Source organism: Streptomyces albidoflavus, assembly GCF_000719955.1.
Lineage (GTDB): Bacteria > Actinomycetota > Actinomycetes > Streptomycetales > Streptomycetaceae > Streptomyces > Streptomyces albidoflavus.
On the sequence record NZ_JOII01000013.1, the window covers coordinates 109609 to 167279 of the forward strand.

A 57671-nucleotide genomic window follows, 5' to 3' on the forward strand; every position below is an offset into this window, starting at 1 on the left:
ACAACGGCTCCGTGGCCCGGCTGAACTTCGGCTTCCTCTCCGCCGCGCGGGTCCGCCGCTGGCTCCACGACGGCACCTTCGACGTCATCCACATCCACGAACCCGCCTCGCCCTCGCTCGGCCTGCTGAGCTGCTGGGCCGCCTCCGGGCCGATCGTGGCCACCTTCCACACCTCCAACCCGCGCTCCCGGGCGATGATCGCCGCGTACCCGATCCTCCAGCCCGCGCTGGAGAAGATCAGCGCGCGCATCGCGGTCAGCGAGTACGCCCGGCGCACGCTGGTGGAGCACCTGGGCGGGGACGCGGTGGTCATCCCCAACGGTGTCGACGTCGACTTCTTCGCGCGGGCCGAGCCCCGGCCCGAGTGGCAGGGCTCCACCCTCGGCTTCATCGGCCGCATCGACGAGCCCCGCAAGGGCCTGCCCGTCCTCATGAAGGCGCTGCCCGCCGTCCTCGCCGCCCACCCCGGGGCCCGGCTGCTGGTCGCCGGGCGGGGCGACGAGGAGGAGGCCGTCGCGGGACTCCCCGCCGGGCTGCGCGACCGGGTCGAGTTCCTCGGCATGGTCAGCGACGAGGACAAGGCGCGGCTGCTGCGCAGCGTCGACGTGTACGTGGCGCCCAACACCGGCGGCGAGAGCTTCGGGATCATCCTGGTCGAGGCGATGTCGGCCGGAGCCCCGGTCCTCGCCAGCGACCTGGACGCCTTCGCGCAGGTCCTCGACCACGGCACGGCCGGCGAGATGTTCACCAACGAGGACGCCGAGGCGCTGGCCGAAGGCGCGATCCGGCTGCTCGGCGACCCCGGACGCCGCGAGCGGCTCAGCGAGCACGGCGCCCGCCACGTCAAGCGGTTCGACTGGTCCACCGTCGGCGCCGACATCCTCGCCGTCTACGAGACCGTCACCGACGGCGCCGCCTCGGTCGCCACCGACGAACGGGTGGGCCTCCGCGCCCGCCTGGGCTTCGCCCGCGACTGAACCGCCCCCGGCGGCGGCACGGTGGGGGCCCGCCTGAGGGCTCCCGCCCGGGGGCGTCACCCCGACCGTCCCCGGCCGCGTAGCCTTGCCGCCCGTGACCTCCACACTGATCTGGATCGCGGTGGCGCTGCTCGCCATCGGTGTCTACCTGAGCTGGACCGCCGGCCGCCTCGACCGGCTGCACGCCCGCATCGACGCCGCCCGGGCGGCCCTCGACGCCCAACTCCTGCGCCGCGCCTCGGTCGCCCAGGAACTCGCCACCGCGGGGGTGCTGGACCCCGCCGCCTCCATCGTGCTGTACGAGGCCGCGCACGCCGCCCGGCAGGCCGACGAGGAGGCCCGCGAGGTGGCCGAGAGCGAGCTGAGCCAGGCCCTGCGCGCCGTCTTCGGCGACGCCTCGCAGGTCGACGCGGTCCGCCAGGCGCCCGGCGGCACCGAGGCCGCCGACGAACTGGCCGCCGCCGTACGCCGGGTGCCGATGGCCCGGCGCTTCCACAACGACGCCGTCCGCGCCGCCCGCGCGCTGCGCCGCCACCGCACGGTGCGCTGGCTGCGGCTGGCCGGCCACGCGCCGTTCCCGCTCGCCTTCGAGATGGACGACGAGCCTCCGGTGGCGCTGGCCGGCCGCTGAGCCGGGGCCGCCGGGAGGGGGCGCGGGCCAGAACGATCCACCGCCTGTTCATTGGCCCTTGTCCGGAAGTGCCCCCCGGGAGTTGGCTTCACGTGCAGCAACTCGTCTCGTCCTACGTGAGGTAGCCCGTGTCCAGCACGCCCCCCGCCACCCCCGCCGCCCCCGCCACCGGCACCGCCCGCGTCAAGCGCGGCATGGCCGAGCAGCTCAAGGGCGGCGTGATCATGGACGTGGTCACGCCCGAGCAGGCGAAGATCGCCGAGGACGCCGGCGCGGTCGCCGTCATGGCGCTGGAGCGGGTCCCCGCCGACATCCGCAAGGACGGCGGCGTGGCCCGCATGTCCGACCCGGACATGATCGAGTCCATCATCGAGGCCGTCTCCATCCCGGTCATGGCCAAGTCCCGCATCGGCCACTTCGTGGAGGCCCAGGTCCTCCAGTCGCTCGGCGTCGACTACATCGACGAGTCCGAGGTCCTCACCCCCGCCGACGAGGCCAACCACTCCGACAAGTGGTCCTTCACCACCCCCTTCGTCTGTGGCGCCACCAACCTCGGTGAGGCCCTGCGCCGCGTCGCCGAGGGCGCCGCGATGATCCGCTCCAAGGGCGAGGCCGGCACCGGCAACGTCGTCGAGGCGGTCCGCCACCTCCGCCAGATCAAGGCCGAGATCGGCCGCCTCGCCGCCTGCGACCAGCACGAGCTGTACGCCGCCGCCAAGGAGCTGCGCGCCCCCTACGAGCTGGTCGCCGAGACCGCCGCCCTCGGCCGCCTGCCCGTGGTGCTCTTCTCCGCCGGCGGCGTCGCCACCCCGGCCGACGCGGCCCTGATGCGCCAGCTCGGCGCCGAGGGCGTCTTCGTCGGCTCCGGCATCTTCAAGTCCGGCGACCCGGCCAGGCGCGCCGCCGCCATCGTCCGCGCCACCACCTTCTTCGACGACCCCAAGGCCGTCGCGGACGCCTCCCGCAACCTCGGGGAGGCCATGGTCGGCATCAACTGCGACACGCTCCCCGAGACGGAGCGCTACGCCAACCGCGGCTGGTGACCGATGGCCGCCACCCCGCTCGTCGGCGTCCTCGCCCTCCAGGGTGACGTCCCCGAGCACCTGAAGGCCCTCACCGCCTCCGGCGCCCGCGCCACCACGGTGCGGCGCCCGGAGGAACTGGCCCGCCTCGACGGGCTGGTCCTGCCCGGCGGCGAGTCGACCACCATCTCGAAGCTGGCCGCCCTCTTCGGCCTCACCGGGCCGCTGCGGGCCCGTATCGCCGAGGGCCTGCCGGTCTACGGCACCTGCGCGGGGATGATCCTGCTCGCCGACAAGATCCTCGACCCGCGTGCGGGCCAGGAGACCTTCGGCGGGATCGACATGATCGTGCGCCGCAACGCCTTCGGGCGGCAGAACGAGTCGTTCGAGGCGTCCGTCGCGGTCACCGGCATCGAGGGGCCGCCCGTCGACGGGGTCTTCATCCGCGCCCCGTGGGTGGAGTCCACCGGCGCCGCCACCGAGGTGCTCGCCACCTACGGCGGCCACCCCGTCGCGGTCCGCCAGGGCAACGCGCTGGCGACCTCGTTCCACCCCGAACTGACCGGCGACCACCGGCTGCACGGCCACTTCACCGAACTGGTCCGCGCCGCCGCCTGACCCCTCGCACCGCCCGCCGGCGCCCCTGCCGTACCCTCACCACCCGGTACGGCAGGGGCGGGGCGGCCCGGCGTCCCGGTAGGATCACTCAGGTTCGTTCAGTACATGTGGTGACGCGAAGGAGACAGGCAGATGTCCGGCCACTCTAAATGGGCTACGACGAAGCACAAGAAGGCCGTGATCGATGCCAAGCGCGGCAAACTCTTCGCGAAGCTGATCAAGAACATCGAGGTCGCGGCCCGTATGGGCGGCGCCGACATCGACGGCAACCCGACCCTCTTCGACGCCATCCAGAAGGCCAAGAAGCAGTCGGTGCCCAACAAGAACATCGACTCGGCGGTCAAGCGCGGCGCCGGCCTCGAGGCCGGTGGCGCCGACTACGAGACGATCATGTACGAGGGTTACGGCCCCAACGGTGTCGCGGTGCTCATCGAGTGCCTCACCGACAACCGCAACCGCGCCGCCTCCGACGTCCGCGTCGCCATGACCCGCAACGGCGGCTCGATGGCCGACCCCGGCTCGGTCTCCTACCTCTTCAACCGCAAGGGCGTCGTCATCGTCCCCAAGGGCGAGCTGTCCGAGGACGACGTCCTCGGCGCCGTCCTGGACGCGGGCGCCGAGGAGGTCAACGACCTCGGCGAGTCCTTCGAGGTGCTCAGCGAGGCCACCGACCTGGTCGCGGTCCGCACCGCCCTCCAGGAGGCCGGCATCGACTACGACTCGGCCGACGCCAACTTCGTCCCGACCATGCAGGTCGAGCTGGACGAGGAGGGCGCGCGCAAGATCTTCAAGCTGATCGACGCCCTGGAGGACAGCGACGACGTGCAGAACGTCTTCGCCAACTTCGACGTCTCCGACGAGGTCATGGCCTCCGTCGACGCCTGATCCCGGCAGCCGCCGCGCGGCCCGGGTCCCCTCCGCACCGGAGAGGACCCGGGCCGCACCGGCTTCCGCGCCCCGTCCGCGGCACACCGGCCCCGGCGTTCGGGGATTGTCGGCGGCGGCCGATAGCCTGCCGGTACGTGCGCGAACACCAGGTCGAACGAGGCCACAGGCCGCCCGCGCCGGGGACGGACGGGCGGAAGGGGAGGGACGATGCGGGTACTGGGCGTGGACCCGGGGCTGACCCGGTGCGGCATCGGCGTCGTCGACGGCGTCGCGGGCCGGACCCTGACCATGGTCGGCGTCGGCGTGATCCGCACCCCCGCCGAGGCCGAGACCCCCGACCGGCTGGTCGCCGTGGAGGCCGGCATCGAAGCCTGGCTGGACGAGCACCGCCCGGAGCGGGTCGCCGTCGAGCGGGTCTTCAGCCAGCACAACGTCCGCACCGTGATGGGCACCGCCCAGGCCAGCGCCGTCGCCATGCTCTGCGCCGCCCGCCGCGGACTGCCCGTCGCCCTGCACACCCCCAGCGAGGTCAAGGCCGCCGTCACCGGGTCGGGCCGCGCCGAGAAGGACCAGGTCGGCGCCATGGTGACCCGCCTGCTGCGGCTCGACGCGCCCCCGAAGCCGGCCGACGCCGCCGACGCCCTCGCCCTCGCCATCTGCCACATCTGGCGCGCCCCCGCGCAGAACCGCCTCCAGCAGGCCGTCGCCGCCCACCGCGCCGCCCCCGCCCCGCGCCGCACCGCTCCCGGGCGGCGCCCCCAGAAAGGCCGCCCCGCATGATCGCCTCAGTCAGCGGCACCGTCGCCGCCCTCGCCCCGGACAGCGCGGTGGTGGAGGTCGGCGGGATCGGCATGGCCGTCCAGTGCACCCCGGACACCCTCTCCGGCCTGCGCGTCGGCGAACAGGCCCGCCTCGCCACCAGCCTCGTCGTCCGCGAGGACTCCCTGACGCTCTACGGCTTCGCCGACGACGACGAGCGGCAGACCTTCGAACTCCTCCAGACCGCCAGCGGCGTCGGCCCGCGCCTGGCCCAGTCGATGCTCGCCGTCCACCACCCCGACGCCCTGCGGCGCGCGGTGGCCACCGGCGACGAGAAGGCGCTCACCGCCGTCCCCGGCATCGGCAAGAAGGGCGCCCAGAAACTCCTCCTCGAACTCAAGGACCGGCTCGGCGCCCCGCGCGGCGCCACCCAGGCCGCCCGCCCCGCCGTCGCGAGCGGCCCGGCCCCCTGGTCCGAGCAGCTGCACACCGCCCTGGTCGGCCTCGGCTACGCCCCGCGCGAGGCGGACGACGCCGTCGCCGCCGTGACCCCGCAGGCCGAGGCCGCCCTCGCCGAGGGCGGCCGGCCCGCCGTACCCCAGCTCCTGCGCGCCGCCCTCCAGAGCCTCAACCGCGCCCGCTGACCCCGGCGGCCACCGGGCCGCCCCGCATCCGACCGGCCAGGACCCCAGGAAGATCCGAGGCGAGAGCAGTGAACCCGTACGAGACCGAGCCCGCCCCCCACGGCGCCGACGAGGACGGCCACCGGCTGGTGGGCTCCGTCGCCGACGGCGAGGACACCGCCGTCGAGGCCGCCCTGCGCCCCAAGGAACTGGGCGAGTTCATCGGGCAGGAGAAGGTCCGCGCCCAGCTCGACCTGGTCCTCAAGGCCGCCCGGGCCCGTGGCGCCACCGCCGACCACGTGCTGCTCTCCGGCGCCCCCGGCCTCGGCAAGACCACCCTGTCGATGATCATCGCGGCCGAGATGGAAGCCCCCATCCGGATCACCTCAGGACCCGCCATCCAGCACGCCGGCGACCTGGCCGCGATCCTCTCCTCCCTCCAGGAGGGTGAGGTGCTCTTCCTCGACGAGATCCACCGCATGTCCCGGCCCGCCGAGGAGATGCTGTACATGGCCATGGAGGACTTCCGGGTCGACGTCATCGTCGGCAAGGGCCCCGGCGCCACCGCCATCCCGCTGGAACTCCCCCCGTTCACCCTGGTCGGCGCCACCACCCGGGCCGGGCTGCTGCCCCCGCCGCTGCGCGACCGGTTCGGCTTCACCGGCCACATGGAGTTCTACGGCCCGGCCGAACTGGAGCGCGTCGTCCACCGCTCCGCCCGCCTGCTCGACGTCGAGATCGACACCGAGGGCGCCGCCGAGATCGCCGGCCGCTCCCGCGGCACCCCGCGCATCGCCAACCGCCTGCTGCGCCGCGTCCGCGACTACGCCCAGGTCAAGGCGGACGGCGCCGTCGACCGGGAGATCGCCTCGGCGGCCCTCGCGGTCTACGAGGTCGATGCCCGGGGCCTGGACCGGCTCGACCGCTCGGTGCTGGAGGCGCTGCTGAAGCTGTTCGGCGGGGGACCGGTCGGGCTCTCCACCCTCTCCGTCGCGGTGGGGGAGGAGCGCGAGACCGTCGAGGAGGTGGCCGAGCCCTTCCTCGTCCGCGAAGGGCTGCTCGCCCGGACCCCCCGGGGCCGGGTCGCCACCCCCGCGGCCTGGGCACACCTCGGGCTGACCCCGCCCCGGCAGGTTCCGGGCGGACCGGGGCAAGGCGACCTCTTCGCGGGCTGACGGCGCGGGAAGATCGCCCCACCCGGAACTGGGGTGCCATGCTGAGCGTTGTTCCATCCGTGCGGACTCGCTTAGACTCCGCCGATGCCGTCCCTTGCGGACGGCCGCCCACCCCCATCGATAGGCCGCTCCACCGCGCGGTCGTGCGAAGGACATTCCCCCGTGGACATCGTGACCCTCCTCCCCTTCGTCGTGCTCATCGGCGCCATGTTCCTGATGACGCGCTCGGCGAAGAAGAAGCAGCAGCAGGCCGTCAACATGCGCAACTCGATGACGCCCGGCAGCGGCATCCGGACGATCGGTGGCATGTACGCCACCGTCAAGGAGGTCCACGACGAGTCCGTCCTCCTTGAGGTGGCTCCCGGCGTGCACGCGATCTACGCGAAGAACGCCATCGGTGCCGTCCTCGACGACGAGGAGTACAACCGGATCATCCACGGGGTCGAGGGTGACGAGAGCGACGCCCCGGTCGTCCCCGACGACGCCTCCTCCCTGACCAAGGACGACGAAGACGGCGACGCCGCCCGCATCGACCTCGGCAAGAAGGCCGATGACGCCGACCGGGACGCCGCCGACGCGACGCCGAAGAAGACCGACGGCGAGTCCGACACGAAGTAGTCACATCCGGGGACCGGTCCACGGCACGCGCCGTCCGGTCCCTGGGGTGTGTCCGCTTCGCGCCGGTCCTCCACACAACTTCAGGGCCGCCCGCCGCGCTCAGCCACGCCGGGCGGTTGGACAGGGAGAAACGACAAGGTGGCAGCACCGAAGAAGGGCCGAAGGCAGCCCGGCCAGGGCCGGCCGGGCCGCGCCCTGGCGCTGATCCTGATCGCACTGGTGGCGCTCACCGGAGGCATGTTCCTCTCCGGGCACACCACGCCGCGCCTCGGTATCGATCTCGCCGGCGGCACGAGCATCACGCTCCAGGCCAGGAGCGAACCGGGTCAGGAAAGCGCGGTCAACCAGACCAACATGAACACGGCCGTCGGCATCATCGAGCGCCGTGTCAACGGCCTCGGTGTCTCCGAGGCCGAGGTTCAGACCCAGGGCACCGACCACATCATCGTGAACATCCCCAAGGGGACGAACGAGAAGCAGGCCCGCGAGCAGGTCGGCACCACCGCACAGCTCTTCTTCCGCCCGGTACTCCAGCTCGCCTCCGGTGAGCCCGCCCCCGAGGGCTCCCCGAGCCCGTCGGCGAGCGGGTCGCCCGACGAGGCCGAGCAGGGCGACGGCGACAAGGCCACCGAGGGCGGCGACAAGGCCACCGACGGGAAGTCCGGCGAGCCCGAGGCCACGCCCACCACCCAGGGCCGCGCCGCCTCCGGCGCCCTGAAGGCCGACGCCACGCCCTCCCCGTCCGCCTCGGCCGACGGCAAGGCGGACCCGACGCCTTCGCCCTCCGCCTCCGAGGGCGGGTCCGACGAAGCGCTCATGAAGAAGTTCGAGGCGCTGACCTGCACCGACACCAAGGAGCGCACCGCCGCTGCCGAGGGCACCAAGCCCAGCGAGCCGATGGTCGGCTGCGGCCAGAACTCGGCCGGTCAGTGGGAGAAGTACATCCTCGGCCCGGCCGCCGTGGCGGGTACCGAGATCGACGACGCCAGCGCCGTCATCGACGAGCGCACCGGTCAGTGGATCGTCACGATGGACTTCAGCAGCAAGGGCGCTGACGCCTTCTCGAAGATCACCAGCGAGCTGAAGACCCAGCAGCCGCCGATGAACCAGTTCGGCATCGTGCTCGACGGTGAGGTCGTCTCCGCGCCCAGCGTGCAGACGACCCTGAGCAAGAGCGCCCAGATCTCCGGTTCCTTCACCCAGGAGTCCTCCCAGGAACTGGCGAACATGCTGTCCTACGGCGCCCTGCCGCTCTCCTTCGTCGAGGAGTCCGTCACCTCGGTGACCGCGGCGCTCGGCGGGGAGCAGTTGGAGGCCGGACTCATCGCCGGCGGCATCGGCCTGATCCTGGTCATCGTCTACCTGGTGGTCTACTACCGGGGCCTGTCGCTGATCGCCATCATCAGCCTCCTGATGTCGGCGGCGCTGACCTACACGATCATGGTGCTGCTCGGCCCGGCCATCGGCTTCGCGCTCAACCTGCCGGCCGTCTGCGGTGCCATCGTCGCCATCGGTATCACCGCCGACTCGTTCATCGTCTTCTTCGAACGGGTCCGCGACGAGATCCGCGAGGGGCGCTCGCTCCAGCCCGCCGTGGCGCGCGGCTGGCCCCGTGCCCGGCGCACCATCCTCGTCTCCGACTTCGTGTCGTTCCTCTCCGCGGCCGTGCTCTTCGTGGTCACCGTCGGCAAGGTGCAGGGCTTCGCGTTCACGCTGGGCCTCACCACCCTGCTCGACGTGGTCGTGGTGTTCTTCTTCACCAAGCCGCTGCTGACCATCCTGGCGCGCAAGAAGTTCTTCGCGAGCGGCCATCCCTGGTCCGGCCTGGACCCGAAGCGCCTCGGCGTCAAGCCGCCGCTGCGCCGCGCCCGCCGTACCGTCCCCGCCGACCCGAAGGAGGCGTGAGATGTCCCGACTCGGAAATCTCGGCGCCAAGCTCTACCGCGGCGAGGTCGGTTACGACTTCGTCGGCAAGCGCAAGTTCTGGTACGCGGTCTCGATCCTGATCACCATCACGGCCATCGCCGGCCTCGCGGTGCGCGGGCTCAGCATGGGCATCGAGTTCCAGGGCGGCGCGGTCTTCACCACCCCGAAGACGAGCGTCTCCGCACCGCAGGCGGAGACCATCGCCGAGGACGCGGCCGGACACGACGCCCTCGTCCAGGAACTGGGCAACGGCGGCCTGCGGATCCAGATCAGCAACGTCGACACGGAGAAGTCCGACGAGATCCGGGACACGCTCTCCCGTGAGCTGGACGTCGCCGCCGACGACATCAACGCCGACCTGGTCGGCCCCAGCTGGGGCTCCCAGATCGCCAACAAGGCCTGGACCGGCCTCGGGGTCTTCATGATCCTCGTGGTGATCTACCTGGCCATCGCCTTCGAGTGGCGGATGGCCCTCGCCGCGCTGATCGCCCTGATCCACGACATCACCATCACGGTGGGCGTCTACGCCCTCGTCGGCTTCGAGGTCACGGTCGGCACGGTGATCGGTCTGCTGACCATCCTCGGCTATTCGCTGTACGACACGGTGGTGGTGTTCGACAGCCTCAAGGAGAGCTCGAAGGACGCCACCAAGCAGACCCGCTGGACCTACAGCGAGATCGCCAACCGCTCCATCAACGCGACCCTGGTGCGCTCCATCAACACCACCGCGGTCGCGCTGCTCCCGGTCGGCGCGCTGCTCTTCATCGGCGGCGGCTTCCTCGGCGCGGGCATGCTCAACGACATCTCGCTCTCGCTCTTCGTCGGCCTCGCGGCCGGCGCGTACTCGTCGATCTTCATCGCCACGCCGCTCGTCGCCGACTTCAAGGAGACCGAGCCGCAGATGAAGGCCCTCAAGCGACGGGTCCTCGCCAAGCGCGCCCAGGGCGGCGACGAGGGGGAGCCGCAGCCGGCCGGGGCCACCGCCGCCGATACGGCCGGCGACGACCTCGGCGACGAGGGCGACGGCGCCGAGACGGGCTCCCTGGTGGGCCCGCGCCGGACCCAGCCCACCTCCCGCGGCCGGGGCCGCGGCCGACCCTCCGGAAAGCGCCGATGACCGACATCCAGGAGCTCCTGCTCAGCCGCATCCGGGATGTGCCGGACTACCCGAAGCCCGGCGTCGTCTTCAAGGACATCACGCCGCTCCTCGCCGACCCGGCCGCCTTCACGGCCCTCACCGAGGCGCTCGCGGAGATCTCCCTGCGCAACGGCGCGACCCGCGTCGTCGGCCTGGAGGCCCGCGGCTTCATCCTGGCCGCCCCGGTGGCCGTCCGCGCGGGTCTGGGCTTCATCCCCGTCCGCAAGGCCGGCAAGCTCCCCGGAGCCACCCTGCGCCAGGCGTACGAGCTGGAGTACGGCACCGCCGAGATCGAGGTCCACGCCGAGGACCTCACCCCCGAGGACCGCGTCATGGTCATCGACGACGTCCTGGCCACCGGCGGCACCGCCGCCGCCTCCCTGGAACTGATCCGCCGGGCCGGCGCCCAGGTGGCGGGGGTGGCGGTGCTCATGGAGCTCGGTTTCCTCGACGGGCGGGCCAAGCTCACCCCGGAGCTGGGCGGGGCTCCGCTGGACGCCCTGCTCACCGTCTGAGCCGCCACTGAGGCCGAAGGCCCCGGCAGTGCACTTGCCGGGGCCTTCGCCATGTGCGGGCCCGCCGTACCGGCGCGCAGAGGGGCGCACGCCCCCGCCCGCACTCCGTACCGTCCGCCGCCGCCCGCTCCGGAGCGGAGCCGGTGGTCCGATCTCGCTACCATGGCAGTCCGGACCGTGATCGTGATCCGGAGCCCTGCCCGAGGAGCGCTCTTGCCTGACGAGGCCCAGCCACTCTCCTCCGGACCCCGTCCGGGGGACCCCGAAGCCGCCACCCAGGGCCAGCAGGCCCAGGGCGCCGCGGCTCCCTCCGGCGCGCCCGGACCCGAGGGCCCGAAGCCGGACCCGGCCGCCACGGCCGAGCCCGCACCCGCCACGGCCCCGGCGCCCACGCCGGCCGGCCGCCCCGCGGGCCAGCAGCCCGCCCGCTCCGGTTCCTCCAACCGTGTCCGGGCCCGGCTGGCCCGGCTCGGGGTGCAGCGGTCGCATCCGTACAATCCGGTGCTCGAGCCGTTGCTGCGGATCGTGCGGAGCAACGACCCGAAGATCGAGACCGCGACGCTGCGGCAGATCGAGAAGGCGTACCAGGTCGCCGAGAGGTGGCACCGGGGGCAGAAGCGCAAGAGCGGTGATCCGTACATCACGCATCCGCTCGCGGTGACGACGATCCTCGCCGAGCTGGGCATGGACCCGGCGACGCTGATGGCGGGGCTGCTGCACGACACCGTCGAGGACACCGAGTACGGGCTCGACGCGCTGCGGCGGGACTTCGGTGACCAGGTGGCGCTGCTGGTCGACGGGGTCACCAAGCTCGACAAGGTGAAGTTCGGCGAGGCCGCGCAGGCCGAGACGGTCCGCAAGATGGTCGTCGCCATGGCCAAGGACCCGCGCGTCCTGGTCATCAAGCTCGCCGACCGCCTGCACAACATGCGCACGATGCGCTACCTCAAGCGGGAGAAGCAGGAGAAGAAGGCCCGCGAGACGCTGGAGATCTACGCCCCGCTCGCCCACCGGCTGGGCATGAACACCATCAAGTGGGAGCTGGAGGACCTCGCCTTCGCGATCCTCTACCCCAAGATGTACGACGAGATCGTGCGGCTCGTCGCCGAGCGGGCGCCCAAGCGCGACGAGTACCTCGCCATCGTCACCGACGAGGTCCAGGCCGACCTGCGCGCCGCCCGCATCAAGGCGACGGTCACCGGCCGTCCCAAGCACTACTACAGCGTGTACCAGAAGATGATCGTCCGCGGCCGGGACTTCGCGGAGATCTACGACCTGGTCGGCATCCGTGTCCTCGTCGACACCGTCCGCGACTGCTACGCGGCGCTCGGCACCGTCCACGCCCGGTGGAACCCGGTGCCCGGACGGTTCAAGGACTACATCGCGATGCCGAAGTTCAACATGTACCAGTCGCTGCACACGACGGTCATCGGACCCGGCGGCAAGCCCGTAGAGCTGCAGATCCGCACCTTCGACATGCACCGGCGCGCCGAGTACGGCATCGCCGCCCACTGGAAGTACAAGCAGGAGGCGGTCGCCGGCGCCTCCAAGGTGCGCACCGACGTGCCCCGCAAGACCGGCAAGGAAGACGCCGTCAACGACATGGCGTGGCTGCGCCAGCTCCTCGACTGGCAGAAGGAGACGGAGGACCCGGGCGAGTTCCTGGAGTCCCTGCGCTTCGACCTCTCGCGCAACGAGGTCTTCGTCTTCACGCCCAAGGGCGACGTCATAGCGCTGCCGGCCGGCGCCACCCCGGTGGACTTCGCCTACGCCGTCCACACCGAGGTCGGCCACCGCACCATCGGCGCCCGCGTCAACGGCCGCCTGGTCCCGCTGGAGTCCACCCTGGACAACGGCGACCTGGTGGAGGTCTTCACCTCCAAGGCGTCCGGCGCCGGGCCCTCCCGCGACTGGCTGGGCTTCGTCAAGTCGCCGCGGGCCCGGAACAAGATCCGCGCCTGGTTCTCCAAGGAGCGCCGCGACGAGGCGATCGAGCAGGGCAAGGACGCCATCGTCCGCGCCATGCGCAAGCAGAACCTGCCGATCCAGCGCATCCTGACCGGCGACTCCCTGGTCACCCTCGCCCACGAGATGCGGTACACCGACATCTCCTCGCTCTACGCGGCGATCGGCGAGGGCCACGTCGCCGCCCAGGGCGTCGTGCAGAAGCTGGTGCAGTCGCTCGGCGGCGAGGAGGCCGCCAGCGAGGACATCGCCGAGTCGGCGCCGCCCTCCCGCAGCCGTCGCAAGCGCCGCTCCAACGCCGACCCCGGTGTGGTCGTCAAGGGCGTGGACGACGTCTGGGTCAAGCTGGCCCGCTGCTGCACGCCCGTCCCCGGCGACCCGATCATTGGCTTCGTCACCCGGGGCAACGGCGTCTCGGTCCACCGCGCCGACTGCGTCAACGTGGACGAGCTCTCCAAGCAGCCCGAAAGGATGCTCGAGGTCGAGTGGGCGCCGACCCAGTCCTCGGTCTTCCTGGTCGCCATCCAGGTCGAGGCGCTGGACCGCTCCCGGCTGCTCTCGGACGTCACGCGGGTCCTCTCCGACCAGCACGTCAACATTTTGTCGGCCGCCGTCCAGACCTCCCGCGACCGGGTCGCCACCTCCCGCTTCACCTTCGAGATGGGCGACCCCAAGCACCTCGGCCACGTCCTCAAGGCGGTCCGGGGCGTGGAGGGCGTCTACGACGTGTACCGGGTGACCTCGGCCCGCAGGCCCTGACCGGCCGGGCCCGCTCGTCAGCCCCGTCAGCCTCCGCCGCGCGTGGGCGGCGGGGCCGGGTGGGGCTCCTCGTGGCGGGCCGCCGCGTCCGCCGCGAGCCGCTCCATCACCTCGGCGGCGTCGGCCAGCTGCCGGTCCGTCATGTCGTCCAGGGTGGCCCGGAAGCTGTCCCGCATCCCCTGGTCGATCCGGTCCACCACCTGGCGCCCGTGGGCCGTCGTGGAGAGCAGGTGCGTCCGGTGGTCGAGGGCGTCCGGCACCCGGCGCACCAGCCCCGCCGCCTCCAGCCGCGCCACCTGGCGGGTCACGTGCGGCGAGCGGACCAGCAGCCTCGCTGCCAGGTCGGTGACCCGCAGCGGCTCCGGCGAGGCGTACAACACCCGCAGCAGGGCGATCTCGGGGCGCTCCACCGTCACCCCCACCGAGGCCGTCAGCTCCTCGTGGACCCGGCTGCGGCCGAGCGCGTACGACAGTGAGGTGACCGCCTTGACCAGGCGGTCCAGGGGCGCGTCCGGTGAGTGCGGCATGGCCCCATCCTGCCCCATCGATCACCGGCCGGGGCAGCCCGGCGCCACGGGCGCGCCGGTGCACGGGCCGGCCGGGCGTGCGCCCCCGGGCCGGTACGCGAGAAGGGCCCCACCGCGCCGGTGGGGCCCTTCCGCAGGACGTACTGACGAACCGTCAGCCGCTGAACTCCTCCAGGCCCTTGCGCGCCTGGTCCAGCAGGGCCTGGCGGCCCTCCAGCTCACGGCGGAGCTTCTCGGCCTTGGCCGTGGCACCGGCCGCCTCGGCGCGCTCGATCTGGCCCTGCAGCTTGTCGACCGCGTCCTGGAGCACCCCGGTCAGCCCGGCCGCACGCGCCCGCGCCTCCGGGTTGGTGCGGCGCCACTCGGCCTCCTCGGCCTCCTGGATCGCCCGCTCCACGGCGTGCATCCGGCCCTCGACCTTCGGGCGGGCGTCGCGCGGGACGTGGCCGACCGCCTCCCAGCGCTCGTTGACCGCCCGGAAGGCGGCGCGGGCCGTCTTCAGGTCGGTCACCGGCACCAGCTTCTCGGCCTCCTCCGCGAGCCCCTCCTTGATCTTGAGGTTCTCGGCCTGCTCGGCGTCACGCTCGGCGAAGACCTCGCCGCGGGCCGCGAAGAACACGTCCTGCGCACCGCGGAAGCGGCCCCACAGGGCGTCCTCGTGCTCGCGCTGGGCGCGGCCGGCCGCCTTCCACTGCGTCATCAGGTCGCGGTAACGGGCGGCCGTGGGACCCCAGTCCGTCGACTTCGCCAGCGACTCCGCCTCGACCGCCAGGCGCTCCTTGACCTTGCGGGCCTCCTCGCGCTGCGCGTCGAGCTGCGCGAAGTGCGCCTTGCGGCGCTTGGAGAACGCCGAGCGGGCGTGCGAGAAGCGGTGCCACAGCTCGTCGTCGGTCTTCCGGTCCAGCCGGGGCAGGCCCTTCCAGGTGTCCACCAGCGCGCGCAGCCGCTCGCCGGCGGGCCGCCACTGGTCGGACTGGGCCAGTTCCTCGGCCTCGGCGACCAGCTTCTCCTTGGCGGCCTTGGCCTCCTCGGACTGCTTCGCCCTGCGGGCCTTGCGCTCCTCGCGCCGCTCCTCCACGGTCTGCACCAGACGGTCCAGCCGCTTCGACAGCGCCTCCAGGTCCCCCACCGCGTGCGCCTCGTCCACCTGCGCCCGCAGCGTGGCGATGGCGGCCTCGGCCTCCTTGGCGGCCAGGTCGGTGGTGCGCACCCGGCGCTCGAGGAGGCCGATCTCGACGACCAGGCCCTCGTACTTGCGCTCGAAGTAGGCCAGGGCCTCCTCAGGCGTTCCGGCCTGCCACGACCCGACGACTCGTTCGCCGTCCGCCGTCCGCACGTACACGGTCCCCGTCTCGTCGACGCGGCCCCACGGGTCGCTGCTCACAGCGCCTCCTCCACATGATGCCCGGACGGGCCCTCGGCGGGCCCCGGCATCGTCCACAATTTCGTCACGGCCAACATAGGCGACCGGCGGGGCGGCTGTCCGCATCCCGCACGACCGAACTTCCGGCTCAGGACCGGTGCGGATCAGCTCAGGACTTCTCCACCGTGGCCTTGTCGATCACGACGGTCGCGTTGGGGGCGCCGTCGCCCATGCCGGTCTGCTCGCCCGCCTCGGCGATCTTCTGGAGGACCTTCATGCCCTCCTTCGAGACCGTGCCGAACGGGGTGTAGTCGGGCGGCAGCTGGCTGTCCTGGTAGACGAGGAAGAACTGGCTGCCGCCGGAGTCGCGGTTGCTGTCGTCCTGGGCGTTGTAGCGGTTGGCCATGGCCACCGTGCCGGCCGGGTAGACGCCGCCCTTGAGCTTCTTCGACTTCAGGTTCTCGTCCGGGATGGTGTACCCGGGGTCGCCCGCGCCGGTGCCCTCCGGGTCGCCGCACTGGAGGACGTAGATGCCGGCGCTGGTCAGCCGGTGGCACTTGGTGTGGTCGAAGTAGCCCTCGCCCGCGAGGAAGTCGAAGGAGTTGACCGTGTGCGGGGCGTTTTTCGCGTCCAGCTCCAGCGGGATGTCCCCGCAGGTGGTGGCGAGGTTCATGGTGTAGTCGGCGTCGGTGTCGACGGTGAGCTTCGGCTCCTTCTTGAAGCTCATCTTCTTCACCTCGCCCGCCGCCGGCTTCTCGCAGGGATCGGCCGCCTTGGTGGGCTCCGGGCTCTCCTGGGCCTTCGACGCCGTGTCCTTCTCGTCGCCGCCGATGCCGCCCACCGCGTACACGGCCGCGCCGCCCGCGAGCACCACGGCCAGGGCCGAGGCGATGACCGCGGTACGCGTCCGCGCCCGGCGGCGGGCCGCCTCGCGCCGCTCCTGCTGGCGCAGGTACTTCTTGCGGGCGGCCTCGCGCCGCCGCTGCTCGCTGCTGACCACCGGGTTGTCTCCTCGTCACGTCGTAGGGGCCCGACCGCTTCGGTGTGCCCCGTACCGTATACGGGTTGGCTGTGGAAACGGCACCGCCGGTAGGCTTCGGACCTGCTGCGATTCTCCGCGGTCCGCGCCGTGGGACGACAGAAGCGACGACAGTGAGGACGAACGTGCTGATTGCCGGGTTCCCCGCAGGCGCCTGGGGCACCAACTGTTATGTGATCGCGCCCGCCGCCGGCGAGGAGTGCGTGATCGTGGACCCCGGCCACCAGGCCGCCCAGGGCGTCGAGGACGTGCTGGCCAAGCACCGGCTCAAGCCGGTCGCCGTCCTCCTCACCCACGGCCACATCGACCACGTCGCCTCGGTCGTCCCGGTCTGCGGCGCGCACTCCGTGCCCGCCTGGATCCATCCCGAGGACCGCTACATGATGAGCGACCCGGAGAAGGGCATCGGCCGCTCCATCGGGATGCCGCTCATGGGGGAGCTGACCGTCGGTGAGCCCGACGACGTCCACGAGCTGACCGACGGGACCCAGGTGGAGCTGGCCGGGCTGTCGTTCGGCGTCGACCACGCGCCCGGGCATACCAAGGGGTCGGTGACCTTCAGGCTGCCGCAGGCGGGGGATGTGCCGCAGGTGCTCCTCTCCGGCGACCTGCTGTTCGCCGGCTCCATCGGCCGGACCGACCTCCCCGGCGGCGACCTCGGCGACATGTACGCCTCCCTGGCCCGCGTGTGCCTCCCGCTGGACGACTCCACCGTCGTCCTCCCCGGCCACAACGAGCACACCACCATCGGCCGGGAACGCGCCGCCAACCCGTACCTGCGGCAGGTCGCCCAGGGCCTCACCGGTGGCACCGGTGGCCCCGCCGGCGACCGACGACGTCTGTAGACAAAAGAGAGAACCGTGAGCACCTTCAAGGCCCCCAAGGGCACGTACGACCTGCTGCCCCCGGATTCCGCGACCTACCTCGCGGTCCGCGAGGCGATCTCGGCCCCGCTGCGCAACTCCGGCTACGGCTACATCGAGACCCCCGGCTTCGAGGACGTCGCCCTCTTCGCCCGCGGCGTCGGCGAGTCCACCGACATCGTCACCAAGGAGATGTACGCCTTCGAGACCAAGGGCGGCGACCAGCTCGCCCTGCGCCCCGAAGGCACCGCCTCCGTGCTGCGCGCCGCCCTGGAGGCCAGCCTCCACAAGGCCGGCAACCTCCCGGTCAAGCTCTGGTACTCCGGCTCGTACTACCGCTACGAGCGTCCGCAGAAGGGCCGCTACCGCCACTTCTCGCAGGTCGGCGCGGAGGCGATCGGCGCCGAGGACCCGGCGCTCGACGCCGAGCTGATCATCCTGGCGGACCAGGCGTACCGCTCGCTCGGGCTGCGCGAGTTCCGCATCCTGCTCAACTCGCTCGGCGACCAGGAGTGCCGCCCGGTCTACCGGGCCGCCCTCCAGGAGTTCCTGCGCGGTCTCGACCTCGACGAGGAGACCCGCCGCCGGATCGACATCAACCCGCTGCGCGTCCTCGACGACAAGCGGGCCGACGTCCAGAAGCAGCTCACCGACGCGCCCGTGCTGCGGGACTACCTCTGCGACGCGTGCAAGGCGTACCACGAGGAGGTGCGCGCCCTGATCAGCGCCGCCGGGGTGGTCTTCGAGGACGACGAGCGCCTCGTGCGCGGCCTGGACTACTACACCCGCACCACCTTCGAGTTCGTCCACGACGGCCTCGGCTCCCAGTCGGCCGTCGGCGGCGGCGGCCGCTACGACGGGCTCTCCGAGATGATCGGCGGCCCCGCGCTGCCCTCCGTCGGCTGGGCGCTCGGCGTCGACCGCACCGTGCTGGCGCTGCGCGCCGAGGGCGTCGAGCTGGACCTGCCCTCGCCCACCAGCGTCTTCGCCGTGCCGCTCGGCGAGGAGGCCCGCCGGGCGCTCTTCGGGGTCGTCACCCGGCTGCGCCAGGACGGCGTCGCCGCCGACTTCGCCTACGGCGGCAAGGGGCTCAAGGCCGCGATGAAGGCCGCCAACCGCTCCGGCGCCCGCTACACCCTGGTCGCGGGGGAGCGGGACCTCGCCGAGGGCGTCGTCCAGCTCAAGGAGATGGAGTCCGGCGAGCAGACCGCCGTCCCGCTCGACTCCGTCGTCGCCGAGGTGGCTGCCCGCCTCGCCTGACCGCACCGCCCACCGGGCCCGCGCACCCTCCACCGGGGGCGCGGGCCCGGCGTCGTCGTACGCCCGGCGCCGCCCGCCCGCATCCTCCGGCCCGCTCGGCCGTTCTTCCTTATGTCCGTCCGACGGCGCCCCGCAGGGCCGTTGGGGCACAATGACCGCAGCCGCGCGGGCCCCGGTGCCCGTCCCGCCGGGCCCACCGGCCCTGGGCGGGGCGGAGGGCGGACGGCAGACTGGCGGCCGAGAAGACCGGCAGACCTACGACGACACTGGCGGAACGACGTGATGACCCACCCCACAGCAGCACCCGACGGTGCCGCCCCCGAACGCGAGGACACCCACCCCACCCGGGCGCGGGCCGGCACGAGCCGCGCCTTCGCCTGGATGCTGGTGATCACCGGTGCGGCCGGGCTGCTGGCCGCCTGGGTCATCACCCTCGACAAGTTCAAGCTGCTGGAGGACCCGGACTTCGTCCCGGGGTGCAGCCTCAACCCGGTCGTCGCCTGCGGCAACATCATGAAGAGCGAGCAGGCCGCCGCCTTCGGCTTCCCCAACCCGATGCTCGGCCTGGTCACCTACGCCGTCGTGATCGGCGTCGGCGTCAGCCTGCTGGCCGGGGCCCGCTTCCCCCGCTGGTACTGGCTGACCTTCAACGCCGGGACCCTCTTCGGTGTCGGCTTCTGCACCTGGCTCCAGTACCAGTCGCTGTACAACATCAACTCGCTCTGCCTGTGGTGCTGCCTCGCCTGGGTCGCCACGATCATCATGTTCTGGTACGTCACGGTGCACAACGTCCGTGAGGGCTTCCTGCCCGTTCCCCGCGCGATCCGCTCCTTCGTCGGCGAGTTCGCCTGGGTGCTGCCCGTCCTGCACATCGGCATCATCGGCATGCTGATCCTCACCCGCTGGTGGGAGTTCTGGACCAGCTGACCCGCGGGGGAGGGCCCGGGCGGGCCGCCCCAGGCCGGTTGTCGGTGGGGTGAACTAGGGTTCCCGTGTGGAACCCGACCTCTTCACCGCAGCAGCCGAGGACCGCCAGGAGAAGGACCCGTCCAGCAGCCCCCTGGCCGTCCGGATGCGCCCCCGCACCCTGGACGAGGTGGTCGGCCAGCAGCACCTGCTCAAGCCCGGATCGCCGCTACGCCGCCTCGTCGGCGAGGGCGGCGGCGGCCCGGCCGGCCCCTCCTCCGTCTTCCTCTGGGGCCCGCCCGGCATCGGCAAGACGACCCTCGCGTACGTGGTCAGCAAGGCGACCAACAAGCGGTTCGTGGAGCTGTCCGCGATCACCGCCGGGGTCAAGGAGGTGCGCGCCGTCATCGACGGCGCCCGCCGCGCCTCCGGCGGCTTCGGCAAGGAGACCGTCCTCTTCCTCGACGAGATCCACCGCTTCTCCAAAGCCCAGCAGGACTCCCTGCTGCCCGCCGTGGAGAACCGCTGGGTCACCCTCATCGCCGCCACCACCGAGAACCCGTACTTCTCGGTGATCTCCCCGCTGCTCTCCCGCTCCCTGCTGCTCACCCTGGAGCCGCTGACCGACGAGGACCTGCGCGGCCTCGTCCACCGCGCCCTCACCGACGAGCGGGGCCTGGCCGGCTCCGTCACCCTCGCCGAGGACGCCGAGGCCCACCTGCTGCGGGTCGCCGGAGGCGACGCCCGCCGGGCCCTGACCGCCCTGGAGGCGGGCGCCGGGGCCGCGCTCGACAAGGGCGAGGCGGAGATCACCCTCACCACCCTCGAGGAGTCGGTGGACCGGGCCGCCGTCGCCTACGACCGCGCCGGCGACCAGCACTACGACGTGGCGAGCGCCCTCATCAAGTCCATCCGCGGCTCGGACGTGGACGCTGCCCTGCACTACCTGGCCCGGATGATCGACGCGGGGGAGGACCCCCGCTTCATCGCCCGCCGCCTGATGATCTCGGCCAGCGAGGACATCGGCCTCGCCGACCCCACCGCCCTGCCCACCGCGGTCGCCGCCGCCCAGGCCGTGGCCATGATCGGCTTCCCCGAGGCCGCGCTGACCCTCAGCCACGCCACCATCGCCCTCGCCCTGGCCCCCAAGTCCAACGCCGCCACCACCGCCATCGGCGCCGCCCTGGAGGACGTCCGCAAGGGCCACGCCGGACCGGTCCCCACCCACCTGCGGGACGGCCACTACAAGGGCGCGGCCAAGCTCGGCCACGCCCAGGGGTACATCTACCCGCACGACGTCCCCGGCGCCATCGCCGCCCAGCAGTACGCTCCGGACGCCCTCGCCGGGAAGCGGTACTACCAGCCCACCCGGTACGGCGCGGAGGCCCGCTACGCCGACGTGGTCGAGAAGGTCCGCGAGCGCCTCGCCGAGGGCGGCCGCGGCGAGGGCTGAGCCCGCCCCGGCCCGGTGCTGAGCACCGCCGGTGAGCCGGTACAATCGGTTCGCAGTGCTGCGTCCCATGTCCGGCCCCGGCCGGCACCACCAGAGTGGGACATGCAGCCGGAAGCCCCCACCGCCCTCGCGGTGGTGAGCGGGTCTTCCAGGAGCGTCGCGCACCGTCGAAGGTGTCGCGGGCAGCCCACCACCCCCCCCAGCGGCGGTCGGTGGGCCACTCGCGTGCTGCACGTTAGTGCCCAGACCAGGGAGCGGCTGCCCGGTGGAACCGTGTCACGGCACGGGACCTCAGGGTTTCCCCGGCTGCGGATGCGACCTCCCCTAACCCTGGTGAGCCACCCACGAAAGATGAGAGAAGGTCCGGTTCATGCCGAACCAGTCCCGTCCCAAGGTCAAGAAGTCGCGTGCTCTCGGTATCGCGCTGACCCCGAAGGCTGTCAAGTACTTCGAGGCCCGCCCCTACCCGCCGGGTGAGCACGGCCGTGGCCGCAAGCAGAACTCGGACTACAAGGTCCGTCTGCTCGAGAAGCAGCGTCTGCGCGCCCAGTACGACATCAGCGAGCGTCAGATGGCCCGTGCCTACGACCGCGCTCGCAAGGCCGAGGGCAAGACCGGCGAAGCGCTGGTCATCGAGCTGGAGCGTCGTCTCGACGCCCTGGTGCTGCGTTCGGGCATCGCCCGCACCATCTACCAGGCCCGTCAGATGGTCGTCCACGGCCACATCGAGGTCAACGGCCACAAGGTCGACAAGCCGTCGTACCGCGTGCGTCCCGACGACGTCGTGATGGTCCGCGAGCGCAGCCGCGAGAAGCACCCCTTCCAGGTCGCCCGTGAGGGTGGCTACGACACGGAGGGCGAGACCCCGCGCTACCTCCAGGTCAACCTGAAGGCCCTGGCCTTCCGCCTGGACCGGGACCCGAACCGCAAGGAGATCCCGGTCATCTGCGACGAGCAGCTCGTCGTCGAGTACTACGCCCGCTGATCACCCGCTGATCCGGCAGAGCACTCAGCCCGCCTCCTCTCCCGTCCGGAGAGGGGGCGGGTTCGTCGCTTGTCGACCGGGCCGCGCGCCGCGCGCCCGGCCGGGAAACCGGTTCGGGCGGCCACCGACCGCGCGATAGGCTCGAGGAGCGGCCGCCCGGTGCCGAACGCCCCGCGCGGGAGCCGGCGGCCCACGCGGGTGCACAACCCGAACCTGACGAATCAGACCCGAGAGAGAGCGGTGCGCAGTGTCCGGTGGAGAGGTGGCCGGGATCCTGGTGGCCGTCTTCTGGGCGATTCTGGTCTCCTTCCTCGCCGTGGCCCTGGTGAGGCTCGCCCAGACGCTCAAGGCGACGACCAAGCTGGTGGCGGACGTCACCGAGCAGGCGGTTCCGTTGCTGGCCGACGCCTCGGCGACGGTCCGCTCGGCCCAGAGCCAGCTCGACAGAGTCGACGCCATCGCCTCCGACGTGCAGGAAGTCACCTCCAACGCCTCCGCGCTCTCCACGACGGTCGCCTCCACCTTCGGCGGCCCCCTGGTGAAGGTGGCCGCCTTCGGCTACGGCGTCCGGCAGGCCCTCGGCCGCAGGACCCGGGACGAGGACGACCGGCGCACGACCGCCAAGCCCTCCCGCCGCACCGTGATCGTGGGGCGTGCCGTGCCGCCCGCACGCCGGGCGCGGCGGAGGCGGAAGGACTGACCAGCGATGTTCCGCCGTACGTTCTGGTTCACCGCGGGCGCAGCCGCCGGTGTGTGGGCCAGCCACAAGGTCAACCAGAAGCTCCAGCGGCTCACCCCCGAGAGCCTCGCCGCGCAGGCCGCCGACAAGGCGCTCGACGCCGGCCACCGGATCAAGGACTTCGCCCTCGACGTCCGCGCGGGAATGCTCCAGCGCGAGGCGGAGCTGGACGACGTACTGGGGCTGAACGCGCCCCCCGAGGGCCCCGGGCTGCCCGCCGCGCGCCGGCCGGCGCTGGAGGGGGAGCGCCACCCCGTCGCGTACCGCGCCCGGCAGAAGTACCCCGAGAAGTACCCGAAGCACCCGAACAACCGGAATGAGGACCACTGATGGAGTCGGCTGAGATCCGCCGCCGCTGGCTGCGCTTCTTCGAGGAGCGCGGGCACGCCGTCGTCCCTTCGGCGTCGCTGATCGCGGACGACCCGACCCTGCTGCTCGTCCCCGCGGGCATGGTCCCCTTCAAGCCGTACTTCCTCGGTGAGGCCACCCCGCCCGCCCCGCGCGCCACCAGCGTGCAGAAGTGCGTGCGCACCCCGGACATCGAAGAGGTCGGCAAGACCACCCGGCACGGCACGTTCTTCCAGATGTGCGGCAACTTCTCCTTCGGGGACTACTTCAAGGAAGGGGCCATCACCTACGCCTGGGAGCTGCTCACCACCTCCCAGGAGCAGGGCGGTTACGGCCTCGACCCCGAGCGTCTGTGGATCACCGTCTACCTCGACGACGACGAGGCCGAGACGATCTGGCGCGAGAAGATCGGCGTCCCGGCCGAGCGCATCCAGCGCCTGGGCAAGAAGGACAACTTCTGGTCCATGGGCGTCCCGGGCCCCTGCGGCCCCTGCTCCGAGATCAACTACGACCGCGGCCCCGAGTTCGGCGTCGAGGGCGGCCCGGCCGTCAACGACGAGCGGTACGTGGAGATCTGGAACCTCGTCTTCATGCAGTACGAGCGGGGCGCCGGCGAGGACAAGGAGAACTTCCCGATCCTCGGTGACCTGCCGAGCAAGAACATCGACACCGGCCTCGGCCTCGAGCGGCTCGCCATGATCCTCCAGGACGTGCGCAACCTCTACGAGATCGACACCTCCCGGATCGTCATCGACAAGGCCACCGAGCTGACCGGCGTCCAGTACGGCGCCGACCAGGCCTCGGACGTGTCGCTGCGCGTCGTCACCGACCACATGCGCACCTCCGTGATGCTCATCGGCGACGGCGTCACCCCGGGCAACGAGGGCCGCGGCTACGTGCTGCGCCGCATCATGCGCCGCGCCGTCCGCAACATGCGCCTGCTGGGGGCCACCGGCCCGGTCGTCGCCGAGCTGGTCGACACCGTGATCGAGTCGATGGGGCAGCAGTACCCGGAGCTGATCACCGAGCGCAAGCGCATCCTCACCGTCGCCCTCGCCGAGGAGGCCGCCTTCCTCAAGGCCCTCAAGGGCGGCACCAACATCCTCGACACGGCCGTCACCGAGACCAAGGCCGCCGGTTCGACCGTGCTCTCCGGGGACAAGGCGTTCCTCCTCCACGACACGTGGGGCTTCCCGATCGACCTGACCCTGGAGATGGCCGCCGAGCAGGGCCTCTCCGTCGACGAGCCGGGCTTCCGCCGCCTGATGAAGGAGCAGCGGGAGCGCGCCAAGGCCGACGCCCGCGCCAAGAAGACCGGCCACGCCGACCTCTCCGCCTACCGCGAGGTCGCCGACGCCGCCGGCGCCACCGACTTCACCGGCTACCTCGCCACCGAGGGCGAGTCCACCGTGGTCGGCCTGCTGGTCGACGGGGTCTCCTCGCCCGCCGCCACCGAGGGCGACGAGGTCGAGATCGTCCTCGACCGCACGCCGTTCTACGCCGAGGGCGGCGGCCAGATCGCCGACACCGGCCGCATCCGCTTCGACAACGGCGCCGTCGTCGAGGTCCGCGACGTGCAGAAGCCGGTCCCCGGCGTCCACGTCCACAAGGGTGTCGTCCAGGTCGGCGAGGTGACCGTGGGCTCCCCGGCCTACGCCGCCATCGACGTCGGCCGCCGCCGGGCCATCGCCCGCGCCCACTCGGCCACCCACCTCACCCACCAGGCGCTGCGCGACGCGCTCGGCCCGACGGCCGCCCAGGCCGGCTCGGAGAACCAGCCGGGCCGCTTCCGCTTCGACTTCGGCTCCCCGGCCGCCGTGCCCGGCGCCGTCCTCACCGACGTCGAGCAGAAGATCAACGAGGTGCTCGCCCGCGACCTGGACGTCCAGGCCGAGGTCATGAGCATCGACGACGCCAAGAAGCAGGGCGCCATCGCCGAGTTCGGCGAGAAGTACGGCGAGCGGGTCCGGGTCGTCACCATCGGCGACTTCTCCAAGGAGCTGTGCGGCGGCACCCACGTCCACAACACCGCCCAGCTCGGCCTGGTCAAGCTGCTCGGCGAGTCCTCCATCGGCTCCGGCGTGCGCCGCATCGAGGCCCTGGTCGGCGTCGACGCGTACAACTTCCTGGCCAAGGAGCACACGGTCGTCGCCCAGCTCCAGGAGCTGGTCAAGGGCCGTCCCGAGGAGCTGCCCGAGAAGGTCTCCGCGATGCTCGGCAAGCTCAAGGAGGCCGAGAAGGAGATCGAGCGGTTCCGCGCCGAGAAGGTCCTCCAGGCCGCCGCCGGGCTCGCCGCGGGCGCCCAGGACGTCCGGGGCACCGCCCTGGTCACCGGCCGGGTGCCGGACGGCACGGGCGCCGACGACCTGCGCAAGCTCGTCCTCGACGTGCGCGGCCGTATCCCCGCCGACCGGCCCGCAGTGGTGGCGCTGTTCACCGTGGCCAACGACCGGCCGCTGACCGTGGTCGCCACCAACGAGGCCGCCCGCGAGCGTGGCCTCAAGGCCGGTGACCTGGTCCGTACCGCCGCCAAGACGCTCGGCGGAGGCGGCGGCGGCAAGCCCGACGTCGCCCAGGGCGGCGGGCAGAACCCGCAGGCCATCGACGAGGCCGTCAGCGCGGTCGAGCGCCAGGTCGCCGAGAGCGCCCGGTGAGCGGAGTACTGCGCCGGGGCCGCCGCCTCGCCGTGGACGTCGGGGACGCCCGGATCGGGGTCGCCTCGTGCGACCCCGACGGGATCCTCGCCACGCCGGTGGAGACCGTGCCGGGACGTGACGTCCCGGCCGCCCACCGGCGGCTCGCCGCGCTCGTCGAGGAGTACGAGCCGATCGAGGTCGTCGTCGGGCTCCCGCGCTCCCTCAAGGGCGGCGAGGGCCCGGCGGCGGTCAAGGTCCGCGGCTTCGCCCAGGAACTCGCCCGGACCATCGCGCCCGTACCGGTGCGGCTGGTCGACGAGCGGATGTCCACGGTGACGGCGGCCCAGGGGATGCGGGCCTCCGGTGTCCGCTCCAAGAAGGGGCGTGCCGTCATCGACCAGGCGGCCGCCGTGGTGATCCTGCAGAGCGCCCTGGAGTCCGAACGGGCGTCAGGCGACGCCCCAGGTGAGGGCGTCGAAGTGGTCATCTGATCGCGATACGGTAACGTGCCGCGCGATGCGCCGGTGTGTTCGAAGTACTGACGCACACGGCAGAAGAGACGGCGTGGAGGCCGCCCCAGGAGCGGTGGCTTCCCCCGTCCCGCGCTCTAGGGGACCGATGACTGAGTATGGCCGGGGCCAAGGCTCCGATCCGTGGCAGGAGGACCCGCTCTCCTCGCCGGCCTACGGGCAGGCGGCACAGGGCGGGTACGGCGACGGATGGAGCGGACAGCAGCCTGGCGGCTACCCGCCCCCGCAGCCCGGCTACGACGGGCAGCCGTACCAGCAGTACCCGCAGGACGGGGGCCGGCAGGGCTACCCGCAGCAGCAGTACCCGCAGCAGGGTCACCCGGGCCACCCGTACGACCCGCACCAGCAGGGCCATCCCCAGCAGCAGCATCCGCAGCAGGGCCAGTACGGTTCCGACGGCTACGGGCAGCAGTACGGCGGCCAGTGGGACACCGGGCAGGTCCCGCCGTACGACCCCGCCGCGGGCGACCCCTACCAGCAGCAGGCCCACGGCCACCCCGGCCACGACGGCTACGGCGACGGGCAGCACGACCCGTACCGCACCGAGGACGCCTACCCGCCGCCCCGCCCGCCAGGCCGCCGCGAGGAGCAGCGGCCCGAGAGCGAGTGGGAGGAGCCGGGGGAGGAGACCCACCCCTTCTTCACCGGCGCCGACGACGCCCCCGAGGCCGACGAGGGCCGCGGCGCCCGCCGTGGCCGGGGCCGCAAGGGCGAGCGGGACGACCGGGACCGCGCGGACGACCGCGACGGGTACGACGACCACGACGACTGCGACGACGAACCGGAGCCCGGCGGCCGGCGCGGCGGACGCGGCGGCGGCAAGCAGCGCGGCCGGGGGACCAAGGGCAAGAGCCGCAACGGCGTGGCCTGCCTGGTCGTCTCGCTGGTGCTGCTCGGCGGCGGCGGCGCGGTCGCGTACTACGGCTACCAGTTCTACCAGGACCGTTTCGGCCCGGCCGAGGACTACGCGGGCGACGGCTCGGGGCAGGTCGTCGTCGAGGTGCCGCAGGGCGCCGTCGGCTGGGACATCGCCAACCTGCTGAAGAAGCACGACGTCGTCAAGAGCGGCTCGGCCTTCGTCAACGCGCAGAACGCGCACCCCCAGGGCAAGTCCCTCCAGCCCGGCTTCTACACCCTGCGCAAGCAGATGTCCGGCAAGGCCGCCGTCGAGCTGATGCTCAGCCCCAAGAGCCGCAACACGCTGATCATCCCCGAGGGCCGCCGCAACGCCTGGGTCTACGACCAGATCGACAAGCGGCTCGGCGTCAAGGCCGGCACCACCGAGGAAGTGGCGCTCAAGGAGTCCACGTCGCTCGGCCTGCCCAAGTGGGCCAACAACAACGAGGACATCAAGGACCCGTTGGAAGGCTTCCTCTTCCCCTCCAGCTACCCGCTGGCCAAGTCGATGGAGCCGGCCGACGTCCTCAAGAAGATGGTGGCGCAGGCGAAGCAGGAGTACGCCCGCTACGACCTGGAGGGCTCGGCCGAGAAGCTGGGCCTCAAGGACCCGCTCCAGGTGGTCACCGTCGCGAGCCTGGTCCAGGCCGAGGGCATGACCCACGACGACTTCCGGAAGATGGCCGCCGTCGTCTACAACCGGCTCCAGCCGGACAACACGGTGACCAACCAGAAGCTGGAGTTCGACTCCACCTACAACTACCTGAAGGGGGAGAGCGAGATCGACATCTCGATCGCGAAGATCCGCAACGACCCCGACCCCTACAACACCTACTACCACAAGCTCCTGCCGCCGGGACCGATCGGCAACCCGGGCTCCGACGCCATGAAGGCCGCCGTCGACCCGGACACCGACGACTGGATGTTCTTCATCTCCATCGACGGCAAGACCACCCAGTTCACCAAGACCCTGGCCGACCACGAGGCCCTGGTGAAGGAGTTCAATGAAAGCCGCCGCAAGGACCAGTGAGGGAGGGGGCCGCCGGGCCGCCGTCCTCGGCAAGCCCGTCGGCCACTCGCTCTCCCCGGCCCTGCACCGCGCCGCCTACGCCGAACTGGGCCTCGACGGCTGGACGTACGACCGGTACGAGACCGACGAGGACCAGCTCCCCGGCTTCGTCGCCGGGCTCGGCCCCGAGTGGGCCGGACTGTCGCTGACCATGCCGCTGAAGCGGGCGGCGCTCGCGCTCTGCGCGACGGTCACACCGGTCGCCCGCTCGGTGGAGGCGGTCAACACGATGGTCCGCGGCGCCGACGGCAGCTGGCACGGGGACAACACCGACGTGCCCGGACTGGTCGCCGCCCTCGGCGAGCGCGGCGTCGAGAAGGCCCCCGAGGCCGCCGTCCTCGGCGCCGGCGCCACCGCCTCCTCCGCCCTGGCCGCCCTCGCCGCGATGGGGGCCGGCCAGGTCGAGGTGTACGTCCGCAGCGAGGCGCGCGCCGAGGAGATGCGCGAGTGGGGGCGGCGGCTCGGCGTCGAGGCGCTGGCCCGGCCCTGGGAGCGGGCCGCCGAGGCGTTGCGCCGCCCGCTGGTCGTCGCCACCACCCCGGCCGGGGCCGCCGACGCGCTCGCCGCCGACGTGCCGGAGGCGCCCGGAACCCTCTTCGACGTGCTCTACGAGCCGTGGCCGACCCCGCTCGCCGCCCGCTGGGCCGGGCGCGGCGGCACCGTCCTCGGCGGGCTCGACCTCCTGGTCCACCAGGCCGTCCTCCAGGTCGAGCAGATGACCGGCGTGCCGGCCGCGCCCCTCGCGGCGATGCGCGCGGCGGGCACCTCGGCCCTGGCCGCCCGCTGACCGGACTCCTCCCTTCCGGCGCGGCCGCCGGGGCTCGGGTGTTCCACCCGTTGGACCGGCTGCCGCACCGGCCCGCCCGGCGTGGGAGGATCGGACGCGGCGGGCAGGGGACGCGCCCCCCGGCCGCGCCGCAGAGACCGGGCGCGAGCAGGAGGAGCACCGTTGAGCAGGCTGCGTTGGCTGACCGCGGGGGAGTCGCACGGACCCGCACTGGTGGCCACTCTGGAGGGACTTCCCGCCGGGGTGCCGATCACCACGGAGATGGTCGCCGACCATCTGGCCCGGCGGCGGCTCGGCTACGGTCGCGGCGCCCGGATGAAGTTCGAGCGTGACGAGGTCACCTTCCTCGGCGGGGTCCGCCACGGGCTGACCCTCGGCTCCCCGGTCGCCGTGATGGTGGGCAACACCGAGTGGCCCAAGTGGGAGCAGGTCATGGCGGCCGACCCGGTCGACCCCGAGGAGCTGGCCGCCCTCGCCCGCAACGCCCCCCTCACCCGCCCGAGGCCCGGCCACGCCGACCTCGCCGGGATGCAGAAGTACGGCTTCGACGAGGCCCGCCCGATCCTGGAGCGCGCCTCCGCCCGCGAGACCGCCGCCCGGGTCGCGCTCGGCGCCGTCGCCCGCTCGTACCTGAAGGAGACGGCCGGGATCGAGATCGTCTCGCACGTCGTGGAGCTGGCCGCCGCCAAGGCGCCGTACGGCACCCTCCCGCTTCCCGGCGACGTGGAGCGGCTCGACGCCGACCCGGTGCGCTGCCTGGACCCGGAGGCGTCCGCCGCGATGGTCGCCGAGATCGACCAGGCCCACAAGGACGGCGACACCCTCGGCGGTGTGGTCGAGGTCGTCGCCCACGGCGTGCCGGTCGGGCTCGGCTCGCACGTCCACTGGGACCGGCGGCTCGACGCGCGGCTGGCCGGCGCCCTCATGGGCATCCAGGCGATCAAGGGCGTCGAGGTCGGCGACGGTTTCGACCTGGCCCGGGTGCCCGGTTCGCAGGCCCACGACGAGATCGTCGTCACCGACGACGGCATCCGCCGCGCCTCGGGCCGCTCCGGCGGCACCGAGGGTGGCCTGACCACCGGCGAGGTGCTGCGGGTGCGGGCCGCCATGAAGCCCATCGCCACCGTGCCCCGCGCGCTCGGCACCGTCGACGTCGCCACCGGTGAGCCCGCCAAGGCCCACCACCAGCGCTCCGACGTCTGCGCCGTCCCGGCCGCCGGCATCGTCGCCGAGGCGATGGTCGCCCTCGTCCTCGCCGACGCCGTGGCGGAGAAGTTCGGCGGCGACAGCGTCGCCGAGACCCGCCGCAACGTCTCCGGCTACCTCGACCACCTCCCCGTCCGGTGAGCGCCGGTCCCTGCCTGGTCCTCGTCGGACCGATGGGCGTCGGCAAGTCCACCGTCGGAGCGCTGCTCGCCGAGCGGCTCGGCCACACCTACCGCGACACCGACGCCGACATCGTCGCCGCCGAGGGCCGCGAGATCGCCGAGATCTTCGTCGACGACGGCGAGCCCCACTTCCGCGAGCTGGAGCGCCGAGCCGTCGCCGCCGCCGTCGAGAGCCACCCCGGCGTCCTGGCCCTGGGCGGCGGCGCCGTCCTCGCCCCGGAGACCCGGGCGCTGCTCGCCGGCCGGCCGGTCGTCTACCTGTCGATGCAGGTCGACGAGGCGGTACGGCGCACCGGCCTGGCCACCGCCCGGCCGCTGCTCGCCGTCAACCCGCGCCGGCAGTGGCGCGAACTGATGGAGGCCCGCCGCCACCTCTACACCGAGGTCGCCCGCGCCGAGGTCGCCACCGACCACCGCACCCCCGAAGAGGTCGCCGAAGCGGTCCTCGACGCACTGGAGTTGAAGCACGCATGACCCTGCGTATCCCGGTCGGCGCCACCGCAGGCACCGACCCGTACGAGGTACTGATCGGCCGCCGGCTCCTCGGGGAGCTGCCCGGCCTCATCGGCGAGCAGGCCCGCCGGGTCGCCGTCATCCACCCCGAGGCGCTGGCCGAGACCGGGGAGGCGCTCCGGGCCGACCTCGCCGACCAGGGGTACGAGGCCATCGCCGTCCAGGTGCCCAATGCCGAGGAGGCCAAGACCGCCGAGGTCGCCGCCTACTGCTGGAAGGCGCTCGGCCAGTCCGGCTTCACCCGCACCGACGTCATCGTCGGCGTCGGCGGCGGCGCCACCACCGACCTCGCCGGCTTCGTCGCGGCGAGCTGGCTGCGCGGGGTGCGCTGGGTCGCCGTCCCGACCACCGTGCTGGCCATGGTCGACGCGGCCGTCGGCGGCAAGACCGGCATCAACACCGCCGAGGGCAAGAACCTCGTCGGCGCCTTCCACCCGCCGGCCGGGGTCCTCTGCGACCTGGCCGCGCTGGAGTCGCTGCCGGTCCACGACTACGTCAGCGGCCTCGCCGAGATCATCAAGGCCGGCTTCATCGCCGACCCGGTCATCCTCGACCTCATCGAGGCCGACCCGGCCGCCGCCCGCACCCCCGCCGGGCCGCACACCGCCGAACTCATCGAGCGCTCCATCCGGGTCAAGGCCGAGGTGGTCTCCGAGGACCTCAAGGAGTCCGGCCGCCGCGAGATCCTCAACTACGGCCACACCCTGGGCCACGCCATCGAGAAGAACGAGCGTTACGAGTGGCGGCACGGCGCCGCCGTCGCCGTCGGCATGCTCTACGCCGCCGAGCTGGGCCGCCTCGCCGGACGGCTCGACGACGCCACCGCCGACCGGCACCGCACCGTCCTGGAGGCGGTCGGCCTGCCGCTGACCTACCGCTACGACCAGTGGCCCAAGCTGGTCGAGAACATGAAGGTCGACAAGAAGTCCCGCGGTGACACGCTGCGCTTCATCGTCCTGGACGGCCTGGCCCGCCCCACCGTCCTGGAGGGCCCGGACCCGGCCGTCATGCTCGGCGCCTACGGCGAGGTCGCGGACTGACCGGCGGTGCCCGGCGGCGCGGCGGAGCCGTCCGCCCGCCGCCGGGCACGCCGTGACCTGCCCGCTCGTTCACACAACACCCGGCGGGGACGGTACCGTTCGGTAGCGCACCGGCGGCCGGGGGCTTCCCCCGGGCGCCGCGCGCCCCACGCCAGTTGCCCAACGAGACGGAGTGGCACCGGATGCAGCACGCAGGGGGGCCTCCGCTGCCGCCTTACCACCAGCAGGCCACGGCCGGCGCCGACTGGCCCCAGGGCACACCGCCCGCCCAGCCCCCGCACCCCGGGCCGCCGCCCCAGCCGCCGCACCCCGCCCAGCCTCCGGGCTTCGTCGGGAACGTGCCCTCCGGGCGCACCCCGCACCCCGCCCAGGCCGGCCCGACCCCGCCCGTCCCCCCGGCCTCGGTCCCGCCGGAGGGCACCGGCCACGTGCAGCTGCCGCCCGGCGGGCCGGTGGCGATGCCGAGCCCGCCGCCCGGCGCCGGGCAGGCCGACACCGGCAGCACCACCCTCGCGGTGCTGCTCATAGGCCCGGCCGGAGCGGGGAAGACCACCGTCGCCCGGCTCTGGGCCGAACAACGCCGCGTGCCCACCGCCCACATCAGCCTGGACGACGTCCGCGAATGGGTCCGCTCCGGCTTCGCCGACCCGCAGGCCGGATGGAACGACCACTCCGAGGCCCAGTACCGCCTCGCCCGCCGCACCTGCGGCTTCTCCGCCCGCAACTTCCTCGCCAACGGCATCTCCTGCATCCTCGACGACGCCGTCTTCCCCGACCGGCCGGTGATCGGCCTCGGCGGCTGGAAGCGCCACGTCGGCCCCGGGCTGCTCCCCGTGGTCCTGCTCCCCGGGCTGGAGATCGTCCTGGAGCGCAACTCCCAGCGCCACGGCAACCGCCGCCTCTCCGACGAGGAGGTGGCCCGCATCCACGGCCGGATGGCCGGCTGGTACGGCTCCGGGCTGCCGATCATCGACAACTCGCACCTCGACGCCGCGCAGACCGCCCGGGCCCTCGACGACGTCCTCGCCCGCGCCATCGCCAGCCCGCCCCAGTGGTGACCGGGCCGGGGTGACCGGGCCCGCCCCGAGCGCCCCGGTGCCCGGTCGGACGCGCTGAACCGGCCGGTGCGCCGAGCCGCTCGTAGGCTCGGAACATGTCCGAGGCCCCGCACGCGTACGACGTGTACCAAGCCCGCAGGCAGCGGCTGCGGGAGCGCTGCGCGGCGGCCGGAGACGCCGCCGCCGTGGTCTCCCGCCCGGCCAACATCCGCTACCTGACCGGCACCGCCCCCGAACGGGCCGCCCTGCTGCTCGGCGTCCACGATCCCGGCGCCGACGTGCTGCTCTGCGCCGTTGCGCCCGGCGCGCGGCCCGAGGAGGGGAGGCCCGACGAGGCGCTCCGGCTCCAGCTCCTGGACGGCCCCGGCGCCGACCCGGCGGTCGCCGCCGCCACCCTCGCGCTGCGCCAGGACCGGCGTCCCGTCGCGGTCGAGGAGCACGACCTGACGGTGGCCCGGCACCGGGCGATGGCCTCCGCCGCCCCCGGTATCGCCCTCACCGACCTGGGCGGCGCCGTCGAGCAGCTGCGGTACGTCAAGGACGAGGAGGAGATCTCCTGCCTGCGGATCGCCGCCGAGATCACCGACCAGGCGCTCGGCGAACTCCTGGAGTCGATCCTGGTCGGCCGTACCGAGCGGCACCTCGCCCTGGAGCTGGAGCGCCGCCTCATCGACCACGGCGCCGACGGACCCGCCTTCGCCAGCTCGGTGGGGACCGGGCCCAACGCGGGCCTCGCCCGCCACCAGCCCACCGACCGCCGGGTCGAGGAGGGCGACTTCCTCACCGTGAGTCTCGGCGCGGTCTACCGCGGCTACCGCTGCGCGATCGGCCGGACCTTCGTCATCGGCACCACCCCGGCCGACTGGCAGGTGGAGCTGTACGACCTGGTCTTCGCCGCCCAGCGGGCCGGCCGGGAGGCCCTCACACCCGGCGCGGCCTGCCGCGACGTCGACCGGGCGGCCCGTCAGGTGCTCACCGGTGCGGGGTACACCGAGGGCCTCGCCCCCGTCACCGGGCACGGTGTCGGCCTGGAAAACGTGGAGGACCCGCAGATCGCCCCTGCGGCCATGGGTAAACTGGACGCTCGTGTGCCGGTCACCGTCGAACCGGGAGTCCACCTCCCGGGCCGGGGCGGAGTCCGGATCGACGACACGCTCGTCGTGCGCCCCGAGGCGGACGGCGGACCCGAGCTACTCACGATCACGACCAAGGAGCTGCTCGCGCTCTAGCCCCGGCCTGTGCGCGCACCCGAGGTCCCACCAGCTCCCCGCTGACCGACAGGTCAGGGGGGAGACACCCATTCGTCCAGGAGATTCCGCAAACGTGGCTTCCACGAACGACCTCAAGAACGGCATGGTGCTCAAGCTCGACGGGGGCCAGCTCTGGTCCGTAGTCGAGTTCCAGCACGTCAAGCCCGGCAAGGGCCCTGCCTTCGTGCGCACCAAGCTGAAGAACGTGCTGTCCGGAAAGGTCGTCGACAAGACCTTCAACGCCGGCGTCAAGGTCGAGACGGCCACTGTCGACAAGCGCGACATGCAGTTCTCGTACATGGACGGCGACTACTTCGTCTTCATGGACATGGAGACGTACGACCAGCTGCACGTCGACCGCAAGGCCGTCGGTGACGCCGCCAACTTCCTCATCGAGGGCTTCACGGCGACCGTCGCCCAGCACGAGGGCGAGGTGCTCTTCGTGGAGCTGCCGGCCGCCGTCGAGCTGGTCATCCAGGAGACCGAGCCGGGCGTCCAGGGCGACCGCTCCACCGGCGGCACCAAGCCGGCGACCCTGGAGACGGGCCACCAGATCAACGTCCCGCTCTTCATCACCACCGGTGAGAAGATCAAGGTCGACACCCGTACGAGCGACTACCTCGGCCGGGTGAACAGCTAGCCGTGGCTGCTCGCAATACGGCCCGCAAGCGCGCCTTCCAGATCCTCTTCGAGGCCGATCAGCGCTCCACCGACGTGCTGACCGTCCTCGCCGACTGGATTCGGCACGCACGCTCCGACACCCGGCAGCCGCCGGTCAGCGAGTACACGATGGAACTCGTCGAGGGGTACGCCGAGCACGAGCGGCGCATCGACGAGCTCATCGCGCAGTACGCCGTCGACTGGACCCTCGACCGGATGCCCGTCGTCGACCGCAACATCCTGCGGCTCGGCGCCTACGAGCTGATCTGGGTCGACACGACGCCGGACGCGGTCGTGCTGGACGAGGCCGTCCAGCTGGCCAAGGAGTTCTCCACGGACGACTCCCCGGCCTTCGTCAACGGCCTGCTCGCCCGCTTCAAGGAGCTGAAGCCGGGTCTGCGCCGCGCCTGATCCACCCGTACACCGCGAGAGCCCGCAGCCGTCACGGTCGCGGGCTCTCGTCGTTCCGGGGGCCGGGCGGCGGCCTCCGGACGCGCCTGAGGGCGGCCCCGGAAACCTCCGGGACCGCCCTCAGGCGTGGCGCTGCACTGTCGTGGTGCCGGTCAGCTGTCCTCGTGGGCGACGGCGCGACGCGCGTCGGAGTCGAGGACGCCCCAGCTGATCAGCTGCTCGGTGAGGACCGAGGGCGACTGGTCGTAGATGACCGCGAGGGTGCGCAGGTCGTCCTGGCGGATGGAGAGGACCTTGCCGTTGTAGTCCCCGCGCTGCGACTGGATGGTGGCCGCGTACCGCTGGAGGGGGCCCGCCTTCTCCGGCGGGACGTTGGCCAGGCGCTCCAGCTGGAGGACGAGCTTCGGCGGGGGCTCGGCGGCGCCGCCGGGGGTCGTGCCCGGCAGCAGCTCCTGCACGGGGACGCCGTAGAAGTCCGCGAGCTCGGCGAGCCGCTGCACGGTGACGGCGCGGTCCCCGCGCTCGTACGAACCGACCACGACCGCCTTCCAGCGGCCCTGGGACTTCTCCTCGACGCCGTGGAGGGAAAGGCCCTGCTGCGTGCGGATGGCGCGGAGCTTGGCCCCGAGCTGTTTTGCGTATTCGCTGGACATGTGGCTCCCCGGACGAAGACTGGTAACTCACTGTGAGGTTACGCAGCGTTACTTGGCTGCGTCAAGCCGAACGAGGGTCCCGGAGCGGCCGCGGGCCGGTCCCGGGGCGCCCCGGCCCGCAGGGGGCCCGGTCCCCGGGGCCCCGCGGACCCGTCGGTCTCCGTTGGGCCGGGTGGGGGCCAAGGGGGTGACCAGGCATCTCCCGGTCGCTGGTACGGTGGACGACGCACATCCCGACGTCCTTTAAGAACCGTCCCGTGAGGCGGAGAAGGAGGTCCGTTCCCCGTGAACGCCACCACCCCGGAGAACACCGGGCCCTACGAGGCCCGCCCCGTTCTCGAAGGCCCCGACATCGGCCGGGTCCTCACCCGCATCGCCCACGAGATCGTCGAACGCGCCAAGGGCGCCGACGACGTGGTCCTGCTCGGCATCCCCACCCGCGGCGTCCATCTCGCCGAGCGGCTGGCGGCCAAGCTCGCCGAGATCACCTCGCGCCCCGTCCCGGCCGGCTCGCTGGACATCACCATGTACCGCGACGACCTGCGGCTGAAGCCCGCACGGGCCATCGGCCGCACCGAGATCCCCGCCGACGGGATCGACGGACGCCTCGTCGTCCTCGTCGACGACGTGCTCTTCTCCGGCCGCACCGTCCGCGCCGCCCTCGACGCCCTCGGCGACATCGGCCGGCCCCGCGCCGTGCAGCTCGCCGTCCTCGTCGACCGCGGCCACCGCGAGCTGCCGATCCGCGCCGACTACGTCGGCAAGAACCTCCCCACGTCGCTGCGGGAGACGGTCAAGGTCCAGCTCTCCGAGGAGGACGGCCGCGACGCGGTCCTGCTCGGCGCCGGGCCCCTGGACCCCGCCCCGGCAGGCGGCAAGTAGCACCCCACCGCGGTCCCGTCGCCGTCCACGCCCCGCGCGTGCCGGCCGCCGGACCAGGGTGTCCCCGCATGCCCGAAACCTCCCGAACGCACGGAGCCCACCGATGATGCGCCACCTCATCTCGGCCGCCGACCTCACCCGCGACGACGCCGTCCTCATCCTCGACACCGCCGAGGAGATGGCCCGGGTAGCCGACCGGCCGATCAAGAAACTGCCCACCCTGCGCGGCCGGACCGTCGTCAACCTCTTCTTCGAGGACTCGACGCGGACCCGCATCTCCTTCGAGGCCGCCGAGAAGCGCCTCTCCGCCGACGTCATCAACTTCACCGCCAAGGGGTCCTCGGTCTCCAAGGGCGAGTCGCTCAAGGACACCGCCCAGACCCTGGAGGCGATGGGCGTCGACGCCGTCGTCATCCGGCACGGCGCCTCCGGCGCGCCCTTCCGGCTCGCCACCTCCGGCTGGATCGACGCCGCCGTCATCAACGCCGGCGACGGCACCCACCAGCACCCCACCCAGGCCCTGCTGGACGCCTTCACGCTCCGCCGCCGCCTGGTCGGGCCCGACGCCGGCCTCGGCCAGGACCTGGCCGGCCGCCGGGTCACCATCGTCGGCGACATCCTGCACAGCCGCGTCGCCCGCTCCAACGTCGACCTGCTGCACACCCTCGGCGCCCACGTCACCCTCGTCGCCCCGCCCACCCTGGTGCCGGTCGGCGTCGAGAACTGGCCCTGCGAGGTCTCGTACAGCCTGGACAAGGTGCTCGACCGCTCGGACGCCGTGATGATGCTCCGGGTGCAGCGCGAGCGGATGAACGCCGCGTACTTCCCGACCGAGCGCGAGTACGCCCGCCGGTACGGGCTGGACGGGGAGCGGATGGCGAAGATGCCCGCCGACGCCATCGTCATGCACCCCGGCCCGATGGTCCGCGGCATGGAGATCACCGCCGAGGTCGCCGACTCGCCGCGCTGCACCGTCGTCGAGCAGGTCACCAACGGCGTCTCCGTGCGGATGGCCGTCCTCTACCTGCTGCTGGGCGGGAACGAGCCCGCCGTCGCCCAGAACCGCTCCGCCCCCGCCTCCGAGGAGAACCACGCATCATGACCGCCCACACCAAGACGCTGATCCGCGGGGCGCGCCTGCTCGGCGGCGAACCGCAGGACGTCCTGATCGACGGGGAGACCGTGGCCGCCGTCGGCACCGGCCTCGACGCCGAGGGCGCCCGGGTGATCGAGGCCGGGGGCCTGGTCCTCCTCCCCGGCCTGGTCGACCTCCACACCCACCTGCGCGAGCCCGGCCGCGAGGACTCCGAGACCGTCCTCACCGGCACCCGCGCCGCCGCCGCGGGCGGCTACACCGCCGTGCACGCCATGGCCAACACCTTCCCCGTCGCCGACACCGCCGGCGTGGTCGAGCAGGTCTGGCGGCTCGGCAAGGAGTCCGGCTACTGCGACGTGCAGCCCGTCGGCGCCGTCACCGTCGGCCTGGAGGGCAAGCACCTCGCCGAGCTGGGCGCGATGCACGACTCGGCGGCGAACGTCCGGGTCTTCTCCGACGACGGCAAGTGCGTCGACGACGCGGTGATCATGCGCCGCGCCCTGGAGTACGTGAAGGCGTTCGACGGCGTCGTCGCCCAGCACGCCCAGGAGCCCCGGCTCACCGAGGGCGCCCAGATGAACGAGGGCGTCGTCTCCGCCGAACTCGGTCTCGGCGGCTGGCCCGCCGTCGCCGAGGAGTCGATCATCGCCCGCGACGTGCTGCTCGCCGCCCACGTCGGCTCGCGCGTGCACATCTGCCACCTCTCCACCGCCGGCTCCGTGGAGATCGTCCGCTGGGCCAAGTCCAAGGGGTGGAACGTCACCGCCGAGGTCACCCCGCACCACCTGCTCCTCACCGACGAGCTGGTGCGCACCTACAACCCGGTCTACAAGGTCAACCCGCCACTGCGCACCGAGGCCGACGTCCTGGCGCTGCGCGCGGCCCTGGCCGACGGCACCATCGACTGCGTCGCCACCGACCACGCCCCGCACCCCCACGAGGACAAGGACTGCGAGTGGCCCGCCGCGGCCATGGGCATGGTCGGCCTGGAGACGGCGCTCTCCGTGGTCCAGCAGACGATGGTCGACACCGGCCTGCTCGACTGGGCCGGCGTCGCCGACCGGATGTCCTTGCGCCCGGCCGCCATCTCCGGCATCGCGGGGCAGGGCCGCCCGGTCGCCGCGGGAGAGCCCGCCAACCTCACCCTGGTCGATCCCGATTACCGTGGAGACGTGGACCCCGCGGGCTTCGCCTCCCGCAGCCGCAACACCCCCTACGAGGGCCGTGAGCTGCCGGGACGCGTCACCCACACCTTCCTGCGGGGCCGGGCAACGGTAGTGGACGGGAAGCTGGCGTGACACCTGTACTGATGACTCTGGCCGCCGAGCAGAAGTCGGCGGAGGTGACGGACTGGGCCGCGCGCATCGGCTGGCTCGTCGGCCTCGCCCTCTTCGTCGCCCTCGTCTACTGGCTGATGCGCGAAGGGTGGAAGTGGCGCGGGACCCTCCAGTCCGGCCTGCCCGAGCTGCACACCACCCCCGAGGGCCTCGCCCCGGCCACCCTCACCCTGACCGGCCGCTACCACGGCTCCACCACCGCGGGGCAGTGGCTGGACCGGATCGTCGCCGGGGGCCTGGGCACCCGCAGCCGCGCCGAGCTGACCCTCCACCCCGAGGGGCTCGACGTGGTCCGCCCCGGCGCCGCCGGCTTCTTCGTCCCCGCCGAGGCCCTCCTCGGCGCCCGCCTCGACAAGGGCATCGCCGGCAAGGTCCTGCCCGAGGGCGGCCTGCTGGTCGTCACCTGGACCCACGGGGACCAGGTGATCGACTCCGGCTTCCGCTCCGACCGGGCCGCCGAGCACCCCACCTGGGTCAAGGCCCTCGGCACCCTGGAGGCCGAGGACGCCGCCGCCGCGTCCGCCGCCCCCCACCCGCACCACGACCGCACGACGGAAGGCACCGCACGATGACGACCTCCACCCGGGGAGCCGGCCAGGCTCCCGCCGTACTCGTCCTGGAGGACGGCCGCACCTTCCGCGGCCGCGCCTACGGGGCCGTGGGGGAGACCTTCGGTGAGGCGGTGTTCTCCACCGGCATGACCGGCTACCAGGAGACCCTGACCGACCCCTCCTACCACCGCCAGGTCGTCGTCATGACGGCCCCGCACGTCGGCAACACCGGCGTCAACGACGAGGACCCCGAGTCCCGCAGGATCTGGGTCTCCGGCTACGTCGTCCGCGACCCCGCCCGCCGCGCCTCCAACTGGCGCTCCCAGCGCTCCCTCGACGAGGAGCTGGAGCGGCAGGGCGTCGTCGGCATCTCCGGCGTCGACACCCGCGCCCTCACCCGCCACCTGCGCGAGCGCGGCGCCATGCGCGTCGGCATCTTCTCCGGCGAGCAGCTCGCCGACGAGGCCGCCCTGGTGGAGCGGGTCCGCCAGGCCCCCGAGATGAAGGGCGCCGACCTCTCCGCCGAGGTCGCCACCGAGCAGGCGTACGTGGTCCCGGCGATCGGCGAGAAGAAGTTCACCGTCGCCGCCGTCGACCTCGGCATCAAGGGGATGACCCCGCACCGGATGGCCGAGCGCGGCATCGAGGTGCACGTGCTGCCGGCCACTGCCACCGCCGAGGACATCTGGGCCGTCAAGCCCGACGGTGTCTTCTTCTCCAACGGCCCCGGCGACCCCGCCACCGCCGACCACCCGGTCGCGCTGATGCGCGCCGTCCTGGAGCGGGGCACGCCGCTCTTCGGCATCTGCTTCGGCAACCAGATCCTCGGCCGCGCCCTCGGCTTCGGCACCTTCAAGCTGAAGTACGGCCACCGGGGCATCAACCAGCCCGTCCAGGACCGCTCCACCGGCAAGGTCGAGGTCACCGCGCACAACCACGGCTTCGCCGTCGACGCGCCCCTCGACAAGGTCTCCGAGACCCCCTACGGCCGCGCCGAGGTCTCCCACGTCTGCCTCAACGACAACGTGGTGGAGGGCCTGCGCCTGCTCGACCGGCCCGCCTTCTCCGTCCAGTACCACCCCGAAGCAGCGGCCGGCCCGCACGACGCCGCCTACCTCTTCGACCGTTTCGTCACCCTGATGGAGGGCCAGCGTGCCTAAGCGCTCCGATATCCAGTCCGTCCTGGTCATCGGCTCCGGCCCGATCGTCATCGGCCAGGCCGCCGAGTTCGACTACTCCGGCACCCAGGCCTGCCGCGTGCTCAAGGCCGAGGGCCTGCGCGTCATCCTGGTCAACTCCAACCCGGCGACGATCATGACCGACCCGGAGATCGCCGACGCCACGTACGTCGAGCCGATCACCCCCGAGTACGTTGAGAAGATCATCGCCAAGGAGCGCCCCGACGCCCTCCTGCCCACCCTCGGCGGCCAGACCGCGCTCAACACCGCGATCTCCCTGCACGGCGCCGGAATCCTCGACGAGTACGGCGTCGAGCTGATCGGCGCCAACGTCGAGGCGATCAACAAGGGCGAGGACCGCGACCTCTTCAAGGGCGTCGTCGAGGCCGTCCGCGAGAAGATCGGCCACGGCGAGTCCGCCCGCTCGGTCATCTGCCACTCCATGGACGACGTCCTCGCCGGCGTCGAGGAGCTGGGCGGCTACCCGGTCGTCGTCCGCCCCTCCTTCACCATGGGCGGCGCCGGCTCCGGCTTCGCCCACGACGAGGAGGAGCTGCGCCGCATCGCCGGGCAGGGCCTGACCCTCTCGCCCACCACCGAGGTGCTCCTCGAAGAATCGATCCTGGGGTGGAAGGAGTACGAGCTGGAGCTGATGCGCGACCGCAACGACAACGTCGTGGTCGTCTGCTCCATCGAGAACTTCGACCCGATGGGCGTGCACACCGGCGACTCCATCACCGTCGCCCCCGCCATGACCCTCACCGACCGCGAGTACCAGCGGCTGCGGGACATCGGCATCGCGATCATCCGCGAGGTCGGCGTCGACACCGGCGGCTGCAACATCCAGTTCGCGGTCAATCCCGAGGACGGCCGGATCATCGTCATCGAGATGAACCCGCGCGTCTCCCGCTCCTCGGCGCTCGCCTCCAAGGCGACCGGCTTCCCGATCGCCAAGATCGCCGCCAAGCTCGCCGTCGGCTACACCCTCGACGAGATCCCCAACGACATCACCGAGCAGACCCCGGCCTCCTTCGAGCCGACGCTCGACTACGTCGTCGTCAAGGCCCCCCGCTTCGCCTTCGAGAAGTTCCCCTCCGCCGACTCCACCCTCACCACCACCATGAAGTCGGTGGGCGAGGCCATGGCGATCGGCCGGAACTTCACCGAGGCGCTCCAGAAGGCGCTCCGCTCGCTGGAGAAGAAGGGCAGCCAGTTCGCCTTCACCGGCCCCACCGGCGACAAGGACGCGCTGCTGCGCGAGGCGGTCCGCCCCACCGACGGCCGCATCAACACCGTCATGGAGGCGATCCGGGCCGGTGCCACCCAGGAGGAGGTCTTCGCCGCGACGAAGATCGACCCCTGGTTCACCGACCAGCTCTTCCTCGTCAAGGAGACCGCCGACGAGCTGGCCGAGGCGCGCGAGCTGACCCCCGAGCTGCTCGCCCACGCCAAGCGCCACGGCTTCTCCGACAGCCAGATCGCCGCCCTGCGCGGCCTGCGCGAGGACGTCGTCCGCGAGGTCCGGCACGCCCTCGGCGTCCGCCCGGTCTACAAGACGGTCGACACCTGCGCCGCCGAGTTCGCCGCGAAGACCCCGTACTTCTACTCCTCCTACGACGAGGAGAGCGAGGTCGCGCCGCGCGAGAAGCCCGCGGTGATCATCCTGGGCTCCGGCCCGAACCGCATCGGCCAGGGCATCGAGTTCGACTACTCCTGCGTCCACGCCTCCTTCGCGCTCTCCGACGCCGGGTACGAGACCGTCATGGTCAACTGCAACCCGGAGACCGTCTCCACCGACTACGACACCTCCGACCGGCTCTACTTCGAGCCGCTCACCCTGGAGGACGTCCTGGAGATCGTCCACGCCGAGCAGCAGGCAGGACCCGTCGCGGGCGTCATCGTCCAGCTCGGCGGCCAGACCCCGCTCGGCCTCGCCCAGGCCCTCAAGGACAACGGCGTGCCCGTCGTCGGCACCCCGCCGGAGGCGATCCACGCCGCCGAGGACCGCGGCGCCTTCGGCCGCGTCCTCGCCGAGGCCGGGCTGCCCGCCCCCAAGCACGGCACCGCCACCACCTTCGACGAGGCCAAGGCCATCGCCGACGAGATCGGCTACCCGGTCCTGGTCCGCCCGAGCTACGTCCTCGGCGGCCGCGGCATGGAGATCGTCTACGACGAGGCCCGGCTCTCCGCGTACATCGACGAGTCCACCGAGATCAGCCCCTCGCGGCCGGTCCTGGTCGACCGCTTCCTCGACGACGCCATCGAGATCGACGTCGACGCCCTCTACGACGGCACCGAGCTGTACCTCGGCGGCGTCATGGAGCACATCGAGGAGGCCGGCATCCACTCCGGCGACTCGGCGTGCGCCCTGCCCCCGATCACCCTCGGCGGCTACGACATCAAGCGGCTGCGCGCCTCCACCGAGGCCATCGCCCGGGGCGTCGGGGTGCGCGGACTGATCAACATCCAGTTCGCCCTCTCCGGCGACATCCTCTACGTCCTGGAGGCCAACCCGCGCGCCTCGCGGACCGTGCCCTTCACCTCGAAGGCCACCGCGGTGCCGCTGGCCAAGGCGGCGGCCCGCATCTCGCTCGGCGCCACCGTCGCCGAGCTGCGCGCCGAGGGGCTGCTCCCGGCGGCCGGCGACGGCGGCACCCTGCCGGCCGACGCGCCGATCTCCGTCAAGGAGGCCGTCATGCCGTGGAGCCGCTTCCGCGATATCCACGGCCGCGGCGTGGACACCGTCCTCGGCCCGGAGATGCGCTCGACCGGCGAGGTCATGGGCATCGACGCCGTCTTCGGCACCGCCTACGCCAAGTCCCAGGCCGGGGCGTACGGCCCGCTGCCCACCAAGGGCCGCGCCTTCATCTCGGTCGCCAACCGGGACAAGCGGTCGATGATCTTCCCCGCCCGGGAACTGGTCGCCCACGGCTTCGAACTGCTCGCCACCTCCGGCACCGCCGAGGTGCTCGGCCGCAACGGCATCAAGGCCACCGTGGTCCGCAAGCAGTCCGAGGGCGAGGGCCCCGACGGCGAGAAGACCATCGTCCAGCTGATCCACGACGGCGAGGTCGACCTCATCGTCAACACCCCGTACGGCACCGGCGGCCGCCTCGACGGGTACGACATCCGCACCGCGGCGGTCGCCCGGGCGGTGCCCTGCCTGACCACGGTCCAGGCGCTGGCCGCCGCCGTCCAGGGCATCGACGCCCTGCACCACGGCGACGTCGGCGTCCGTTCCCTCCAGGAACACGCCGAGCGGCTCACCGCCGCCCGCTGACCGCCCCGAGGGGGACACCGGAAACGGTGTCCCCCTCTTCATGAGGCCCCCGCCCCGCCCCCGACGAGGACGTCCCGCATGTACCCGCTCTTCTTCCGCCTGTTCTTCCGGCGCCTGGACGCCGAGCGCGCCCACCACCTCGCCTTCCGCTGGATCCGGCTCGCCGCCCGCGTCCCGGTGGTGCGGACCTTCGTCGCCGCGTACTTCGCCCCCCGCCACCAGGAGCTGCGGACCGAGGCGCTCGGCCTGCGCATGCACGGCCCCTTCGGCCTCGCCGCCGGCTTCGACAAGAACGCGGTCGGCATCGACGGCATGGCCATGCTCGGCTTCGACCACGTCGAGATCGGCACCGTCACCGGCCAGGCCCAGCCGGGCAACCCGCCCAAGCGCCTCTTCCGCCTGGTCGAGGACCGCGCGCTGATCAACCGCATGGGCTTCAACAACGAGGGCTCCGCCGCCGTCGCGGCCCGCCTCACCGGCCGCCGCCCGGTCTTCCGCACCACCGTCGGCGTCAACATCGGCAAGACCAAGGCCGTCCCCGAGGCCGAGGCCGTCGCCGACTACGTCACCTCCACCGAGCGGCTCGCCGCCCACGCCGACTACCTCGTCGTCAACGTCTCCTCGCCCAACACCCCCGGCCTGCGCGACCTCCAGGCCGTCGGCCACCTGCGCCCGCTGCTCACCGCCGTCCGCGAGGCCGCCGACCGCTCGGTCCCCGGCCGCCGCGTCCCGCTGCTGGTCAAGATCGCCCCCGACCTCGCCGACGAGGACATCGACGCCGTCGCCGACCTCGCCGTCGAACTCGGCCTGGACGGCATCATCGCCACCAACACCACCATCGCCCGCGAGGGCCTCGGCCTCACCGCCGACCCCGCCCTGGTCGCCGAGACCGGCGGCCTCTCCGGCGCGCCCCTGAAGGCCCGCTCCCTGGAGGTGCTCCGCCGCCTGTACGCCCGCGTCGGCGACCGCCTGACCCTGGTCGGCGTCGGGGGAGTGGAGACCGCCGAGGACGCCTGGCGGCGCATCCTCGCCGGGGCCACCCTGGTCCAGGGCTACAGCGCCTTCATCTACACCGGCCCCGGCTACGCCCGCGCCGTCCACCGGGGCCTGGCCGAGCTCCTCGCCGACAGCCCCCACGCCACCCTCGCCGAGGCCGTCGGCGCCGACACCCGGAAGGACGCCGCCGCATGACGACGACCCCGCCCGCCGCCCCCGCCCCCTTCGGCGCCCGGCTGCGCCGCGCCATGGACACGTACGGGCCGCTCTGCGTCGGCATCGACCCGCACCCCTCGCTCCTCGCCGACTGGGGGCTCGGGGACGACGTCGCGGGGCTGACCGCGTTCACCCGGGCGAGTGTCGACGCGCTCGCCGGGCACGTCGCCTCGGTGAAGCCGCAGAGCGCCTTCTTCGAGCGGTTCGGCTCGCGGGGCCTGGCCGTTCTCGAAGGCGCCGTCGCCGAGCTGCGGGACGCCGGGACGCTGGTGATCATGGACGCCAAGCGCGGCGACATCGGCTCCACCATGACCGCCTACGCCCAGACCTACCTGAGCCCCGGCGCCCCCCTCTTCAGCGACGCCCTCACCGTCTCGCCCTACCTCGGCTACGGCTCGCTGGCCCCGGCCGTGGAACTGGCCCGCGAGAGCGGCAGCGGCCTCTTCGTGCTCGCCCTCACCTCCAACCCGGAGGGCGCCGAGGTCCAGCACGCGGTGCGCCCCGACGGCCGTACCGTCGGCGCCACGATGCTGGCCCACCTCGCCCGCGACAACGAGGGCGCCGCCCCGATGGGCTCCTTCGGCGCGGTGGTCGGCGCGACCCTGGGCGACCTCTCCTCGTACGACCTGGAGATCGGCGGGCCGCTGCTGGCCCCCGGCATCGGGGCGCAGGGGGCGACGGCGGCCGATCTCCCGAAGGTCTTCGGGCCCGCCGCCCACCTCGTGGTGCCCAACGTCAGCCGTGGCGTCCTGCGCCACGGTCCGGATGTCGCCGCGCTGCGCGGTGCGGCCGAGCGGTTCGCCGACGAGATCCGGGCCGCGGTGGCGTGAGCCGCGCGTCCGGGCGTCCGGATGGGGCGGCCGGTCCGCCCCGTCCCGGCCCCGGAACTGCAATGTTCAACCAAAATATCCGTGGTGAAGGGCCCTCGCGGCGGTTCCGCATCCTCGTGGAGGAGGTGTGGCGGCGCTCTGTTGACGCGTTGTCGACGCGACGCGGCGCCCTTCACCCCGAAAATCTCGGCCCTTATGTCGTGAATGTCGTATACCTGGGACCGCTTGACGATCCTGACCAGGACTTTTCGACTGTTCTCGCTGACTCGGGACGCCATGGCCGCTAGTCTCCACCGAGAGCGACGGAGCAAGCGCGTTGCTCCGTTCAGCCCCGGTGGGGGACCGATCGGTCCTGCGCCGGATTCGTATCCGACAGTTCGATATCCGAGGTGACGTAGGCGTGGCTCTTCCGCCCCTTACCCCTGAACAGCGCGCAGCCGCGCTCGAAAAGGCCGCCGCGGCTCGCCGGGAGCGGGCCGAGGTCAAGAATCGACTCAAGCACTCCGGCGCCTCGCTGCACGAGGTCATCAAGCAGGGCCAGGAGAACGACGTCATCGGCAAGATGAAGGTCTCCGCCCTCCTCGAATCGCTCCCGGGCGTGGGCAAGGTCCGGGCCAAGCAGATCATGGAGCGGCTCGGCATCTCCGAGAGCCGCCGTGTGCGCGGTCTCGGCTCCAACCAGATCGCCTCCCTGGAGCGGGAGTTCGGGGGCTCCCCGGCCTGACGCGAGCCTGCTTTCCGGTCCAGGCCGGGAAGCTGGAATAATCGCCCCATGGCAGCAACACCCCGGGGGACCTCCCCCGTACCCCCGGACGCACGTCCGCGACTGACCGTGCTCTCCGGCCCCTCCGGGGTCGGCAAGAGCACGGTCGTCGCTCATATGCGCAAGGAGCACCCCGAGGTCTGGCTCTCGGTCTCCGCCACCACGCGCAAGCCCCGGCCGGGCGAAAAGCACGGAGTCCAGTACTTCTTCGTCTCGGACGAGGAGTTCGACAAGCTGATCGCCAACGGCGAGCTGCTCGAATGGGCCGAGTTCGCCGGCAACCGCTACGGCACGCCCCGGCGCGCCGTGCTGGACCGCCTGGAGGCCGGTGAGCCGGTCCTGCTGGAGATCGACCTCCAGGGCGCCCGGCAGGTCAAGGAGTCGATGGCCGACGCGCAGCTGGTCTTCCTCGCCCCGCCGAGCTGGGAAGAACTGGTCCGCCGCCTCACCGGGCGCGGCACCGAGTCGGCCGAGGTGATCGAGCGCCGTCTGGCGGCCGCCAGGATCGAACTGGCCGCCGAGGCGGAGTTCGACACCACCCTGGTCAACACCTCCGTCGAGGCGGTCGCCGTCGAGCTGCTAGCCTTGATGGAGATTCTCTGATCCATCGTGTGATTCATTGTGATCCCCTGCCCCACCGTCGGTGAGGCCCCTGATCCCGGCACCCGCCCCGCGGGCCGCGCCGGAGACCGGACCGCGACGGCGGGCAGTCCCCCAGAAGTTTCTTCGGAAGGCTAGAGAGTGTCCTCTCCCATCACCACGCCCGAGGGCATCATCAACCCGCCGATCGACGAGCTGCTTGAGGCCACGGACTCCAAGTACAGCCTCGTGATCTACGCGGCCAAGCGCGCCCGTCAGATCAACGCCTACTACTCGCAGCTCGGCGAGGGCCTGCTGGAGTACGTCGGTCCGCTGGTGGACACCCACGTGCACGAGAAGCCCCTGTCGATCGCGCTCCGCGAGATCAACGCCGGCCTGCTGACCTCCGAGGCCGTCGAGGGCCCCGTCCAGTAAGACCTGGTCGGCGGCGTCACCGCACCCGCACACCACGGGCCCGGCAGCACTGCTGCCGGGCCCGTGGTGTGTCATAGGGTGCCAGGCGGCCCCGTACCCGGGGCCCGGGCCCCCGGAAGCCCCGATCGAGGCGTCCGGAGCCGAGACACGACAGGCGAGGAGACGTGGTGGCGGACGACGTGGCGGCAGCCGACGGGACGCGGGGCGGCGGACGGGACGGACTCAGGGTCGTCCTCGGGGTCACCGGCGGCATCGCCGCCTACAAGGCGTGCGAGCTGCTGCGCAGGTTCACCGAGGCCGGCCATGCGGTCCGGGTGGTGCCCACCGCCTCCGCGCTCCACTTCGTCGGCGCCCCGACCTGGGCGGCCCTCTCCGGGCAGCCCGTCTCCACCGAGGTCTGGGACGACGTGCACGAGGTCCCGCACGTCCGCATCGGCCAGCAGGCCGACCTCGTCGTCGTCGCCCCGGCCACCGCCGACGTCCTCGCCAAGGCCGCCCACGGCCTCGCCGACGACCTGCTCACCAACACCCTGCTGACCGCCCGCTGCCCGGTGGTCTTCGCCCCCGCGATGCACACCGAGATGTGGGAGCACCCCGCCACCCGGGAGAACGTCGCCACCCTGCGCCGCCGCGGCGCCGTCGTGATCGAACCGGCCGTCGGCCGCCTCACCGGCGCCGACAGCGGCAAGGGCCGGCTGCCCGACCCCGGCGAGATCTACGAACTCTGCCTGCGGGTCGGCGAGCGCGGCACCGCCGACCGCGACCTGGCCGGACGCCACGTCGTCGTCAGCGCCGGCGGCACCCGCGAGCCGCTCGACCCGGTCCGCTTCCTCGGCAACCGCTCCTCCGGCAAGCAGGGGTACGCCCTGGCCCGCACCGCCGCCGCCCGCGGCGCCCGGGTGACGCTGCTCTCGGCCAACGCCGCCCTGCCCGACCCGGCCGGGGTCGACGTCGTCCACGTCACCACGGCGAGGGAACTGCGCGACGCCGTCCGGCAGGCCGCGGGCACGGCCGACGCCGTGGTGATGGCCGCGGCCGTGGCCGACTTCCGGCCCGCCGCCTACGCCACCGGGAAGATCAAGAAGCAGGAGGGCAAGGAGCCCGAGCCGGTCGCGCTGGTCCGCAACCCGGACATCCTGGCCGAGCTGGCCGCCGACCGGGCCCGGCCCGGCCAGCTGATCGTCGGCTTCGCCGCCGAGACCGACGACATCCTCGCCAACGGCCGGGCCAAGCTCCGCCGCAAGGGGTGCGACCTGCTGGTGGTCAACGAGGTCGGCGAGAACAAGACCTTCGGGGCCGAGGAGAGCGAGGCCGTGGTCCTCGCCGCGGACGGCAGCGAGACCCCCGTCCCGTACGGCCGTAAGGAGAACCTCGCCGACACGGTGTGGGACCTGGTGGCCAACCGCCTGGGATGAGTGCCAGACTCCCCCCACCAGGTCTGTCCGAACCTGGTGGAAACGGTACGAATGGCCGCCTGTGAGGGAGACATTCCGTATCGATCAAGGCCGTGCCGCTGGTCACAGAGCTCCCAAGAGGCGAGACAACTGGCCCGGCGGCGCGTTGTGACCGATAAACTGCCGTCGGACCGTGCCGGGCGCAGCTCCCGGACGGTCCGGCCATGATCAGCCAGCAGCCGCTGCAACCACAGGGAGCGATGTGTCCCGCCGTCTCTTCACCTCGGAGTCCGTGACCGAGGGTCACCCCGACAAGATCGCTGACCAGATCAGCGACACGATCCTCGACGCGCTGCTGCGGGAGGACCCCTCCTCCCGCGTCGCCGTGGAGACGTTGATCACCACCGGCCTCGTGCACGTCGCCGGTGAGGTCACGACCAAGGCCTACGCGCCGATCGCGCAGCTCGTGCGCGAGAAGATCCTGGAGATCGGCTACGACTCCTCCAAGAAGGGCTTCGACGGCGCCTCCTGCGGAGTCTCCGTCTCCATCGGCTCCCAGTCGCCCGACATCGCGCAGGGTGTCGACGCGGCGTACGAGCATCGGGTCGGAGGTGCCGCCGAAGGTGAAGAAGAAGACGAGCTGGACCGGCAGGGCGCGGGCGACCAGGGCCTGATGTTCGGCTACGCCTGCGACGAGACGCCCGAGCTCATGCCGCTCCCGATCCACCTGGCGCACCGGCTCTCGCGCCGCCTCTCCGAGGTCCGCAAGAACGGCACCATCCCCTACCTGCGCCCGGACGGGAAGACCCAGGTCACCATCGAGTACGACGGTGACAAGGCCGCCCGCCTCGACACGGTCGTCGTCTCCTCGCAGCACGCCTCCGACATCGACCTCGACTCGCTGCTGGCACCCGACATCCGCGAGTTCGTCGTGGAGCCGGAGCTGAAGGCGCTCCTGGACGACGGCATCAAGCTGGACACCGAGGGCTACCGCCTGCTGGTCAACCCGACCGGCCGCTTCGAGATCGGCGGCCCGATGGGCGACGCCGGCCTCACCGGCCGCAAGATCATCATCGACACCTACGGCGGCATGGCCCGCCACGGGGGCGGTGCCTTCTCCGGCAAGGACCCGTCCAAGGTCGACCGCTCGGCCGCCTACGCCATGCGCTGGGTCGCCAAGAACGTCGTCGCCGCCGGTCTGGCCTCGCGCTGCGAGGTCCAGGTCGCCTACGCCATCGGCAAGGCCGAGCCGGTCGGCCTCTTCGTCGAGACCTTCGGCACCGCCACCGTCGACCCCGAGAAGATCGAGAGCGCCATCAGCGAGGTCTTCGACCTCCGCCCGGCCGCGATCATCCGCGACCTCGACCTCCTCCGCCCCATCTACGCCAAGACGGCCGCCTACGGCCACTTCGGCCGCGCCCTCCCCGAGTTCACCTGGGAGCAGCCGACCCGCGTCGAGGCCCTGCGCAAGGCCGCGGGGGTCTGACCCGCGCGGAGTGACGTGGCTGAGGCCCGGCTTCCCTTCGGGGGTGCCGGGCCTCAGTCGTGTCAGGGGTCATTCCGGGTGCGGGCCCACACCGTTCACGGCGGGCGTCGGGCCGTCGCCGTTCGGCGAGGGGGCGGGAACGTCAGGAGCCGCGGCCTCCTCCTCGGTGCGCCGGATGCTCCCGTACCGGCGCCGGATCTCCTCGGCGGCTCGGGGGTCCTTCTTCGCCGCCGCGCTCGCCAGCATGTCGACCATCAGCGCGTTCTCGTTCTCGTCCGGGTTGATCCCGGTCTCCCGGAAGAAGTCGCCGAGAAGGTCGGCGGCTGTGCGGGGGGCGGACGGGGCCGTGTCCGTCACGCCCCAGACCGGTTCGGACGCGGGTGGTTCGGTGATCAGTTCGCGCAGCAGATCCGGGATCTCCTCGTTGTTGGCCGCCGACGTGAGCTGCGCAAGGACTCCGAGGTCGTCGACGGTCCGGTCGATCTGCTCGCCGTTGCGGGTCAGCCACCACACCACGGCGCTGCCGGTGTCCCGCAGTACGTCCGAGTGCAGATACTCCCGGCGGTCCTGCTCGTGGCGTCGTTCGTGCTCCCAGACCGCCTGCTCCTTGCGGATGGCGGCCAACCGGTCCAGCCGCTCCTGGTCGCTGTCGTCCAGGGCCAGCGTGACCTCCACGGCGTGGGCGTCCACCAGGTCGTACGGGTCGGGGAGCATGACGGCCAGAGCGGCGCTCAGTTCGTGCTGTACCAGGGAGCAGCGCCCCGGTTCGCTGGTACGGGTGACCTCCTCGGCACGCTGGACGACCGAGGCTCTGGCCAGCGCGCCACCGTCCATCGGCCGGTCGGGTGCCTCGGGGCGGGGGTACCAGCGCACGGTCGCGGTGAGCAGGAAGCCGTAGTCCCGTTCCGCGCTGGGCAGCCGCACCCGGGTGAGCTGGATCTCGCGGCGCTCCACCGGGCGTACCGGCAGATCGATCAGAGTGCCCTCCGGAAAGGGCTCCGCCCGCTGGGCCCGGCCGGTGAAGGCCATACCGGCCAGCAGGGCTCCCGAGAGCAGGGCCGCCACCAGGCCCCAGATCCACAGGGGCCAGCCCAGGCAGAGGCCCAGGATGACCGCGAGAAGGGTCGCGATGATGCCGAGGAAGCCGAAGACGGTCTTCTGGCCGGTGGTCATGGTGCGGTTTCCTCCTTGGGGCGAGGGGGACGTGGGGACCGGGCTTCGCAGATCAGATGCAGGACCCGGTCCGCGTGCGCGGGCGGGCCGGCCTCGACGGCGGTCAGGTACAGCGCGTTGAGCGTGGCGTGGTTTCGGCCTGCCGCCCCGATGAGCGAGCGCAGGGTGTCCGCCGCTGCCTCCGGTCCGAGCAGCGGGGCGGCGGCGGGGCGCCAGCGCTCCGGCTCCGCCCTGCGGAAGACCGACCGCCAGCAGCTCAGGCCGCTCGCGGTGACCGTCCGGGCCAGGAGACTCCTGTCGGCTGCCACCGCGAGGAAGAGGTCCAGGTCGCTCGGGTACCTGTCAGGGGCATCAAGTCTGCGGCTGAGCCGGTGCAGCAGGTGGTGCAGGGCCTGTGCGTCGTCGCGCACGTGGTCGAGGAGCGCACGGGTCGCCTCCTGTCCCTCGGGCTCCGAGGCGGCGAGGCGATGCAGGCGGATCAGGGCGGAGCGCGGGTACCGGGTGGCCATGGTGGTGGCACAGACTCGGGTAAGGACCTGCCGGAGCCCGGGGGTGAGGGTCCGGACGCCCGCCCGGTCGTAGACCCAGCGTCGCCAGGCGGCACCGTTCAGCGGGTGCTGGACCAGCCGGTCCAGGAGTGCGGTCGCGGCGGTGAGCGAGCCGGTCGTGTCCTGTTCCGCCCAGCCTTCCACCCGCTGCCGCAGGACGCCCTCCGGTTCGGTGCCGGTCATCAGTTCCGCCACGCGCCCCGCGGCGGTCTCCCGTTCCCGCTCGTGGAGCGCGGGCAGTGCCAGTAGCTGTGGGGCGCAGTCGAGAAGGACACTCCGCAGATCCGGCCGGTCGCTCCAGAGGTGACGGCAGAGGGCTTCCGACACCTCCTGCTGAGCGAAGGAGTGACGGTCCCCGTCGCGGTCGGCCTCGATGGTCCGGAGCAGGTGGTGCGTGCCGTTCTGCTCCAGCAGGGGCTGCGGGTCGGCCGGTGTGGCCGTGGCGGTCATCAGGATGCGCGCCGCTGCGTGCACGGTGTCGGTACGCGCGCCCTCCAGCAGGGCAGTCGCGTAGCAGAAGGCCCGCTCGTGTGCCTTTGTCACCTTGTCCACGATGGCGTCGACGGCGGCCTGCGGGTCGGTGAGCGTGCTGAGTGCCTTCTCGCACCACTCGGCGAACAGCTCCGGCGTGTCCGTGATGCCGTGAATGCCGTGCCGGTGGCGTCCGCGCAACCGGACGACCGCGTGGGCGAGCCGCGCCACGTCGCGCAGGGGCGGTCGTGCCGTGAGGTAGGTGGCCAGGGACTCCGGGACCGGCGAACAGGCCCGGGTGTCCATGCCCTCACAACGAAGCCGGCGGCGGAGCAGGGCCGTCCGGTCGGGCGGAGCCAGCTGGTGGAGCTGGGAGGCGACATAGTGCGGAAGTTCCCGGTCGGTATCCGGAAGGAGGACCACCAGGTACCCGGCTTGCTCACGCACCCGTTCCCAGAGTCTCGGGAGTTGCCCGGCCATCTCCTGACGCGCCGCCTCCTGAGCCGCCGTCAGGTCCAGCAGCAAGCGGTTGCCCGGCTGGATCTGCTCCGGGTCGAGGCTGTGGTGCCCGTTCTCGGCGATGTCCGGGGCCAGTTCGAACGGCACCTCTTTGCCGGGCAGTTCACCGAGCAGGACCCTCCCGGTCGTCTGGCGCCCGCTGCCGTCGGGGCCGGTGAGCACGACCAGCCGGTCGCGGGCCAGGGTGTCGTACGCCGCGTTGGCGGCGGCGGGCCGGACGAAGCGCCGCATGTGGAAGTGCAGCTCTTCGCGGGCGAGCCGCCGGGGCGGCTTCCGGGGCGGGGGCACCGGGCCCACGAAGATGTTCCCGGGCCCGGTGTGGACGAACGAGGCGGTGCCGACGTCGGTCCGGGTCGCCCCCGCCTGGGTCACCTCTTCTCCTGGTCGGCGGTGCGGTTGCCGAAGCTGTTGTGGACCGTGCCGTGGTTGTCGGCGGTGTAGTTGACGGGGCCGTCGCCGGAGAACTGGGGGAGGTGCTGGTTGCCGGAGCCGGTGTGTACGGAGCCGGTGGCGGCGTGGAAGTGCGTGGTGGTGGAGCCGGCTCCGGTCGAGCCGTTCACCGTGGTGCTGATGTCGCCGGCGCTGCCCGCCTGCACGGCGGACACGCCCTCGACCTCCCGCATCCGGTTGGCGGTGGTCTCGGTCGCCTGGGCGCGCTCCTCCTCCGCGTCGGCAAAGGCGGGAACCACCTTGGTGAGCGCCTGGAGGATGGCCGGTACGTCGTACTCGGCCCGGTGCGCCTCGTACGTGAGGCACTGGCGGTCGGCGACCGAGGCCAGCTCCGGCGGCAGGTCCGCCCTGGCGGGCCGTGCGGTGCCCCGGCCGAGCAGCACGGGCACGATGAGGACGTCGTTGCGGAGGGCTTCCAGGATTTCCTCGCGCACCCAGTCGCCCTCCCGCCACAACTCGGGCCGCGCCGACCAACCCGGGCCGGCCAGCACGAGCAGGACCTCACAGGCGCGTACGTTCTCGCGCAGTTCCTCCTGGAAGGTGCGGCCGAGGCTGATGGAACGGCCGTCGCGGAACGAGGCGTTGTCGCCGAACCGCTGGCGGAGCGCGTCGTCCAGATGGGCCGACGCCTGTTCCCCGTCGCCGGTCCGGTAGTTGATGAAGACATGGGGCATGGCGGATCGCCTCTCCAGAGGATGGGATGGGTGAGAGAAGTACCTACGGGGGAAGCGCGCGGCGTCAGGCGGGCTTCGGCAGCGGGGGCGCGGTCCGCGCGGCGGCCGAGAGCGTCAGCGCGGCGGTGAGGTCGGGGGCGAGCGCCCGTACCCCGCTGTGCTCCCGGTGGCGGCCGAGGACCCCGGCCAGACGGCGCAGGTCGAGCCCGATCGTGTACGAGGCCACGGCGGAAGCGCTGGGCAGGGCGGTTCTGGCAAGGGCGCACGCGTGGTCGATCTCGCCGGCGGAAGCGTGGGCGAGCGCCCTGCGGACGCCGTAGCGGGCGAGATTGCGATGGGCCTGGGGAGGCAGTGCCGCGCAGGCCGCGTCGAGGTGTTCCGCCGCCGCGGCCGGACGGCCCAGATCGTAGAGGCACCAGCCGGTGAACATCGTCACCGGGTCAGCGAGGTGGCTGGTTCCGACCGGCGCGGGGTCCTCCTCCCGCTCGGCCGCCGCCAGCAGGTCCCGGGCCCGGTCGAGCGTGCGCAGACTCGCGCCGTGGTCTCCGGCCAGGGCATGGCCCTCGGCCTCCTGCTGAGCGGCGAGGCCCCGGATGCGCGGGGCCAGCCGGTGGTCCCCGGCGGCGGCCGAGAGGGCGACGGTCTCGGACGCGTGGCCCCGGTAGTAGGCCATGAGGGCGCGCCGGACCAGCCCGTAGTGCCCGAGTTGGTGGTCGCCCCCGTCGAAGGCGAGCCGCGCGGCGTGGTCGGTCCAGCGCCGGGCCGCCTCGTCGTGGCCGGACTCCTGCGCCATCCAGCCGGTGAACTCGGCGAACCGGGCGGCGACGAGGAGCAGGCCGTTCCGCGCGCCGCTCCCCGAGTCCGCCGCCAGGGCGACCAGGGCGCGCGTCTGTTCGGCGAGGGGCACCAGCACGGTGGGCGGCGGGCAGCTCTGAGCCATCCGGCGGAAGTGGGTGAGCAGCGCCCGCGCCGAGTCGACGAGCGAGCCGTCCCCCGCCTGTTCCCCGGGCGCCGAGGCGGCCGCGCCGCCCGGGGCACCTCCTGCCAGCAGCACGGTCGCGGCACCTGCCGTGAGGACGAGACGGCGGCTCGGTGGTCCGGCGGCCGCCGGGGAGGTGGGCGTCGCCGGGTCGGGCAGGAGGGCGATGAGCCGTCCCGGGCAGTCCAGTTCCACTTCGCAGCGCCGGGCGAGGTGCGCGGTCGGCCGCTGATGGCCGTTCTCGATCTTGCTCAGCTGGCTCTTGCTGTAGTGCACGGCCGAGGCGAGCCGGGTGAGGGTCATCCCCCTCTCGTGCCTGGCCCGTCGTAACTCCGCTCCGAACCTCTTCGGCGGTACGTGCACGTCCCCACCCTCCAGTCGCGGCCGTGGCGACGGGCCCCCGGCCCGCGCCTGACAAGGGTCGGCCGGTGACGACAACGACGGCAAGAGCCGCCGAGTGTTTCGCGTTTCCAGGGAAGCCGCCCGGGGCGGGACTGTCGAGAGGGCCTCGGTGGGCCGGGCCGCCCCGGAGCCCCGGGCGGTGTCCGAGGGGTCTGGTAGGAATGCAGGCGTGAGCAGTGAGGATGAGGGGGCCGGGGAGCGGTCCGGGAGGGAGCCGGAGCAGCTGGCGCTGGTCCGGGAGATGGCGCGGCAGGCCAAGGCGCCGAAGGCCAAGCCGCGGACCTGGCGCGGGGCCGATGTGGCGGAGCATCTGCCGGTGGCGCGGGTCGTGGTGGACAAGGGTGTGCTCCACCTCGACCGGTACTTCGACTACGCGGTGCCCAAGGAGCTGGACGCCGAGGCGCAGCCCGGGGTGCGGGTGCGGGTGCGGTTCTCCGCCGGGGCCGGGCGGGTGCACGCCGGGCGGCGCGAGGGTGGCGGGCTGATCAGCGGGTTCATCGTCGACCGGCTCGCCGAGTCGGACTACGACGGGCCGCTGGCCGCGCTGGCCCAGGTGGTCTCGCCCGAGCCGGTGCTCACCCAGGAACTGCTCGGCCTCGCCCGCGCCGTGGCCGACCGGTACGCGGGCAGCCTCGCCGACGTCCTCCAGCTCGCGGTTCCGCCGAGGAACGCCAAGGCCGAGGCGGCGGCCTCGCCCGACCCCCTGCCGCCGCCGTCCGCACCGGAGGCGGGGAGCTGGGAGCGGTACGGGCCGGCGGGGCCCGGACTGCTGGCCGAGCTGGCGCGGGGCGGGGCACCGCGGGCGGTGTGGACGGCTCTGCCCGGTCCGCAGTGGGCCGAGGAACTCGCCAGGGCCGTGGCGGCGACGCTGGCCTCCGGTCGCGGAGCACTCGTCGTCCTGCCCGACGGGCGGCACGCCGCGCGGGTGGACGCGGCCCTCACGGCGCTCCTCGGCAAGGGCCACCACACCCTGCTGACGGCCGACGCCGGCCCGCAGAAGCGGTACCGCCAGTGGCTCGCCGTCCACCGGGGCTCGGTGCGCGCGGTGGTCGGGACCCGCGCCGCCATGTTCGCGCCCGTCCGCGACCTCGGCCTGGTCGCCCTCTGGGACGACGGCAACGAGAACCACAGCGAGCAGCACGCCCCCCAGCCGCACGCCCGCGAAGTGCTCATGCTGCGGGCGGCACACGAGAACTCCGCCGTCCTGCTCGGCTCGGTGAGCTGCACCGTCGAGGCGGCCCAGCTCGTCGACAGCGGCTGGGCGGTGCCCGTCGCCGCCGATCGCGCGGTCACCCGGGCCGCCGCCCCCCGGGTACGGACCATCGCCGACCACGACCTCGCCCGCGACGCGGCCGCCCGCACGGCCCGGCTCCCCTCCCTCGCCTGGCAGGCCCTGCGCGACGGACTGCGCGAGGGACCGGTCCTCGTCCAGGTGCCCCGGCG

53 protein-coding genes (2 of these 53 only partly in view) are annotated in these 57671 nt (G+C 72.7%); 45 read left to right on the forward strand and 8 right to left on the reverse strand.

What is annotated here, in order from left to right; genetic code table 11:
- The 13 genes from IF45_RS0116320 to IF45_RS0116380 all read left to right on the forward strand — a co-directional run.
- A protein-coding gene (locus IF45_RS0116320) for a glycosyltransferase family 4 protein (RefSeq protein WP_003947066.1) crosses the window boundary here: on the forward strand, positions 1-977 show its 3' portion. 184 nt of this gene lie to the left of the window's left edge; only the last 977 of its 1161 coding nucleotides appear in the window; the start codon falls outside the window, past its left edge; it ends in the stop codon at positions 975-977.
- Between the two features lie 94 nt (positions 978-1071).
- Complete coding sequence (locus tag IF45_RS0116325) at positions 1072-1608, forward strand: membrane protein (protein WP_008416884.1); 537 nt, start codon at positions 1072-1074, stop codon at positions 1606-1608.
- A 128-nt stretch (positions 1609-1736) separates the two neighbouring features.
- Complete coding sequence (gene pdxS, locus IF45_RS0116330) at positions 1737-2651, forward strand: pyridoxal 5'-phosphate synthase lyase subunit PdxS (protein WP_003947064.1); 915 nt, start codon at positions 1737-1739, stop codon at positions 2649-2651.
- Positions 2652-2654: 3 nt separating this feature from the next.
- Entirely contained in the window at positions 2655-3248 is a 594-nt protein-coding gene (pdxT, locus tag IF45_RS0116335) for a pyridoxal 5'-phosphate synthase glutaminase subunit PdxT (RefSeq protein ID WP_010636570.1), read from the forward strand.
- A 132-nt stretch (positions 3249-3380) separates the two neighbouring features.
- A complete protein-coding gene (locus IF45_RS0116340; RefSeq protein WP_003947062.1) occupies positions 3381-4133 on the forward strand; it encodes a YebC/PmpR family DNA-binding transcriptional regulator in 753 nt (250 codons plus the stop codon).
- Positions 4134-4343: 210 nt separating this feature from the next.
- Positions 4344-4916 (forward strand): crossover junction endodeoxyribonuclease RuvC, encoded by a 573-nt coding sequence (ruvC, locus tag IF45_RS0116345; protein WP_003947061.1) that lies wholly within the window; start codon positions 4344-4346, stop codon positions 4914-4916.
- Positions 4913-5539 carry a Holliday junction branch migration protein RuvA gene (ruvA, locus tag IF45_RS0116350; RefSeq protein ID WP_003947060.1) on the forward strand — a complete coding sequence of 209 codons (627 nt, stop codon included), beginning with the start codon at positions 4913-4915 and terminating at the stop codon, positions 5537-5539. Before ruvC ends, ruvA begins: the two co-directional genes overlap by 4 nt.
- Positions 5540-5607: 68 nt before the next feature.
- Positions 5608-6693: a Holliday junction branch migration DNA helicase RuvB gene (ruvB, locus tag IF45_RS0116355; protein ID WP_003947059.1), complete on the forward strand. Its 1086-nt coding sequence runs from the start codon at positions 5608-5610 to the stop codon at positions 6691-6693.
- 162 nt (positions 6694-6855) lie between these two features.
- A complete protein-coding gene (gene yajC, locus IF45_RS0116360) occupies positions 6856-7311 on the forward strand; it encodes a preprotein translocase subunit YajC (protein ID WP_030308087.1) in 456 nt (151 codons plus the stop codon).
- Positions 7312-7449: 138 nt separating this feature from the next.
- Positions 7450-9216, forward strand: coding sequence for a protein translocase subunit SecD (secD, locus tag IF45_RS0116365; protein ID WP_018895744.1), 1767 nt, complete (start codon positions 7450-7452; stop codon positions 9214-9216).
- 1 nt (position 9217) lies between these two features.
- Positions 9218-10354: a protein translocase subunit SecF gene (gene secF, locus IF45_RS0116370; RefSeq protein WP_030308089.1), complete on the forward strand. Its 1137-nt coding sequence runs from the start codon at positions 9218-9220 to the stop codon at positions 10352-10354.
- Positions 10351-10890: an adenine phosphoribosyltransferase gene (locus tag IF45_RS0116375; RefSeq protein ID WP_010636563.1), complete on the forward strand. Its 540-nt coding sequence runs from the start codon at positions 10351-10353 to the stop codon at positions 10888-10890. Before secF ends, IF45_RS0116375 begins: the two co-directional genes overlap by 4 nt.
- 213 nt (positions 10891-11103) lie before the next feature.
- Positions 11104-13614 (forward strand): RelA/SpoT family protein, encoded by a 2511-nt coding sequence (locus tag IF45_RS0116380; RefSeq protein WP_010636562.1) that lies wholly within the window; start codon positions 11104-11106, stop codon positions 13612-13614.
- Between the two features lie 26 nt (positions 13615-13640).
- On the opposite strand, the gene IF45_RS0116385 is transcribed toward IF45_RS0116380, so the two are convergent.
- The 3 genes from IF45_RS0116385 to IF45_RS0116395 form a co-directional block, all read right to left on the reverse strand.
- Entirely contained in the window at positions 13641-14141 is a 501-nt protein-coding gene (locus IF45_RS0116385; protein WP_008406473.1) for a MarR family winged helix-turn-helix transcriptional regulator, read from the reverse strand.
- A gap of 154 nt (positions 14142-14295) precedes the next feature.
- On the reverse strand, positions 14296-15525 hold the full coding sequence (locus IF45_RS0116390) for a DUF349 domain-containing protein (RefSeq protein WP_008406470.1): 1230 nt from the start codon (positions 15523-15525) through the stop codon (positions 14296-14298).
- 148 nt (positions 15526-15673) lie between these two features.
- Positions 15674-16504 (reverse strand): peptidylprolyl isomerase, encoded by an 831-nt coding sequence (locus IF45_RS0116395; RefSeq protein ID WP_003947051.1) that lies wholly within the window; start codon positions 16502-16504, stop codon positions 15674-15676.
- Between the two features lie 164 nt (positions 16505-16668).
- On the opposite strand from IF45_RS0116395, the gene IF45_RS0116400 reads away from it, so the two are divergent.
- The 18 genes from IF45_RS0116400 (at position 16669) to nusB (ending at position 35336) form a co-directional block, all read left to right on the forward strand.
- Positions 16669-17388, forward strand: a complete 720-nt coding sequence (locus tag IF45_RS0116400; RefSeq protein WP_003947050.1) for an MBL fold metallo-hydrolase — start codon at positions 16669-16671, stop codon at positions 17386-17388.
- A gap of 15 nt (positions 17389-17403) precedes the next feature.
- Positions 17404-18666: a histidine--tRNA ligase gene (hisS, locus tag IF45_RS0116405; protein WP_003947049.1), complete on the forward strand. Its 1263-nt coding sequence runs from the start codon at positions 17404-17406 to the stop codon at positions 18664-18666.
- A 282-nt stretch (positions 18667-18948) separates the two neighbouring features.
- Positions 18949-19593 (forward strand): vitamin K epoxide reductase family protein, encoded by a 645-nt coding sequence (locus IF45_RS0116410; RefSeq protein WP_030308091.1) that lies wholly within the window; start codon positions 18949-18951, stop codon positions 19591-19593.
- A 67-nt stretch (positions 19594-19660) separates the two neighbouring features.
- Positions 19661-21025 carry a replication-associated recombination protein A gene (locus IF45_RS0116415; protein ID WP_003947047.1) on the forward strand — a complete coding sequence of 455 codons (1365 nt, stop codon included), beginning with the start codon at positions 19661-19663 and terminating at the stop codon, positions 21023-21025.
- Between the two features lie 370 nt (positions 21026-21395).
- Positions 21396-22010, forward strand: coding sequence for a 30S ribosomal protein S4 (gene rpsD, locus IF45_RS0116420; protein ID WP_003947046.1), 615 nt, complete (start codon positions 21396-21398; stop codon positions 22008-22010).
- A gap of 247 nt (positions 22011-22257) precedes the next feature.
- Positions 22258-22710, forward strand: a complete 453-nt coding sequence (locus IF45_RS0116425; protein ID WP_026047935.1) for a DUF948 domain-containing protein — start codon at positions 22258-22260, stop codon at positions 22708-22710.
- Positions 22711-22716: 6 nt separating this feature from the next.
- Positions 22717-23079: a hypothetical protein gene (locus IF45_RS0116430; protein ID WP_030308094.1), complete on the forward strand. Its 363-nt coding sequence runs from the start codon at positions 22717-22719 to the stop codon at positions 23077-23079.
- A complete protein-coding gene (gene alaS / locus IF45_RS0116435) occupies positions 23079-25751 on the forward strand; it encodes an alanine--tRNA ligase (protein ID WP_003947043.1) in 2673 nt (890 codons plus the stop codon). Before IF45_RS0116430 ends, alaS begins: the two co-directional genes overlap by 1 nt.
- Entirely contained in the window at positions 25748-26224 is a 477-nt protein-coding gene (gene ruvX, locus IF45_RS0116440; protein WP_003947042.1) for a Holliday junction resolvase RuvX, read from the forward strand. Before alaS ends, ruvX begins: the two co-directional genes overlap by 4 nt.
- Before the next feature lie 127 nt (positions 26225-26351).
- Positions 26352-28190, forward strand: a complete 1839-nt coding sequence (gene mltG / locus IF45_RS0116445; RefSeq protein ID WP_030308096.1) for an endolytic transglycosylase MltG — start codon at positions 26352-26354, stop codon at positions 28188-28190.
- Positions 28165-29016, forward strand: a complete 852-nt coding sequence (locus IF45_RS0116450; RefSeq protein ID WP_030308097.1) for a shikimate dehydrogenase — start codon at positions 28165-28167, stop codon at positions 29014-29016. The genes mltG and IF45_RS0116450 overlap by 26 nt, the downstream gene beginning before the upstream one ends.
- Positions 29017-29178: 162 nt before the next feature.
- Positions 29179-30363: a chorismate synthase gene (gene aroC, locus IF45_RS0116455; RefSeq protein ID WP_003947039.1), complete on the forward strand. Its 1185-nt coding sequence runs from the start codon at positions 29179-29181 to the stop codon at positions 30361-30363.
- On the forward strand, positions 30360-30878 hold the full coding sequence (locus IF45_RS0116460) for a shikimate kinase (RefSeq protein ID WP_003947038.1): 519 nt from the start codon (positions 30360-30362) through the stop codon (positions 30876-30878). The genes aroC and IF45_RS0116460 overlap by 4 nt, the downstream gene beginning before the upstream one ends.
- Positions 30875-31957, forward strand: coding sequence for a 3-dehydroquinate synthase (aroB, locus tag IF45_RS0116465; RefSeq protein WP_003947037.1), 1083 nt, complete (start codon positions 30875-30877; stop codon positions 31955-31957). The genes IF45_RS0116460 and aroB overlap by 4 nt, the downstream gene beginning before the upstream one ends.
- 182 nt (positions 31958-32139) lie before the next feature.
- Entirely contained in the window at positions 32140-33015 is an 876-nt protein-coding gene (locus tag IF45_RS0116470) for a Pro-rich N-terminal domain-containing protein (RefSeq protein ID WP_003947036.1), read from the forward strand.
- Positions 33016-33110: 95 nt separating this feature from the next.
- A complete protein-coding gene (locus IF45_RS0116475; protein ID WP_008406444.1) occupies positions 33111-34244 on the forward strand; it encodes an aminopeptidase P family protein in 1134 nt (377 codons plus the stop codon).
- Positions 34245-34338: 94 nt separating this feature from the next.
- A complete protein-coding gene (efp, locus tag IF45_RS0116480) occupies positions 34339-34905 on the forward strand; it encodes an elongation factor P (protein WP_003947034.1) in 567 nt (188 codons plus the stop codon).
- A 2-nt stretch (positions 34906-34907) separates the two neighbouring features.
- Positions 34908-35336: a transcription antitermination factor NusB gene (gene nusB / locus IF45_RS0116485; RefSeq protein WP_003947033.1), complete on the forward strand. Its 429-nt coding sequence runs from the start codon at positions 34908-34910 to the stop codon at positions 35334-35336.
- Positions 35337-35488: 152 nt separating this feature from the next.
- Here nusB and bldD read toward each other — a convergent pair whose 3' ends face one another.
- The gene (gene bldD, locus IF45_RS0116490) at positions 35489-35989 is read right to left on the reverse strand and encodes a transcriptional regulator BldD (RefSeq protein ID WP_003947032.1); all 501 of its coding nucleotides are present in this window, start codon (positions 35987-35989) and stop codon (positions 35489-35491) included.
- Between the two features lie 285 nt (positions 35990-36274).
- Here bldD and pyrR point away from each other — a divergent pair, with 285 nt between their 5' ends.
- The 13 genes from pyrR (at position 36275) to metK (ending at position 51012) form a co-directional block, all read left to right on the forward strand.
- A complete protein-coding gene (gene pyrR, locus IF45_RS0116495) occupies positions 36275-36871 on the forward strand; it encodes a bifunctional pyr operon transcriptional regulator/uracil phosphoribosyltransferase PyrR (RefSeq protein WP_030308098.1) in 597 nt (198 codons plus the stop codon).
- 103 nt (positions 36872-36974) lie between these two features.
- On the forward strand, positions 36975-37973 hold the full coding sequence (locus IF45_RS0116500) for an aspartate carbamoyltransferase catalytic subunit (protein WP_030308099.1): 999 nt from the start codon (positions 36975-36977) through the stop codon (positions 37971-37973).
- Positions 37970-39265 carry a dihydroorotase gene (locus IF45_RS0116505; protein ID WP_018471463.1) on the forward strand — a complete coding sequence of 432 codons (1296 nt, stop codon included), beginning with the start codon at positions 37970-37972 and terminating at the stop codon, positions 39263-39265. Before IF45_RS0116500 ends, IF45_RS0116505 begins: the two co-directional genes overlap by 4 nt.
- 11 nt (positions 39266-39276) lie before the next feature.
- Positions 39277-39876, forward strand: coding sequence for a PH-like domain-containing protein (locus tag IF45_RS0116510; RefSeq protein ID WP_030308100.1), 600 nt, complete (start codon positions 39277-39279; stop codon positions 39874-39876).
- On the forward strand, positions 39873-41015 hold the full coding sequence (carA, locus tag IF45_RS0116515) for a glutamine-hydrolyzing carbamoyl-phosphate synthase small subunit (RefSeq protein WP_008406435.1): 1143 nt from the start codon (positions 39873-39875) through the stop codon (positions 41013-41015). The genes IF45_RS0116510 and carA overlap by 4 nt, the downstream gene beginning before the upstream one ends.
- Positions 41008-44313 carry a carbamoyl-phosphate synthase large subunit gene (gene carB / locus IF45_RS0116520; protein ID WP_030308102.1) on the forward strand — a complete coding sequence of 1102 codons (3306 nt, stop codon included), beginning with the start codon at positions 41008-41010 and terminating at the stop codon, positions 44311-44313. Before carA ends, carB begins: the two co-directional genes overlap by 8 nt.
- A 78-nt stretch (positions 44314-44391) precedes the next feature.
- Complete coding sequence (locus tag IF45_RS0116525) at positions 44392-45504, forward strand: quinone-dependent dihydroorotate dehydrogenase (RefSeq protein ID WP_018471467.1); 1113 nt, start codon at positions 44392-44394, stop codon at positions 45502-45504.
- On the forward strand, positions 45501-46355 hold the full coding sequence (pyrF, locus tag IF45_RS0116530; protein ID WP_003947025.1) for an orotidine-5'-phosphate decarboxylase: 855 nt from the start codon (positions 45501-45503) through the stop codon (positions 46353-46355). The genes IF45_RS0116525 and pyrF overlap by 4 nt, the downstream gene beginning before the upstream one ends.
- A gap of 400 nt (positions 46356-46755) precedes the next feature.
- Positions 46756-47079, forward strand: a complete 324-nt coding sequence (locus IF45_RS0116535) for an integration host factor (protein ID WP_003970367.1) — start codon at positions 46756-46758, stop codon at positions 47077-47079.
- 48 nt (positions 47080-47127) lie between these two features.
- Positions 47128-47721 carry a guanylate kinase gene (gmk, locus tag IF45_RS0116540; protein ID WP_003947022.1) on the forward strand — a complete coding sequence of 198 codons (594 nt, stop codon included), beginning with the start codon at positions 47128-47130 and terminating at the stop codon, positions 47719-47721.
- A gap of 138 nt (positions 47722-47859) precedes the next feature.
- Complete coding sequence (rpoZ, locus tag IF45_RS0116545) at positions 47860-48132, forward strand: DNA-directed RNA polymerase subunit omega (protein WP_003947021.1); 273 nt, start codon at positions 47860-47862, stop codon at positions 48130-48132.
- Between the two features lie 167 nt (positions 48133-48299).
- A complete protein-coding gene (gene coaBC / locus IF45_RS0116550) occupies positions 48300-49547 on the forward strand; it encodes a bifunctional phosphopantothenoylcysteine decarboxylase/phosphopantothenate--cysteine ligase CoaBC (protein ID WP_030308104.1) in 1248 nt (415 codons plus the stop codon).
- A gap of 241 nt (positions 49548-49788) precedes the next feature.
- The gene (gene metK, locus IF45_RS0116555; protein WP_008406419.1) at positions 49789-51012 is read left to right on the forward strand and encodes a methionine adenosyltransferase; all 1224 of its coding nucleotides are present in this window, start codon (positions 49789-49791) and stop codon (positions 51010-51012) included.
- Positions 51013-51081: 69 nt separating this feature from the next.
- Here the strand turns inward: metK and IF45_RS0116560 are convergent, their stop codons facing one another.
- The 4 genes from IF45_RS0116560 to IF45_RS0116575 form a co-directional block, all read right to left on the reverse strand.
- Positions 51082-52185: a hypothetical protein gene (locus tag IF45_RS0116560; protein WP_010636543.1), complete on the reverse strand. Its 1104-nt coding sequence runs from the start codon at positions 52183-52185 to the stop codon at positions 51082-51084.
- Positions 52182-54095 carry a hypothetical protein gene (locus IF45_RS0116565; protein ID WP_030308106.1) on the reverse strand — a complete coding sequence of 638 codons (1914 nt, stop codon included), beginning with the start codon at positions 54093-54095 and terminating at the stop codon, positions 52182-52184. Before IF45_RS0116565 ends, IF45_RS0116560 begins: the two co-directional genes overlap by 4 nt.
- Positions 54092-54847: a toll/interleukin-1 receptor domain-containing protein gene (locus tag IF45_RS0116570; RefSeq protein ID WP_030308107.1), complete on the reverse strand. Its 756-nt coding sequence runs from the start codon at positions 54845-54847 to the stop codon at positions 54092-54094. Before IF45_RS0116570 ends, IF45_RS0116565 begins: the two co-directional genes overlap by 4 nt.
- Positions 54848-54911: 64 nt before the next feature.
- Positions 54912-56189: a helix-turn-helix domain-containing protein gene (locus IF45_RS0116575; protein ID WP_030308108.1), complete on the reverse strand. Its 1278-nt coding sequence runs from the start codon at positions 56187-56189 to the stop codon at positions 54912-54914.
- Positions 56190-56397: 208 nt separating this feature from the next.
- On the opposite strand from IF45_RS0116575, the gene IF45_RS0116580 reads away from it, so the two are divergent.
- Positions 56398-57671, forward strand: partial view of a primosomal protein N' gene (locus IF45_RS0116580; protein WP_030308109.1) — the 5' portion only. 862 nt of this gene lie beyond the right edge of the window; only the first 1274 of its 2136 coding nucleotides appear in the window; it begins with the start codon at positions 56398-56400; its stop codon lies beyond the right edge, outside the window.

Bases quoted from the DNA above. Each gene is read 5' to 3' on its own strand.
- pdxT (WP_010636570.1), top strand. From the start codon at position 2,655: ATGGCCGCCACCCCGCTCGTCGGCGTCCTCGCCCTCCAGGGTGACGTC.
- IF45_RS0116340 (WP_003947062.1), top strand. From the start codon at position 3,381: ATGTCCGGCCACTCTAAATGGGCTACGACGAAGCACAAGAAGGCCGTG.
- ruvC (WP_003947061.1), top strand. From the start codon at position 4,344: ATGCGGGTACTGGGCGTGGACCCGGGGCTGACCCGGTGCGGCATCGGC.
- ruvA (WP_003947060.1), top strand. From the start codon at position 4,913: ATGATCGCCTCAGTCAGCGGCACCGTCGCCGCCCTCGCCCCGGACAGC.
- secF (WP_030308089.1), top strand. From the start codon at position 9,218: ATGTCCCGACTCGGAAATCTCGGCGCCAAGCTCTACCGCGGCGAGGTC.
- IF45_RS0116375 (WP_010636563.1), top strand. From the start codon at position 10,351: ATGACCGACATCCAGGAGCTCCTGCTCAGCCGCATCCGGGATGTGCCG.
- IF45_RS0116385 (WP_008406473.1), bottom strand. From the start codon at position 14,141: ATGCCGCACTCACCGGACGCGCCCCTGGACCGCCTGGTCAAGGCGGTC.
- IF45_RS0116410 (WP_030308091.1), top strand. From the start codon at position 18,949: ATGACCCACCCCACAGCAGCACCCGACGGTGCCGCCCCCGAACGCGAG.
- rpsD (WP_003947046.1), top strand. From the start codon at position 21,396: ATGCCGAACCAGTCCCGTCCCAAGGTCAAGAAGTCGCGTGCTCTCGGT.
- IF45_RS0116430 (WP_030308094.1), top strand. From the start codon at position 22,717: ATGTTCCGCCGTACGTTCTGGTTCACCGCGGGCGCAGCCGCCGGTGTG.
- alaS (WP_003947043.1), top strand. From the start codon at position 23,079: ATGGAGTCGGCTGAGATCCGCCGCCGCTGGCTGCGCTTCTTCGAGGAG.
- mltG (WP_030308096.1), top strand. From the start codon at position 26,352: ATGACTGAGTATGGCCGGGGCCAAGGCTCCGATCCGTGGCAGGAGGAC.
- IF45_RS0116450 (WP_030308097.1), top strand. From the start codon at position 28,165: ATGAAAGCCGCCGCAAGGACCAGTGAGGGAGGGGGCCGCCGGGCCGCC.
- aroB (WP_003947037.1), top strand. From the start codon at position 30,875: ATGACCCTGCGTATCCCGGTCGGCGCCACCGCAGGCACCGACCCGTAC.
- IF45_RS0116470 (WP_003947036.1), top strand. From the start codon at position 32,140: ATGCAGCACGCAGGGGGGCCTCCGCTGCCGCCTTACCACCAGCAGGCC.
- IF45_RS0116475 (WP_008406444.1), top strand. From the start codon at position 33,111: ATGTCCGAGGCCCCGCACGCGTACGACGTGTACCAAGCCCGCAGGCAG.
- bldD (WP_003947032.1), bottom strand. From the start codon at position 35,989: ATGTCCAGCGAATACGCAAAACAGCTCGGGGCCAAGCTCCGCGCCATC.
- IF45_RS0116500 (WP_030308099.1), top strand. From the start codon at position 36,975: ATGATGCGCCACCTCATCTCGGCCGCCGACCTCACCCGCGACGACGCC.
- IF45_RS0116505 (WP_018471463.1), top strand. From the start codon at position 37,970: ATGACCGCCCACACCAAGACGCTGATCCGCGGGGCGCGCCTGCTCGGC.
- IF45_RS0116510 (WP_030308100.1), top strand. From the start codon at position 39,277: ATGACTCTGGCCGCCGAGCAGAAGTCGGCGGAGGTGACGGACTGGGCC.
- carA (WP_008406435.1), top strand. From the start codon at position 39,873: ATGACGACCTCCACCCGGGGAGCCGGCCAGGCTCCCGCCGTACTCGTC.
- IF45_RS0116525 (WP_018471467.1), top strand. From the start codon at position 44,392: ATGTACCCGCTCTTCTTCCGCCTGTTCTTCCGGCGCCTGGACGCCGAG.
- pyrF (WP_003947025.1), top strand. From the start codon at position 45,501: ATGACGACGACCCCGCCCGCCGCCCCCGCCCCCTTCGGCGCCCGGCTG.
- gmk (WP_003947022.1), top strand. From the start codon at position 47,128: ATGGCAGCAACACCCCGGGGGACCTCCCCCGTACCCCCGGACGCACGT.
- IF45_RS0116560 (WP_010636543.1), bottom strand. From the start codon at position 52,185: ATGACCACCGGCCAGAAGACCGTCTTCGGCTTCCTCGGCATCATCGCG.
- IF45_RS0116570 (WP_030308107.1), bottom strand. From the start codon at position 54,847: ATGCCCCATGTCTTCATCAACTACCGGACCGGCGACGGGGAACAGGCG.